Genomic DNA, 56,453 nt, shown 5'->3' with positions numbered 1-56,453 from the left:
GGTCCGGCTCGAACACCAGCGCGCGGGCGATCGCCACGCGCTGCTGCTGGCCGCCGGAGAGTTCGTTGATGCGCCGGCCGCCGTAGCCGCCGAGGCGCACGAGATCGAGATAGCGCTCGACCTTCTGCGGGATCAGGCGGGCGTCGTGGCGGCGCATCTTGAGGGGAAAGGCGACGTTCTCCGCCGCGGTCATGTGCGGAAAGAGCGCGAGCTTCTGGAACACCATGCCGATCGCCCGCCTGTGCGGCGGCACGGCATTGACGGGCTCGCCGTTGATGAAGATCTCGCCGCCGGTCGGCCGGTCGAAGCCGGCGATCATGCGAAGCAGCGTCGTCTTGCCGGAGCCCGAGGGCCCGAGGATGGTCAGGAAGCGGCCCCTCGGCAGGTCGAAGGACGCGGCGCGGACGGCATGGACATTGCCGAAGACCATGCTGACGTCCTTGACGGAAACCGCGATCCGATCGATCGGCCCGGCCGGACGGAGGCCGGCAGCGACAGCGCCCATGAGATTCCCCTGCCCCGCTCCGCAGGCGCGCAAAGCCCGCCGCGAAGCCCAGTTCCACCGCGCCGGCAAGGCCGGCATTGCGCCACTTGTCTATACATATTTGTACAAGTGACGTCAAGAAAACATGCGTATTTTTTGCGCTGCAATGACACATGATCAAAATCTGTGCAACCGCAAAAAAACTCCGCCTATCGTCGCCGAGTCTCATCGGCGCCGCAAGACGAGCCGGGCTGTTTCCCCACCCCGATCGGGAGGCGGCGGATCAGATCGAGGCGAGGTAGCCGCCGTCGACCGGGATGCAGTGGCCGGTCACGTAGGCCGCCGCATCGCTGCACAGGAAGACGGCCACGCCGCCGATGTCGCCGTCGCGGCCGAAGCGGCGCTGCGGGATCTTGTCCAGCATGCGCGCCTGCCAGCCCTCGTCCGCGTAGAAGACCTCCGTCATCGCCGTGCGGAAATAGCCGGGCGCGATGGCGTTGACGCGGATGCCGTGCGGCGCCCATTCGGCGGCAAGCGCCCGCGTGATCCCGAGCAGTCCCGATTTCGACGCGCCGTAGGGCACCGCCGTCGGGATGCCGACATAGGAGGTGAGCGAGCAGAGGTTGACGATCGCCCCGCCGCCGGCCGCCGCCATCAGCCGGCCGGCGGCCTGGGCGCAGAAGAACGCCCCCTTCAGGTTCGTCGAGAGGATCGATTCCCACAGCGTCTCGTCCACGTCGAAGGACGGGCGGACGTTCTCGAAGCCGGCATTGTTGATCAGGATGTCGAGGCCACCGAGCGCCCCGGCGGCCGCCCTCGTCACGTCGCCGCAGGCCTCGACCTCGCGCACGTCCTGCGCCAGCGCCACGCAGCGCCTGCCGGCCTTCTCGACGAGCGCGCGGGTCTCGGCCAGCCCGTCGAGCGAGCGCGCCGTCACGGCCACGTCCGCCCCCGCCTCGGCAAGCGCCACGGCGATCGCCTGGCCGATGCCGCGGCTCGCCCCCGTGACGAGGGCGCGGCGCTGCGAAAGGTCGAAGGTCGGACGGCTCATGGCATCTCCTCGTTGCGGCTCCGGCGGAAGGACAGCATTTTCGCGGGAAAATGTCTATACATATACACGACACGAATCCCGACGCCTGAAAAGGACGCGGGAACCGCGCCGTATGGAGCCGCAAAACGGCGGAGCCTTCAAGTCTTGCCGGAAGGAAATCCACGCAACCGCCACCCTGCGATGCCGGCCCGACGCCAGGAGGAGGTGCGGGTGAAGCAGGACGTGCACGACGTCGCCGGGCCCGGCTCGGACGGGAACCCGCCCGGCCCTCCCCGGCGGCGTGCCGCCCTCTTGCCGGCATCGGCGACCACGCCCGCCTCCGTCCGGACCCGCGGGGCCACGCCCTCTGCGCGCCGGACGGGCGTCGGCGCGCTTGCGGCGGTGCCGCCTTTCCCGCTGCGGACCGCACGGCGAACGCGGTCTGGAAGGCTGCCCCGGGAGAGTATAGAACTGCGCGAAGCAGCTGGACATGCTCTTCGACGACAAGGATGCCATTCATGACCGAGAAATCCCCCGCCGACAATTTCCCCGCCGGCTACGAACTCCCGAAGGTCTGGACCTGGGAGAAAGGCAACGGCGGCGCCTTCGCCAGCATCAACCGCCCTATCGCCGGCCCGACTCACGACAAGGACCTGCCGGTCGGCCGGCATCCGCTGCAGCTCTATTCGCTCGCCACGCCCAACGGCGTGAAGGTGACGATCATGCTGGAGGAGCTCCTGGCCGCCGGCCATTCGGACGCCGAATACGATGCCTGGCCGATCCGCATCGGCGATGGCGACCAGTTCGGCTCCGGCTTCGTCGCGGTCAATCCGAACTCCAAGATCCCGGCGCTCATGGACCATGCGCCAAAGGGCGGCGGCGCGCCGGTGCGCGTCTTCGAATCCGCCTCCATCCTGCTCTATCTCGCCGAGAAGTTCGGCGCGTTCCTGCCGGTCGACCTGCGCGCCCGCACAGAAACCTTCAACTGGCTGTTCTGGCAGATGGGCTCCGCGCCCTTCCTCGGCGGCGGCTTCGGCCATTTCTACGCCTATGCGCCGATGCACATCAAATACGCCATCGACCGCTACGCCATGGAGGTGAAGCGCCAGCTCGACGTGCTCGACCGCCATCTGGCGGACAACCGCTTCATGGCCGGCGCCGACTACACGATCGCCGACATGGCGATCTGGCCCTGGTACGGCAGCCTCGCCCAGAACAAGCAGTACGGCGACGCCGGCACCTTCCTGGAGGTGCAGACCTACGCCAATGTCCAGCGCTGGACGGCCGAGATCGCCGCCCGCCCCGCCGTCAGGCGCGGCCGCATGGTCAACCGCCTGAGCGGCGATCCGTCCGAGCAGCTGCACGAGCGGCACGACGCCTCGGACTTCGAGACGAGGACGCAGGACAGGATCGGCCAGGCCGGCACGCCGTAAGGAAGGTCCCGCATGGCAAACCTGCCCGACATGACGAAGCACCGCGGCTTTCCCTCCGGCATGCCGGGCACGGGCGTCCAGTTCACCATCCGCCGCGCCAACCCGCGCGGCGTGACGCCGATCAAGGCGCTGCCGCGCCGGGCGCGGCCGGGCACGGCGGAGCACCGCATCGACGCCGCGTTCCTGCACGCCCTCTGGCACCATTTCGGCGCCGAGCCGTTCGAGCGCGGCAATCTCGACGCCGCCCGCCTCAACCTCCTTTTCGGCCGCGAGGTCGTGCCGGCCGAAAAGGACTTCGACCCGCTGTCCTACGGTGCCCTGCTCGTCATCGACGAGCGGGTCGCCCGGCAGAATTTCCCGGAAGCGTTCGAGGACGTGTTCGAGGTGTGACGGCACGCCCGCCGGCGGCGGCGATCACGCCCGCTCCGGCTCGATGCCGAAGATCAGCGAGTGATGCGCACTGCCCGCGGCGAGCACGCCCGCGGCGGCGGCGAGCGTCGCGTTCGCCATCGGGCTCGCCGCATCGCCGGCGGCGAACACGCCGGGCACGGAGGTCCTGCCCCGTCCGTCGGCGCGGATGAGGGGGCCGGTCGGCCCCTCCTCGAAGGCGCAGCCGAGCCGTTCGGCCAGGTCCGACGCCGGGGCGGTCCTCGGCGCCAGGAACAGGCCGGCGACCGCGATCGTCCGGCCGTCGGCAAGCCGCACGCCCGCAAGCGCCGGCGCATCCCCGAGCAGCGCGACGACGGGCGAAGGCTCGATCGTCACTCCGCGCGCGGCGAGTGCCGAGCGCTGCTCCGGCGTCGGCTCGAACGCGCCCTGCGTGAACAGCGTCGTCGGCCCCCAGTCGGGCACCAGCATCGCCTGATGGAAGGCCATCGGCCCGCCGGCGAGGACCCCGACCGGCTGCCGGTCCAGCTCGTAGCCGTGGCAATAAGGGCAATGGAGAAGGCTGACGCCCCAGCGCTCCTCCGCACCCGGCAGGTCGGGCAGCGTGTCGCGCAGGCCGATGGCGAGGATCAGCCGCCTGCCCGTCTCCCGCGTGCCGTCCGCCAGCACGACGCGGAATCCCCCGGCAACGGCCGACGCGTCGACCACGGTCCCCTCCCGCACCTCCACCGTCGGATAGGTCGCAAGCTGCCGGCCGGCCGCCGCGATGATCGCCCCCGGCGCCTCGCCGTCCTGGCCGAGAAACCCGTGCGAATGCCGGGCGAAGCGGTTGCGCGGCCTCTTCGCGTCGATCAGCAGCACGCGCCGCCGCGCCCGGGCGAGCTGAAGGGCCGCCGCCTGTCCGGCGAAGCTGCCGCCGACGATAACAACATCATGGGTCATGGTTCGTCGCTCCTTTCGTAACTATACGAGTTACGTTATTGAGCGATCGCCGTCAACTCAGAAAACTCGGATTGTTACGTGACCCGATGCATGCTACACCCGCAGGCAGCGGAAAAAGGACAGACAGGATGCCGAGAGACAGCCGGATGTCGCGCATGCTGCACGTGCTGATCCACATGGACCGGCACGTGAAACGCGCGACGTCGGAGGAGATCGCCAGGATGCTCGACACCAACCCGGTAGTCGTGCGCCGGATGATGGCGGGCCTGCGCGACCGCGGTTTCGTCACGTCGGAAAAGGGGCATGGCGGCGGATGGGAGCTTTCCCGCGGCCTCGACGCCATCACGCTGCTGGACGTCTACCGCGCCATCGGCGAGCCCGCCCTGTTCAGCATCGGCCCGCATGCGGACCATCCCGAATGCCTGGTCGAGCAGGCGGTCGACGCGCGCATGGCGCAGACGCTCGCCGAAGCCGAAGCCCTGCTGATGGCGCGTTTCGAGACGATCACGGTGGCCGATCTGGCCGACGACTTCGAGCGGCGCTTCGCCGCGCATCGGGTCAGGAACGGCCCCGGCGGCAGGTGCGCAAGCGGCACCGCCTGACGCCGCAGGCCCGGCGGAACCCCTATCGATGGCCGTCGACGATCACGCGGTCGCGCCCGGCCTTCTTCGCGTCGTAGAGGGCGTTGTCCGCGCGCGAGATCGCCGAGCCGACGCTCTCCCCGGGCGTGCAGATCGCGCCGCCCACGCTGACCGAGACCGGCAGGGCGGACGAATCGACGAGGAAGGGCCGCACGCTCACGGCGCTGCGGATCCGCTCCGCGACCTCCAGCACGGCCTGATGGCGGGGCCTTTTCAGGACGACGGCGAACTCCTCGCCGCCCATCCGGCCGAAGCAGTCCTGCGCATCGAGCACCGCGCGGCAGCGCCGGGTGAACTCGATGAGCACGAGGTCGCCCACGCCGTGGCCGTAGCGGTCGTTGATGGTCTTGAAATGGTCCATGTCCAGCATGAGGAAGGCGACCGGCGCCGTCCTGCCGTCGTCTTCCGCATGCAGCCGGTCGGCCTCCTCGAAGAAGCGGCGCCGGTTCATCGCCCCCGTCAGGGGGTCGGTGTCGGCGAGGATCTTGAGCTCCCGCGCATAGGCGCGCTCGCGCGTCACGTCGATATAGAGGTTGACGTTGAAGTTGCCGATGGTGCGGTGGCGGAACTGGATCGTCCGCAGCGCGCCGCTCGCCGTCGTCACGTCGAGATCGAACGGCGTCATCTCGCGGTCCTCGGCGCGCGCCGCCGCGATCGACGTGTACCACAGCGAACGGGCGAACTCGCGGTAGGCGGGGTCCGGATAGACGAGCCGCCACCAGTCGTCGATATCGGCGATATCGTCCTGCGAATAGCCGAACATGTCCTTGAAGGTCGAATTGGCGAACTGGATCTGGTCGTCGGCGCTCGCGATCTCGAAGCCGAACGGCAGCCAGTTGAGCAGCGACAGCACGTTCTCCTGCCAGCCTGCGAGCGTGACCGATCCCTGCGGCGGCGCGTCCATGAAGGTGAACAGGCGCAGCACCTCGTCCTCGATCGCAAGGCGGGTGACCTGCACCATGAGCACGCGCTCCTGGCCCTGCACGATCGCGTGGACGAGGAAAGGCTCGCCCGGCACGCCGACCGGCGCGACGTTCCAGATCTGGCCCAGCATCTGGGCCGCTTCCCTGCCGACGAGCTCCTCCACCGAACACCGGCCGAAGCCTTCCACGCCGACGCCGAACAGGATCGCGGCGTTCCGGTTGGCGTAGCGCACCGTCAGGGTCTGCTTTTCCATGAGCACGAGCGGCGCGCCGACGCAGTTCATCCAGAAATCCAGTTCCTGGCGGGAACGGCCGGGAACGGTCCCCTCGGGGGCTGCATCGCCCGGCGAAGCGGGGATCGGGGCTGTGGCTTCAGGTCTGCTCATGCATCCGGTACTCGCTCCGAGGGAAGGGCCTGATCACTCCATTCGGACGAGGTTACGACGACGACGTAAGGATTTGGTTTATTCGGAAAACAAGTTTGATCGGACTTCCGGCCGCCGGCGCAGAGCCTATCGGGCCGCTTCCAGCCTCTCGATATAGCCGATCGATGCCGAAAGATCGTGCCGGATCGCCTCGATGGAGAGGGGTTCCGGCCGCCGGCGCGGGTCCGCCCGTCCCGGGCGGTCGAGGCGCAGCGGCAGCTCGATGCTCACCGGCAGGCCGGCGGGAACGGCCTTCCAGTAGTCGGAAAACGCGACGTCGCCGGCCCCGAGCGCGCAGAACACCCAGTCGCCGCCCGCGGAGCGCACGTCCTTCAGATGCGCATGCGCGACGATGTCGGGCGCAGCGGCGTAGTCCTCCGCCGGCTGGCACCGTTCGCCGCTGTAGGTGAAGACATTGCCCGTGTCGTGGTTGAGCCGCACGCGCGGCGATCCGACGGCGCGCAGGAACGCGGCGGCCGCAGCGACCGTGCCGGTGAGGTTGCCGCTGCCGTGGCCCGGGTTTTCGAGGGCGAGCGTGAGCCCGGCCGCGTCCAGCCTCGGAAGGGCCGCCTCTATCGTCGCGCGGATTGCGTCCCGCTCCCCGGCGGGTCCGGAATTGGTGATCAGGAAGGCGGCGCCGAGGTCGGCGGCGAAGCCGATCCGCCGGATCAAATCCTCGGCCGCGCCCGGCCGCGACAGGTCGAGATGCGCGGAGACCGCATGGACGGAAAGCCCCCTGCCCGCGACGAGGCGGTGGAGGCGCCGCGCCGCGGCGGCCGAGAAGGCGTCCTCGTCGAAATCGACATAGCCCTTGATGAAGGCCGGCTCGACATGGCGGCCGCCGGCACGGGCGATCTCCTCGACGGCCTCCGCCATGGAATAGCCGTCGAAGAGCGCCGTCGAGACCGAGACGATGCGCGGGGACGCGGACAGGATCAGGCCCCCTTGCCGTGGACGATGAGCTCGGAGGCCTCCTTGACCTTCGCCGGCGAAAGCGCCTCGCGCCAGTCGTCCTTGACGACGACCCCCTTGGCGAAGCGCATCAGCCGCAGCGCCGCGTCGGAGGGCACCTTCGGCGAATAGCCGAACCACATGGCGATCTCGACATTGAGGTGACCGATCAGGAAATCCAGCGCCGCCTGCCGGGGAATGCCGTATTTCTTCTCGCACTCCTCGACCGCCTCCACCATCGTGTCGACGAAGGGCATGGCGACCATCTCCGACAGGCCGGGCTCCAGGATCGCCAGCTGCTCGACGCTGACGCGGTAGCTGTTGATGATCGGCGACCACATCGCCTTGCAGATCTCCTCGCCGAGCGCGTAGTGCTCCTCCGGCCCCTGCATCAGCGCGCAGACGATCGACTGCTTGGCGATGCCGCCGTGATAGTCGCGGCGGGCGTCCCACTCGGTCTCGTCGTTGAACAGCGGCGGATGGCACGGATGGCCGACGAAATAGGTGAGGTCCGGACGGTCCTTCGGCAGGTCGTCGGCATAGGGGGCGGCGGCATCGAGGATGAGCAGCATCGCGCCGGAGGGCAGCATCGGCGAGATCTGCCGCGCGACCTTGCCGATCACGTTGTCGGGCAGCGCCATGACGACGACCTCTGCACCGGGGATGCCCTCCTCCATGGAGACGGCCTTGATGCCGGCCTCCGCGAGCCGCGCGCGGCCGGCCTCGCCGATCTCGACCGCGCGGACGTCGTAGCCCGCGTCGATCAGTTTGCGGGTGACGCGGAAGCCCATCTTCCCTCCCGCGCCGAGCAGTGCCACCGAAGTCGTCATCGTGTCTCTCTCCCTGTTGGACCGGCCGGCGAAGCGTGCCCGAGCCGGGTTGTCGCGTGAACTTTCATCGGCCCGCGCCGCGGCCGAACGTCTCGAGCGCGGCCTTGAGGTCGGGGTGGGTGGCGGCGTGGTCCCGGGCCGGGATGCCGGCGGCCGCCGCCTCCCAGGCCTCGCGGAGGCTGCGCACGCCGGCGGCGACGCCGCCCGGATGCGCCATGATGCCGCCGCCGCAGCAATAGATCAGGTCGCAGGAGCCGAGCGCCGCATGGGTCGCCTCCGCCTGCACGGCCGACTGACCCGAGGAGAAGACCGGCATCACCGTGTCCGGCCGGTCGGGACGCGAGAACATCGGCGTCAAACACTCGCGCGCCGAGGCGACGACCGATTCGTCCGGCTCGCAGAACTTGTTCGACAGGCCGTTGACATGCATGTGGTCGACGCCCGCCACGCGCCAGAACTTCTGGTAGGCGGTGTAGCTGACGCCGAGGTCGGGCGAGCGGCTGAAGAGGCCCCAGCCCGCCCGGTGCCCGTGGATGGCGACCGAGGAATGGCGCCGCACCTCCGCCACGCCCGGCAGGCCGACCGAATTGAGCACGAGCATGGCGCAGGTGCCGCCGCGCTTTTCGATCAGGTCGAGCCGGCGGCGCATCTGGTCGATGTCGCCGGAGATGTTGGCGGCGAACATGGCCTTGCGCCCGGTCCGGTCGGCGTGGCGGTCGATCACGTCCATCACCGCGCCGAAGCGGGCGGCGAAGGGCGAATGCGGCGGATCGCCCATCAGCTCGTCGTCCTTGATGAAGTCGAGCCCCGCCGAAATCAGCGTGTCGGCGAGCTCCGCCGTCGCCTCGACCGTCAGCCCGACGCTCGGCTTGATGATCGTGCCGATGACGGGCCGCCCAGAGACGCCCACCAGCCGGCGCGTGCCCTCGACGCCGAAGGCCGGACCCGGATAGGCGTCGGCGAAGGCATCCGGCAGGACGAGGTCGACGAGCTTCATCGCCGAGAAGTGATGGAGCTCGAAGAGATTGCCGAGCACCGTCGACCAGACCGAGGAGAGGATCGTCCCCGTGTTGTCGAGGTTCCAGGAGAGCGTGACGCGGGCGCGCCGCGGCCGGGCGGACGGATCGCCCAAGGGCGGCCGCGAGAACGGCAGCGCCTGCGCGTCCGCCTCGCCCAGGTCCTCGATCGCCTCGACCCGCGCCCCATAGCGGCTCAGAAGCTCGGGCGTCTCGCCCGGGACGGGGCGGAACGTGCCGCTCGACTGCTCGCCGGCCATGGCCGCGGCGGCGGCCTCCAGCGGATAGCGCGTCTCGACGAGATAGGTGGCGACGATTCGGGATTGCACGGCACTTCCTGGCACTGACCTTACGATGGAGGAGCAATTAGCACCAAAAAGAGTTCATGTCATCATATGAGTTTGAAACGGACAAATATTTCCCTCGCCTTAAATGCAAGGCGCCCCATCAGCCCTGGGAGCTGGTCTTCAGCTTGGAATAGAGCTCGTTCGCCCGGTCGATATGCTCGGCCATGGCCGTCGCGGCCGCCTCCGCGTCGCCGGCGGCGATCGCCTTGTAGATGCGCTCGTGCTCCTCGATGGTCAGCCGTTCCGCGCCCTTCAGCGCGACGAGGTCGCGCTTGAAGCGCGAGAGCCAGTCGAGCATGCCCTTCGACACGGCGGCGATCATCGAGTTGCCGCTCATCTCGGCGATGATGGCGTGGAACTGCATGTCCACCGCGACGAACTTCGTCTGGTCGCCGCGCGCCTCCTGGAGCTGGCGGATCGATTCGGCGAGGCGCTCCAGGTCGCGCGCCGTCGCCCGCCGCGTCGCCACGCGCACGAGGCCGGTCTCGAGCAGCAGGCGCACCTCCTTCAGCTCCTGCAAGCCGCGCGGGTTCGTCGCCAGCATCATGATCATCGCCGCCGAGATCTGGTCGACGATGACGTCCGGCGTCGGGTTGATCACCCGGGCGCGCTCGCCGTGCGAGATCTTGATCAGCCCCATCTGCTGCAGGGCCAGCATGGCCTCGCGGATCGACGGGCGGCCGACGCCGATCATGTTCATCAGCTCCTTCTCCGAGGGAAGCTGCGAGCCGGGCGGGAACTCGGACGTCGAGATGGCGTCCATCAGCCTGTCGAGCACCTCGACGTAAAGCTTCTTTTTCTGAACAGGCTCCATTCCACTCTCCAAAGGCGGCGCGACCGTCGCGGCTCTCTTCATAGCAATCAGAAACGCCGCGGCAAACAGGTGCGAAGTGCGATTGACATTACTTATATGATGACCTAACGTCCAGCCGCATCCGACAGGCAGGAGGGTCCGGTCGGCGGGCGGCGGGACGCCGTCCGGAAGAGTTTCCCTGGGAGGAGAACGCAATGGCACTGACAAGACGAGAATTCACCGTGGCCACCCTGGCGGGGCTCGCGGCGACGAGCGGCATGACGCTCGCCGTGCGCGCGCAGGGCACCAAGACGATCGCCGTCCTCTTCGACGGCCTCTATTCGGAATTCTGGGTCGCCGGCATCCAGATCATCCGCGAGGACCTGAAGAAGCGCGGCTTCGAGATCATGGAGGCGATCTCGGACCAGGACGACAACAAGCAGTTCGAGCAGGTCCGCGCCGCCATCGCCCGCAAGGTCGACGGCATCATCATCGTCCAGACGGACTCCAATGCGGTCATCCCGGCGATCAAGGCGGCAAACGACGCCAAGATCCCGATGGTGCATTTCAACCGCCCGCCGGCCAAGACCGACGCCTTCTCCGTCGCCATCCAGGCCGACAACCAGAAGATCGCCCGCGACGCCGTGACCTATGCCTGCGAGGTGGCCAAGCAGTCCGGCAAGAAGCACAAGGCCGCGATCCTGATCGGCGACCTCGGCGACCCGAACGCCATCCAGCGCCGCGACGGCTTCGAGGAGGCGGTCGCGCAGTTCGCCGACACGATCGAGGTGGTTGCCAAGATCCCGACCGAATGGAACGCCGACACCGCGTTTGCGGGCCTCACCAACGCGCTGCAGGCCAACCCGGACATCTCGTTCCTCTTCACCTCCTCCGACTTCCTGATCCCGCAGATCCAGCAGGCGCTGAAGTCGGCGGACAAGTGGCACAAGGTCGGCGAGGACGGCCACGTCATCTTCACCGGCTTCGACGGCTTCCCGGACGCCTACGCGCTGATGAAGGACGGCTACATGGATGCCTGCGGCGTGCAGAACCTCTTCTACGAGACCGAGCTCGCCATCCAGGCGATCCTCGACCTGCAGGAGGGCAAGGAGGTCGACCGCCTGCTGCTCGATCCGGGCTTCGCCATCACCCAGGCGAACATGGAGGAGAAGGCGCCCGAAATGTGGGGCTACGTCCTCTGGAAGGAGAAGAACCCGGGCTGATCCCGCCCGCCCGCGAAAACCCGGACGGAAGGAGCGATGCCTTCCGCCGGGACAATCCTCCCGGGCGATGCGGCCCGCTCCCCTCCTCGGCCCGAGGCGGGCGACGGGCGCATCCCGGGCGCCTTACGAGACCGACAACGAGGTCGCAATGTCACCTTCAGCGTCAACGGACACGCCCGCCGCCCCGGCCGACAGGCCGAGGGCCCTGCGGCTTGCGAAGCTCCTGCTGTCCGAATATTTCGTCCTCGTCCTCTGCGTCGTCTACGTCGCGGCGATCTATCCCTTCGTGCCCGAGATCCTCACCTGGCAGGTCGCCTCCAACATCCTCGGCGACATGATGCCGCTGCTGGTCGTGGCGATCGGCCAGACCTTCGTGCTGATCATCGCCGGCATCGACCTCTCCATCACCGCGATCATCTCCATGGCCGCCGTCGTCGGCGCCTCGGTGATGACGGGCACGAACGGCTATCTCTCCGGCTCGGCCGTCGCCGTTCCCGCGGCGATCCTGGCGATGCTCGCCGTCGGCGTGGCGGTGGGCGCGATCAACGGGCTCTCCGTCGTCAGGCTCAACATGCCGTCCTTCATCGTCACGCTCGCCACGCGCATGTTCTTCGCGGGGCTGGCGATCTGGTACGTGACGTTCCATTCCACCTCGTCGTCGATCGCCGACCTTCCGGCGAGCTTCACCGCCTTCGCCACCGGCTCGGTGCTCGGCGTGCCCTATACGGTGGCGCTCGCCTTCGCCATCGGCGTTGCGGCGCATGTCCTGCTGTCGCGCACGCAGTTCGGCCGCTGGGTCTATGCGGTCGGCGCCAACCCCGCCGCCGCGCGCATCTCCGGCGTGCCGGTCGGCCGCACGATCATGCTGACCTTCCTGATCAGCGGCGCCTGCGCCTCCGTCGCGGCGATGATGTATGCCTCGCGCATGCAGACCGGCTCGCCGATCGCCGGCGAGAACATCCTGCTCGACGTGATCGGCGCCGTCGTCATCGGCGGCACCAGCCTCTTCGGCGGCAAGGGCAAGATCGTCTGGACCGTGTTCGGCGTGCTCTTCCTGCTCCTGATCGACACGTCGATGAAGCTGCTCGGCTCCTCGCTGTTCATGATCTACATCATCAAGGGCGGCGTCATCCTGCTCGCGGCGACGGTCGACACCTTCCGCCACCACCTGCTCGTCAACCGGTAGGAGGGACGAATGGCAACGCTTCTCGAGGTCGAGGGCCTCACCAAATCCTTCTTCGGCGTCACCGTGCTGCACGGCGTCGGCTTCTCGGTCGAGAAGGGCAAGGCGCTCGGGCTCGTCGGCGAGAACGGCTCCGGCAAGTCGACCAGCATGAACATCCTCGGCGGCATCCACCAGCCGAGCGCCGGCAGCATGCGGCTCGACGGCGTGCCCTATGCGCCCGCCAGTCCGAAGGAGGCGACGGCCGCCGGCATCGCCTTCATCCACCAGGAGCTCAACCTCTTCCCGAACCTGACGATCGAGGAGAACCTCTTCATCGACAGCTTCCCGCACCGAGGCGTCCTGCCCTTCATCAACCGCGCCCGCATCCGCCGCCAGACCGAGGAACTCCTCTCCCAGGTCGATCTCCCGCACCGCCCCTCGACCCCGGTCTCCAAGCTCAGCCAGGGCGAGCGGCAGCTGGTCGAGATCGCCAAGGCGCTGTCGCGCAACGCGCGGCTCATCATCTTCGACGAGCCGACCACCTCGCTGACGCGCCCGGAGGTCGAGCGCCTCTTCGCCATCATCGCCCGGCTGAAAGCCCGCGGCATCGGCATCATCTACATCAGCCACGCGCTGGAGGACGTGATGGCCGTCTGCGACGACATCACCGTGCTGCGCGACGGCCACGTCGCCGGCAGCGCCGCACGGGGCGAGATCGACGTGCAGCGCATCATCGCGCTGATGGTCGGCCGGTCGATCGACGCCATCTATCCCGAACGGTCGGTAAAGCCCAAGGACGACGTCGTCCTCTCCGTCTCGGGGCTGAGCCAGCCGGGCGTCGCGAAGGACATCGGCTTCGAGATCCGCGCCGGCGAGGTCGTCGGCCTTGCCGGCCTGATGGGCTCCGGCCGCTCGGAGCTCGCCCGCATGCTGTTCGGCCTCGACCGCTTCGCGCGCGGGGAGATCCGCATCGACGGCAAACCGCTCGTCGATCCGACGCCGGCGACGGCGATGGCCGCAGGCGTCGCCTTCCTGACCGAGGACCGCCGCGGCGAGGGCCTGATCATGGATTTCACCATCGCCGAGAACATGGTGCTCGCCTCGCTGCCGACGGTCGCCGGCGCGCTCGGGCTGATCGACCGCGGCCGGATCAGCGCCGTCGCGGCCGACATGGGCCGCGCCATGCACCTTTCGACGACGAAGGTCGACGACACGCTGGTCAAGCATCTTTCGGGCGGCAACCAGCAGAAGGTCGTCATCGGCAAGTGGCTGCGCCGCCGCCCGCGCCTCTTCATCCTCGACGAGCCGACGCGCGGCATCGACGTCGGCGCCAAGCAGGAGGTCTACCGCATCGTCAACGGCCTGGTGGAGGCCGGCAGCGCCGTGCTGCTCATCTCCTCGGAGATCGAGGAGCTGATCGGCCTGTCGGACCGCATCCTCACCATCAGCCGCGGCGAGCTGACCGGCAGCTTCGCGCGCGGCGACTTCGACCGCGAGGCCATCATGACAGCCGCGACCGGCCTTGCCGGCGCAACGGAGATGCGCGCATGAAAACCGGCAACCGCCTCGTCCTGCTTCTGCTGCAGAACGCGCCCTACGTGCTCTTCGTCGTGCTGCTGATCCTGTTCGGGCTCGTCTCCGACCGCTTCCTCGCCGTCGCGAACTTCCGCAACATCGTCATCCAGGCCGCGCCCATCGCGATCCTCGCGATCGGCATGACCTTCGTGCTGCTCACCGGCCAGATCGACCTGTCGGTCGGGGCGAGCATGTACCTGACGGCGAGCATCCTGGCGATCTACCTCACCGGCATCCCGTGGCCGCTCGGCCTCATCGCGGTGATGGCGATGGCGGCCGCGATCGGCGCCGTCAACGGCGGCGTCGTCACGCGGCTCGGCGTCGCCTCCTTCATCGTCACGCTGGCGACGCTCTTCATCCTGCGCGGCATCGCCATGTGGCTCTCCAACACCCGCACGCTGATGTTCCCGGACCCGATCACCGACCTCAACCGCGCCCATGTGCTCGGCGTCCCCTCCGCCATCGTCGCCTTCGCCGCCGTCTTCGCGGTCGCCTGGCTGGTCCTGCACCAGACGCCGTTCGGCCGGCAGGTCTACGCGGTCGGCGGCGATCCGGAAGCCGCGCGCAAGGCCGGCCTTCCGGTCCGCCGCATCGTCTTCCTCTGCTTCGTCATCGCCGGCCTCTGCGCGGGCATCGGCGGCTTCGTGTCGATCACGCAGATCGGCGCGGTCGGCCCGAAATACGGCGACCAGATCGAGTTCTCGGCGATCGCCGCGGCCGTGCTCGGCGGCGTGTCGCTGTTCGGCGGCCGCGGCAGCGTCGTCGGCACGGTGTTCGGGGCGATCCTCATCAAGACGGTGCAGAACGGGCTGAACATCATCAATGCCGACCCGTACATCTATCCGCTGGTGACGGCCGCCATCATCTTCATCGCGGTGGCCATCGACGGGCTGCGCACGCGCATCATCGAGAAGCTGGAGCGCCGCACCATCCGCCCGCTGACGGGCGAGTGAGGCCCGGCCATGAACCCTATCGGAAGGAAACACCAGCCATGACAACGATCGCCCTGTTCGGCGCCGGCGGCAAGATGGGCTGCCGGCTCGCGAAGAACCTCAAGGGCTCGCGCTTCGACGTCCGCCATGTCGAGGTGAGCGAGGCGGGCAAGGCCCGTCTGCGCGACGAGCTCGGCCTTTCCGCGGTGCCGGCGGAGGCTGCCCTCGACGGCGCCGACGTCGTCATCCTCGCCGTGCCGGATACCGCCATCGGCAAGGTCGCGACCGGCATCGTCGACAGGCTGAAGCCCGGCACCATGCTCGTCATCCTCGACGCCGCCGCCCCCTTCGCCGGCCATCTGCCGGAACGCGGCGACCTCACCTATTTCGTCACCCATCCCTGCCATCCGCCGATCTTCAACGACGAGACCGATCCCGTCGCCAAGCGCGACTTCTTCGGCGGTGTCGCGGCCAAGCAGCACATCGTCTCGGCGCTGATGCAGGGGCCGGAGGAGGCCTATGCGCTCGGCGAGGAGATCGCCCGCACGATCTGGGCCCCGGTCATGCGCTCGCACCGCATCACCGTCGAGCAGATGGCGATGCTGGAGCCGGGCCTGTCGGAAACGCTCTGCGCCAGCCTGCTCGTCGTCATGCGCCAGGCGATGGACGAGTGCGTGGAGCGCGGCGTGCCGAAGGAGGCTGCGCGCGACTTCCTGCTCGGCCACATGAACGTGCTCGGCGCGGTGATCTTCGAGGAGACGCCCGGCGTCTTCTCCGACGCCTGCAACAAGGCGATCGAGTTCGGCATCCCCGTGCTGATGAAGGACGACTGGAAGCGCATCTTCGACGACCAGGAGCTCGCCGAGAGCATCCGGCGGATCACGTGAGGACGGACGGCATGCTGCAGGGAGCCCTCATCGGTTGCGGTTTCTTCGCGACCAACCACCTGAACGCCTGGCGCGATATCGCCGCAGGCGACGGCACGGCGCGGATCGTCGCGCTCTGCGACACCAATGCCGAACGGCTTGCCGAGGTCGCCGCCGCCTTCGGCATCGCCCGCACCTATCGCGATGCCGCGGAGATGCTGGCGAAGGAGAGCCTCGACTTCGTCGACATCTGCACCACCGCGCCGAGCCACCGCGCCCTCGTGGAGCTGGCGGCGGCACGCAAGGTGCCGGTGATCTGCCAGAAGCCGCTCGCCCCGACCGTCGAGGACGCCCGCGCCATCGTCGCCGCCTGCGACAGGGCCGGCATCCCGCTGATGGTGCACGAGAACTTCCGCTGGCAATCGCCGCTCGTCGCCGTGCGGGACATCCTCGCGAGCGGGCGGATCGGCCGGCCGTTCTGGGGGCAGGTCTCCTTCCGCTCCGGCTTCGACGTCTATGCCGGCCAGCCCTATCTCGCCAGGGGCAAACGCTTCATCGTCGAGGACCTCGGCGTCCACGTCCTCGACGTCGCCCGCTTCCTGTTCGGCGACGTCGAAAGCCTCACGGCCCGGCTTGCCCGCGTGAAGGCGGACATTGCCGGCGAGGACGTCGCCACCATGCTGCTGGGACATACGGACGGCGTCACCTCCGTGGTCGACTGCAGCTATGCGAGCCGGCTCCCGGAAGAGCTTTTTCCCCAGACGCTCGTCGCCGTCGACGCGAGCGAGGGGTCGCTGCGCCTTGCCGCCGGCTACGCGCTCACCGTCCGCGACCGCGACGGGCGCGTCGAGACGCGCGACCTCTCCCCGCCGCTGCTCTCCTGGGCGAGCCGGCCCTGGCACAACGTGCAGGAAAGCGTGCTGCTGATCCAGAAGCACTGGGTCGAGAGCCTCCGGGCAGGAACGGAGCCGGCGACCTCCGGCCGCGACAACCTCAAGACCTTCGCCCTCGTGGAGGCGGCCTACGAGAGCGCCGCCACGGGCGCCACCGTCAGACCGGAGGCCTGAGATGGAGCAGCCCGTGCACGCCGCCCGCATCCTTTCCGCCGGCCCGCTTTCCGTCGAGCTGGAGGACGGCAACCTGCGCGCCCTGCGCTGGCATGGCAACGAGGCGATCCGCGCCATCGCCTATCTCGTGCGGGACGCGAACTGGGGCAACCACGCGCTTCAGATCTCCGGCCTGACCGTCGAGGAGACGAAGGCCGACTTCTCCGTGCGCTACCGGGCGGAATGCACGGACGGCGACGCGCGCCTCGCCGTCGACGTCCACATCACCGGCAGCGCCGGCGGAAAGCTCGTCTTCGACGCCGAGGCCGTGCCCGAGGGCGACTTCCGCACCAACCGCTGCGGCTTCTGCGTGCTGCATCCGATCGTCGGCGTGGCCGGGCAGCCGGTCACGGTCGAGCACACGGACGGCAGCCTGGAGCAATCGCATTTCCCGCTCGCCATCGAGCCGGCCCAGCCGTTCTTCGACATCCGCGCCATCACCCACGCGATCGCCCCCGGCATGACGGCGCTCTGCCGCATGGAGGGCGACACGTTCGAGATGGAGGACCAGCGCAACTGGTCGGACGCCTCCTACAAGACCTATGTCCGCCCGCTCGCCCTGCCCTGGCCCTACACGCTCGAAAGCGGCGTGCCCCTCCGCCAGACCGTCACCGTCCTCCTCAGCGGCGAGCCGGACACGATCCCGAGACCCGCGCGGCCGGACGAGGCGATCCGCCTTTCGATCCGCCCCGCGGCCGGCCGCGTGCCCGCCTTCGGCCTCGGCATCAGCCCGCAGGAGCTTGCGGAGACGCTCGACAATATCGAGGCGCTGCGGGCGGTCGCGCCGCAGCATCTGATCCTCGCCTTCGATCCGCTCGCGGGCCACGACGGCGCCGTCCTCGAAGGCTACGCCCGGCTGCTTGCGGCCTATCCGGCCGAGGCGACGCTGGAATACGTGCTGCCCTGCCGCGCCCTGCCGGCGGACGAGCTGCAGGAGGCCGCCCGGATGGTCCGCGCGGCGGATCTGCGCCTCTCCGCGATCGCCGTCAGCCCGGCGCCGGACCTGAAGTCGACGCCGCCCGGCAGCGCCTGGCCGGCCTGCCCGCCGCTCGCCGAGGTCTATGCCGCAGCGCGGGCGGCCTTCCCCGACCTGCCGCTCGGCGGCGGCATGTTCAGCTATTTCACCGAGCTCAACCGCAAGCGCCCTCCCGTCGGAATGCTGGATTTCATCACCCACACGACCTCGCCGCTGGTGCATGCCGCCGACGACCGCAGCGTCATGGAGACGCTGGAGGCCCTGCCCTTCATCACCGCCTCCGTGCGCGCCTTCGCGGGCGACATGCCCTACCGCATCGGCCCGTCGGCGATCGGCATGCGCGGCAATCCCTACGGCGCGTCGCTCAACGCCAATCCCGACAACCGGCGGATGACGATGACGGCCGACGACCCGCGTCAGGCGACGGATTTCGCCGCCGCCTGGATGGTCGGCTATGCCGCCGCCACGGCCGGCGCCTCCCTCGACGTGCTGTCGCTCGGCAGCCTCGCCGGTCCCTTCGGCCTGCTCGACGCCGGAACGCGGCTTCCCGCCTTCAAGGCCGCGCAATGGCTCGCCGCGCTCGCCGGAAGCGAGGCCCTCGGCGTCGAGAGTTCCGACCCGGCGCGGGTGCTGGCGCTCGGCGGCGGCGATACGCTCCTCGTCGCCAACATCACGCCCGCCGCACGCCGCGTCGCCGTCGACGGCGCGACGCTGGAGCTCGGCCCCTACGGCATCGCGCAACATCGCCGGGGAGGCGCCGCGTGACCGGGCTGCTGCTCTGCTACTACGGCGACGACCTGACGGGCTCCACCGACGTGATGGAGGCGCTCGCCACCCGCGGCACGCCGACGATCCTCTTCACCGGCATCCCGACGGCCGAGGAGGCCGCCCGCTTCCCCGGCCGCAGGGCGGTCGGCATCGCCGGTACCAGCCGCAGCGAGACGCCCGCCTGGATGGACGCGCACCTGCCTCCGGTCTTCGCCTGGATGAAGGAGTCGGGCGCAGCACTCTGCCACTACAAGGTCTGCTCGACCTTCGATTCCAGCCCCGCGGTCGGCAGCATCGGCCGGGCCATCGACATCGCCGCCGCCGTCTTCGGGCAGGCCTGCACGCCGCTCGTCGTCGGCGCGCCCGAGCTCCAGCGCTACACGGCCTTCGGCAACCTCTTCGCCCATTTCGGCCCCGACATCTTCCGGATCGACCGGCACCCGGTGATGCGCCGCCATCCCGTGACGCCGATGGACGAGGCGGACCTGCGCATCCACCTCGGGCGCCAGACGGAAAAATCCATCGGCCTCGTCGACTTCCTGCGCCTCAAGAACGGCCTGCCGCCGGAGGAGCTGTCGCGGCGCGCGGACGCGGACGCCATCCTGCTCTTCGACGTGCTCGACGAGGAGACGAAGGCGGCGACGGGCCGGCACCTCTGGTCGCTGCGATCGGACTGCCGCTTCGTCGCCGGCTCCTCCGGCGTCGAATATGCGCTCGTCGCGGAAGCCGCGGGTACGCCGCTCAGCGGCAAGGTCCGGGCCGTGCCGGGACCGGGCGGCCGCGGGCCGATCGCCGTCGTCTCCGGCAGCTGCTCGCCGACCACCGCGCGGCAGATCCGCCACGCGCTCGAAAACGGCTTCGCGGGCATCCCCGTCGACCCGGCCGCCCTGGCTGAGGGGGCGGAGCCCGCGGTCCGGGCGGCGCTCGACGCGGCCGCCGCCGCACTCGGCGCCGGCCGCAGCCCGCTCCTCTACACCGCGCTCGGCAGCGCCGACGCGGCCGACGCTATCGACGGGCACGCCATCGGCCGCGGGCTCGGCCGCATCCTCGCCGGGATCGTCCGCCGCCACGGCCTCGGGCGCGTCGTCGTCGCTGGCGGCGACACGTCGAGCCATGCCATCAAGGAACTGTCGATATCGGCACTCGAATTGCTGGCGCCGCTGCCGGGTTGCCCCGGCTCGCCGCTGTGCACCGCATTCCTGAAGACGGAGGGAGAAGAACTCGAAATCGCGTTCAAGGGCGGTCAGGTGGGCACCGACGCCTACTTCACGATCGTCCGCGACATCTGATCCGCCGCAGGAAACTTGAGCAGAGACCCGGCTGCGATTTCCATGAGGGAAAGAGGGCCGGACAACAGGAACGGGAGGTCTCCATGTCCACATCACGTCGCAACTTCACCTTCGCCTGGCTGGCATCGATTTCGATGCTCGCGCTGGCGCCCCAGGCGGCCGTCGCCTCGCCGGACCAGCCGGTGATCGCGCTGTCGAACTCCTTCTACGGCAACACCTGGCGCCGCCAGATGGTCGACGCCTTCACCGCCGAGGCGGAGAAGGCCAAGGCCGAGGGCAAGATCGCCGACTTCGTCGTCCTCAACGGCGACGGCAGCGTCAACCAGCAGAACAGCCAGATGGCGGAGCTCATCCTGCGCGGCGTCGATGCCATCGCCATCAACGCCGCCTCGGAGACGGCGCTGAACGGCCTTGCCGAGAAGGCCTGCGCGGCCGGCATCAAGATCATCGCCTTCGATTCGCTGCTGACGGCCGATTGCGCCTACAAGCTGTCGTTCGACTTCACCGGCTACAAGACGGAGCAGGCGAAGAAGACGCTGGAGCTGATCGGCAACAAGGGCAACGTCATCGTCGTGCGCGGCGTCAAGGGCTCCGGCCCCGACAACCTGATGTACAGCGCCCAGAAAGCCGTGCTCGACGCCAATCCGGACGTGAAGATCGTCGCCGAGGTGTTCGGCCAGGCGACGGCCTCCGTCGCCCAGGCGGCGATCGCCAACGTCTTGCCGAGCCTGCCGCAGGTCGACGCGGTCCTCGGCCAAGGCGGCAGCGACGACTATGGCATCGCCCAGGCCTTCGTCCAGGCGGGCGGGCCCTATGCCGAGAAGCTGCCGGTCATCGAGGGCGGCGGCTCCTCCGACTTCGTCATCTGGTGGGCCGAGCAGGCCGAAAAGGGCTACAAGACCACCTCGATGAACACGACGCCCGGCATCGGCGGCGCAGCCTTCTGGCTGGCCTACGAGATCGTCAAGGGCGCGACGCCGGCCAAGGAGATGACCATGCCGGTCGCCACCGTCGACGAGAGCAATCTCGCCGAAATGGCGAAGGACCTGAAGCCGGGTCTTATCATCAGCCCCAGCTTCAGCCAGGAATGGGTGAACGAGAATCTCGTCAAGGCTGCGCAATAGGCCGTGCAGCAATGGAGGTCCCGCCGTCGCGGAAGCGGCGGCGGGACGTCTTGCGACTTGAAAGGACATGCCATGCAAGCGAACACCGCCCTCCCGCAGGACACGGACGGCTTCAGGCCGGACGGCGAGAAACCCGCCTTCCTGTCGCTGCGGGGCATCGGCAAGACCTATGGCAGCACCCGCGCCAACGACGACCTTTCGCTCGACATCGCGCCCGGCGAGATCGTCGGCCTGATCGGCGCCAACGGTGCCGGCAAGAGCACGCTGATGCGCATCGTCTGCGGCGTGACGCGGCCGGACGAGGGCTCGCTGCACTGGGACGGCGCCGCGCTCGATCCCGATGCCTTCTCGGCGCGCACCGCGCAGAGGCAGGGCATCCGCATCGTCTGGCAGGAGCTGTCGCTCTGCGCCAACCTCAGCGTCGCCGACAATTTCTACGTCGAGCGCCCGGAGCTCGCGGGCCGCGGACCCCTGTGGCGCGGCGCCTATCATACGCTGGCGCGCGAGAGCATCGAGGCGATCTTCCCGGGCGCACGCATCTCCACGCGCGCCCTCGTCGCCGATCTCAGCCTGTCGGAGCGGCAGATGGTCGAGATCGCCCGCGTGGCGAGCGATCCGGCGCTGCGCCTCCTCATCCTCGACGAGCCGACCTCCTCGCTCGGCAGCGAGCGCAGCGCGCAGCTGCGCGCCTACGTGCGCCGCCGGGCGGCGGAAGGGCTCGCCACCATCTTCATCAGTCACAAGCTGGCGGAGGTGCTCGACGTCTCGGACCGCATCGTCGCCATGCGCAACGGCCGCATCGTCTGGCAGGAGCGCGCGGCCAAGGCATCCGTCCCCGACATGGTGGAGGCGATGGGCGGCCCCGGCGCCGGCGACCGGCCCGAGCGGCAGGCGCGGACGGGCACGGCCGCCGAGGGCGAGATCCTCGCGACGCTCGACGGAAAACGGACCGCCGCCGGCATCGACCCGCCGAGGCTGCGGCGCGGCGAGATCGTCGGCCTCGCCGGCCTGGAGGGCAACGGCCAGCGCGCCGTGCTCCGCGCGCTCTTCTCCCGGCCGGAGGCGAGCGGCCTGAAGCCCGGCTGCCGGGTGCGCTACATCTCCGGCGACCGCCCGAACGAGGGCGTCTTCCCGCTCTGGACCGTCCTCCAGAACATCTCCATCGGCAGGATCGCCGCGCGCGGCCCCTTCGCGCCGGTGCGCGATTCCGCCGAGCGGCCGCATGCCGCCTCGCTCGCCGGCCGCCTGCGCCTCGACGAGAGCCGCTTCGGCTCGAAGATCCTGGAGCTCAGCGGCGGCAACCAGCAGAAGGCGCTCGTCGCCCGCGCGCTTGCGGACGATTTCGACGTGCTGCTGCTCGACGACCCGACGCGCGGCGTCGACATCGCCGCCAAGCGCGACTTCTACCGCCTGGTGGAGGACGTCGCGCAATCCGGCCGGCTGGTGATCTGGTACTCGACGGAGGACCTCGAATTCCTCGAATGCGACCGCGTCCTCGTCTTCTCGAAGGGCCGCATCATCCGCGAGCTGGGCGGGGCCGAGATCGACGAGGACGCGATCGTCGCCTCGTCCTTCGCCGAGCAGACCGCAGCGGGCGGCGCGGCGGATGCCGGACCCCCGCCGGCGCGGCGGATCGGCCCGGCGATCATGAAGGCCATCCCCTTCGCAAGCCTCGTCGCCGTCTTCCTCGCCATGTCGATCCAGAACCCGCTGGTCGCCTCCTCCTTCGGCCTGGAACTGCTTCTGGCGCCGGCCGTGCCGCTGGTGCTGATCGCGCTCGCGCAGATGTTCGTCGTCGGCGGCAGCGAGATCGACCTCGGCGTCGGCGCCTTCACCGGCCTCGTCAACGTGATCAGCGCGACGCTCCTGGTCGCAAGCCCGCTGCTCGGCGCGGCGGCGCTCGTCGCGGGCCTCGCGGGCTATGCGCTGATCGGCGTCCTCATCCAGGCCCGCGCCATCCCGGCGATCGTCGTGACGCTCGGCGCCTCCTTCATCTGGATCGGCACGGGGCAGACGCTGCAGGCCTCGCCCGGCGGCAGCAGCCCGGAATGGCTGGCGGCGCTATTTTCCTGGAGCATCCCCGGCCTGCCGACGCCGCTCGTCCTCATCCTCCTTGCCGGCATCGCGGCGATCCTGATCGACGGCTCGGCGACGGGCACGATCCTGCGCGGCTTCGGGGCCAATGCGGCCGCACTCGCCCGCGCCGGCTGGTCGCCCGTGCGCTATGCCGTCTGCCGCTACCTCGTCGCCTGCGTCTTCGCCATGGCGGCCGGGCTCTACGTGACGGCCACCAACAATGCGAGCGACATCAATGCCAGCTCGTCCTTCACGCTGCTCAGCATCGCCGCGGTGGTGATGGGCGGCTGCCAGCTCCTCGGCGGCATGATCGCCCCGGCCGGCGTCGTCGCCGGCGCGGTGACGCTCTCGCTCATCGGCGCGCTGCTCGCCGCCCTCGGCGTCAGCACCGACTTCAACGCCGCCGTGCAGGGCGGCCTGCTCATCCTGATCCTCGGCTTCCAGGCGTTTCTCATCCGGAGGAAGAACGATGCTTGATTCCATCACCGAGCGCCGCTGGATCCTGCCGCTCGCCGGCGTCCTCCTCCTGTGGGCGGCCCTCGTGATGCTGACCGAACGGTTCAGCATCTACAGCCTGACGGGCGTGGCGACCTCGGCCTCCTTCCTGATCTTCCCCGCACTCGGCCAGATGCTGGTGATCACCACCGGCCGCGGCAACATCGACCTGTCGATCCCGAGCACGGTGACGCTCAGCGCCTATGTCTGCGTCGTCGTCTCGGGCGGGACCAATGCCGGCCTGCCGGCCGCACTCGCCGCCGTGCTCTGCACGGCGCTCGCGACAGGCCTCGTCAATGCCGGGCTGGTCGTCCTCCTGCGCATCCCGGCGATGATCGCCACGCTCGCGACCGGCTACATCCTCGCCTCGCTGACGCTGATGGTGAACGCCATGGTCACCCGTATGGGAACGCCGCCGCTCCTCGCCTGGGTGGCGACGGGCAGGATCGGCGGCTTCCCGCTGATCTTCTTCGTCGCCGTCGCCGTCACGGCCGCGACCGGCCTGCTCCTCGGCTACACCGCCTACGGGCGCAAGCTGCTGGCGCTCGGCCAGAGCGCCGAGGCGGCCCGCCTCACCGGCATCCGCACCGGCCGCATCGTCGCCTCGACCTTCGTCGTCAGCGCGATCCTCTCGGCGGCGACCGGCATGCTGCTCTCCGGCTACGCCGCCGGCGCCTTCCTGGAGATGGGGACGCCCTATCTCCTGCAATCCGTCGGCGCCGTCGTGCTCGGCGGCACCCTGATCGCCGGCGGCAGCGCGACGGCGATGGGCACGCTCTACGGCGGCATCCTCCTCGTCATGATCGTCACCACCCTGCAGATCGCCGGCCTGCCCCACGGCATCCAGGACATCCTGCAGGGCGTGGTCATCATCGCCGTCCTCTCCGTCGCGGGTGCGGGCGGCAGGCTGCGATAGGGGCGCGGCAGGCAGTCCGAGGCGCCGCCGCCGTCACATCTTCGGATAGGCCCCTCGCCGCCCTGCGGCGGCGGGGCCGCCGACCGGATGGCGCGAGATGGCGGGGTTACCGCTTGAACGCCGGCGGGGCGGCCTTCGCGTTGAGCAGGTGCCTCTCCATCGCCGCCGCCGCCCGGTCGCGTTCGCCGGCGTCCAGCGCGTCGAGGATCGACAGATGCTCCATGCACGAGGCGTTGAGGCGGCCCGAGTCGATCAGGGATTCGTATTCCAGCAGGCGCCGGAGCCGGTTCTGCTGGGCGACGGCCTGGACGACGAACGTGTTGCGGGAACACTCGGCGATGAAGAGGTGGAAGTCCTCGTCGAGGCGGAAGAGCTCGGAGAGCTTCAGCGTCTGCGCGTGCAGGACGCGCTCGTGGCGGCTGCGGATCACCGCGGCGGCCGCCCTGTCGTAGCTGAACGAGGCCTGCAGGATCGCGCCCGGCTCGATTAGGAGGCGGAAATCGTAGCTCGCGTCGTTGGCGGCCTGGGAGTTCAGCGTCGGCTCGAACTGCCAGCCGTAGCCCGGCATGCGCGAGATGACGCCCTCGTCCGACAGCATCGCGAGGACGCGCGAGAGGGTCATCTTGCCGAGCCCGTAGCGCGATCGGAAGAAGCTCTCGGACACTTCGCGGGGGATCAGCCCCTCGAACCAGTCGCGGGCGATGCGCTCCTTGACCTGCTCCTCGTCCTCCTGCGGCAAGCCGGCCAGCAGGCGCTCGGCCGTGGCGGCGTTCGCGCCGACATAGAGCCCCCGCCCCTCTCCCTTCTCCGCCGCGCCGAGGGCGGAAAGCTGCGCGAGCGCCGCCCGCAGCGGCGTGCGGGAGACGCCGAAGGTCTGCGCAAGCTCGACCTCCCGCAGATGGGCCCCGGGCTGCAGCACGCCATCGACGATCATTTCCAGCAGTTGCCGCACGAGCCTCAGCTGCAGATCCGTTTTCGAGTCCACCGGGAATCCTTGTCCATCCTGCGGAAAATCAGCCCTCCTCTCCCGCCTCCGGCATCCGGAAGGCCTCGGGATCGTCGAACCGCCGCAACACATTCCTTGTAATGCGTGCGATCTCGTTGTCATAGCCGTTCCACGCCATGGAGCCGGCCCAGGCGATCGAGCCCGTCGAGAAGACGGCGCCGCCGCCGGCCGTCTCGAAGAAGGTCAGGTCGGCGCGGATGATGTCGGCCTGGGTGCCCGACCAGTCGGGCGTCGGGTCGAGCAGGTCCTCGGGCGTCATGAGGTAGATGTCGGTGTGGCGCGTCGAGGAGGCGAGGACTAGCGCATGGGCGGGCGTGCCCTGGGCCGGATCGGCGCGATCGACCTCCAGTCCCGCCGCCCCGCCGCCGGCAAGCCCGAAATCGCCGATCTTCGCGCCGGGCGTCAGCCCCTCGAAGACGAAGGCGGCGCGGGCGTCGCGCGCGGCCGGGGAGAGCACGTAGGGCTCGCAGACGTCGAAGCCCTGCGAGGTCATGCCGACGCCGCACAGATGGTTCGGCGGCCGGCCGTTGCGCCGCCACAGGCCGCCGTACTCGCCGGTGAAGGCGTGGTAGAACTGCCCGTGCCCCGGCTCCCACGGGCGGATGCCCGCCTCGGAGCGGCGGCATTCCATGATGCCGGGCATGTCGTCGTTGAAGCTGACGACCCAGTAGAAGCCGTTTCCCCCGAGATACATGAGCCGCCCGCCGCGGTCGGTGAAGCCCTGGAGCGCCTCGATCATGTTGCGGGTGTGGTATTCCGGATGAGTGCCGGTGATGACGACGCGGTAGCGGCCGAGGAGCCGCATGCCCTCGGCGTGCAGGTCCTCGTCGGTGATGACGTCGTAGTCCTGGCCGATCGCGTCCAGCCAGCCGAGGATGTGCGTGTCGGCGTTGAACTGCCAGACGTTCGAGCCGAAGCCGCCGAGGAAGGATTTCACCTTCGGCTGGAGATCGACGATCGGCCTCAGGCGCGAGCTGTGGAAGACGCCGCTCTCGTCGTCGTGGACCTCGTAGACCGAAAGGCCGATGCCGGGATTGGCCTGCAGGAACATGTGGTGGCGGTCGAGCTCGACCGCGCGCCCCATGCCGATCTCCGTGCCCGGGACGTCCATGCCCAGGCGGTGGTTGGCATAGGCGAGATAGCTGCAGGTGGGAAACAGGAAGGCCACGGTGTTGCCGGACGGCCGGTCGCGCGGCGGGCGCAGCGCGAAGACGCAGTAATAGGCGGTGTCCTCGTTTCCGTCCGGCACCAGCCGCACGGCATAGACGCCGCTCTTCAGCTCGTCGGGCAGCGTGAAGGTGAAGTCGACCTCCCATCCCGTGTCGTAGACGTCCGTCGCGTGGAAATGGATCGCGGAATAGAGGTCGGGGCGCTTCTTCCAGTCCAGCTCCTGCCCCTTCCACAGCCAGCCCGTCATCGCCCGCGCCGGGGCGTTGTGGATGCGGCCGTGCAGCTGGAACGGCGATATGTCGCAGATCGTCTGCGTCGTCATGCGCTGCGAGAAGTCCCAGGCAGCGCGCAGGCTGCGCATGCGCGACAGCTGCGCGAAATCGGCGAGGAGGCGGCGCAGCGCGTCGTGCGGGATCGCCGCGTCGAAGAGCGCCGGACGGTCGATCTTGCCGTCGAAGAAGCCGGCCGGCCGCCCGTCGGCGCCGCGCGTCGCGGCGATCAGCACCTCGTCGGCGCCGTAGCCCGCCGGAGCCGCCTCGGCCGTGACGATCCGCGGGCGCACGTCCTCGCTCGCCGCGTCGTCGTCGGTCGAGACCGCGAGGGAAAGGCGCTCCTGCGCGGCCGAATAGGTGAGCGAGAGGACGTGCCATGTGCCCGTCGCGATCCGGCCCCCGGAAACCAGCCGCCGGCCGAGCGCCTCCGCGAAGACGCGGCCGTCGGCCTCGATGCCGATGCGGGCGAACCCCGGCAGCGCCATGACGGTGCGCTCGCGCTCGCCGAGCAGCGTCGGGCGCACGGCGGCGGCGAGGGTGAAGTCCTCGAGATCGGCCAGCATCCCGCGGCCCGGAACGATGACGCAGGAGCCGGGATAAAAGCCCTTGGCGACGGCGGGGCGGCTGCCGCCCAGGTCCAGCGCGACGGCCTCGTCCCTGTAGCCCGGTCCCTCGGGGTTGGTGTCCCCCTGGATGATGCGGCGCAGGTCGGCGCGGTATTGGCGCGCGCCGAAGGAGCTCGCCATGACGGAGAGGGTCTCGCCGGCCGCGACGGTCAGCTTGTCGGTATAGGCAACGATCGGCAGCATCTGAATTCCGTCCTATGCGGCGCTGTTGAGGGCGATGTCGAGGTCCTGGCCGGTCAGGTCCCGCCAGCGGCGGCGGAAGATGTCGCGCTCGGCCTCCAGGAGATCGGTGTAGACGACGCCCTCGACGATCTCGACGGCGGAGCCGCGCCTGGCCGGCAGCCTGCCGAGCCGCCAGCGGGCGTGGCGCTCCTCCACCACCAGGACGTACTTGAACGCCCAGTCGGCCCCGCGCATCCGGTTCAGGACGCGCTGCAGGCCGGGGCTGTGGTAGCCGATGGGAGAGGCGAGGAATTCGCGCGCGAACGGCAGGTCGCTGGCGTCGATCTGGTAACGGCTCATGGCATGCTCCGGCAAAAGGGGCCGGGGCGCGCGCCGCGCACCCCGGCAGCTCTTCATGAGGTCAGTTGGTCTTGATGCGGTCCCAGGCGCGGGTATAGAGCCGCAGGTCCTTGCCGAGGTCCTCGAAGATCTGCAGCTTGGCGCGGACCTCCGCCGTCGGATTGATCGAGGGGTTGGACTTCAGCGCGTCCGGCAGAAGATCCACCGCGGCGGTGTTGACGACGCCGTTGGTCAGCCGCTCGGAATTCCTCGCGGCGACCTCCGGCCGCATCAGGAACTGCAGGAACAGCTTGGCATTGTCCGGGTTCGGCGCATTGGCCAGGAGGCAGACGTCCTCCTGGTACATGGTGGCGCCCTCCTCCGGGATGACGAAGCCGAGGAGCTCCGGGTTCTGCAGCACGTTCAGCACCCCGCCGACATAGTAGTGGCCGGCCGCGACGTCGCCCGCGGTGACCAGCGGGATCACGTCGTAGCGGAACGCGCCGATGTTCGGCTTCTGCTCCATGATGTAGGCCTCGGCCTTCGCCACCTCGTCGGGGTCGCGCGAATTGACGGAGGCCCCGGTCATGATCAGCCCGACGCCGAGCGTCTCGCGCAGGTCGTCGAGCATGGTCACCTTGCCGGGATTGGCCTTGGCGTATTCGAAGAACTGCTTCCAGGACGTCAGCTCGGGGATCAGCGTCTTGTTGTAGAGCACGCCGACGGCGCCCCAGGCATAGGGCAGGCAGTAGTCGCCGTTCGGGTCCTCGTGCGAGCGTAGCGCCGCCTTGTCGATGTTCTCCCAGCCCGGCATCTGGTTGGGATTGGCCGGCTGCAGCAGCCCGAGCTGCTGCATGATGTCGTGCATGTGCACGGAGGGCCAGACGAGGTCGTAGCCGGACGCCCCGGCCTGGATGCGCGCCAGCATCTCCTCGTTGGTGGAATAGGTGTCCAGCGTCACCTCGACGCCGTATTCCTTGCTGAACTCGTCGACGATTTCCGGATTGATGTATTCGCCCCAGTTGTAGAGGCTGAGCTTTCCTTCCGCCGCCGCCATGTTCGCCGACAGCGCCAGCACCGACGCCATGCCCACGATCCGACCGAGCATTCCCTTCATGTCACGTACTCCCCTTCTTGGTTTTCAAGGCTTGCGGTTGCGCAGCAGCAGACCGACGGTCGCCACGACGAAAGAAAACAGGATGATCAGGACCGCGAGCGCGGTGATCTGCGGCCGGAGGCCGCGGCGCATCATTGCCAGGATGAACAGCGGCAGGGTCTGCGAGCCGACGCCGGCGATGAAATAGGTGATCACCACGTCGTCGAGCGAGATGATGAAGGCAAGCAGGAACCCGCCGACGACGCCCGGCATGATCTGCGGCAGGGTCACCCTGCGGAACGTCGTCAGGGGTCCCGCCCCGAGGTCGGCCGAGGCCTGCTCCAGCGTGGTGTCCATGCCGGCGAGCCGCGTCGACACCACGACGAAGACGTAGCTCGAGAGAAACGTCACGTGGCCGATGATGATGGTGAGCAGGCTCAGCTGGAACCCGGCGCCGACGAAGAACACCAGCAGGGCGATGCCGAGGACGATGTCCGGCACGAGCATCGGCAGGATCAGCAGCGCCTGATAGAAGCGCTTGCCGACGAACCTGTAGCGCGCCAGCGCGATGGCCGTGACGGTGCCGATGACGGTCGAGATCGTCGCCGCCGAGACTGCCACGAGGAAGCTGTTCTTCACCACCGCGAAGATGCGTTCGGGCGCCTCGGTGAAGGCGGCGTCGAACGAGCCCTTGACGCCGGCGCCGCCGAAGATCGTCGCATACCAGTCCAGCGTGAAGCCGGTCCACACCGCCATGTTGATGGGATTGGCGTTGAAGGAATAGAGCAGGATCAGCCCGAGCGGCAGATAGAGGAAGGCGAGGAACAGGAAGCCGTAGGCGTTGAACAGCGTCGGCCACAGCCGGAAAGTCTTGAAGCCCCTGAACATCAGACTGCCCCTTTCGTCTGCGTGCGCGCCGCTCGCGTCAGCTGGATCATCAGGACCAGCACGACGGAGGCCATGATCAGCAGCGCCAGCGCCGCCCCGAACGGCCAGTCGCGCGACTGGAGGAAGGACCGCTCGATCAGGTTGCCGGTCATCTGCACCTTGGAGCCGCCGAGGAAGGCGGGCACGATGAAGTTGCCGAGCGCCGGGATGAAGACGATGATCGACCCGCCGACGATGCCCGGCGCCGTCAGCGGCAGGATGACGCGCAGGAACGTCTGCAGCGGCGTCGCGCCGAGGTCCTGCGAGGCGCGCACCAGCGAATAGTCGAGCTTCTCCACGTTCGCGTAGATCGGCAGGAACATGAAGGGCGTGAAGATGTAGACCATGCCCAGGACGACCGCGAAGCTGGTGAACAGCATGTCCAGCGGCTGGGCGATCAGCCCGAGGCCCTGCAGCAGGGTGTTTATGAAGCCGGTCGGGCGCAATAGCAGCAGCCAGGCATAGATGCGGACCAGGAGATTGGCGAAGAACGGCAGGGTGATCAGGAAGAGCACGAAGTTCTTGCGCCGCTCGCCCATCCTGCTGACCCAGAAGGCCGCCGGATAGCAGATCAGCAGCGAGAACAGCACCGTGAGGCAGGCGATCTTCAGCGAGCCGAGGAAGATCGACAGATAGATCGGGTCGAACTCCTCGTAGTCGTTGAGCGGCCAGCCGAGGATGCGCCCGTAGTTGAACGGATACCAGGTCCACTCGACGCCGCCGTAGAGGCCGGGCTCGAGGACGCTGTAGACGACCATGATGCCGAGCGGCACCAGGAAGAAGACGCCGAGCAGCAGCGTGACCGGCGCCAGGAGCAGGAGCAGCGCGCGCCGCCTGCGGGATCGGACGGTGTCGCCGGCGATCATCTCAACCTCCCGCGGCGGCGATGAGATGCACCGATTCGGGGGAATAGGCGATGCGGACGGAAGCACCGGGCGCGACGGCGGCGCTGGCGCCGGCCCGCTCGTGGCGGTGGTGCAGGATCGCCGTCCGCCCGAAGCCCACGTCGACATGGACATGGACGATGGAGCCGACGAAAACGGCGTCCTTGACCGTGCCCTCGATCGTACAGCCCGCCCCGCCCTCGCCCGGTTCGGCGATGCGCAGATGCTCGGGCCGCAGGACCAGCGTCACGCCGTCGCCGACGGCGAAACCGTCGCTGCGGGCGGCGAGCCTGCGGCCGTTGGCCGTCTCGATCGTCAGCAGCCGGTCGTTGCGCTCCGTCACCCGGCCCGTGAAAAGGTTCGAGGTGCCGACGAAATTCGCCACGAATTCGTTGGCCGGCGTGTCGTAGACCTCGGTCGAGCGGCCGATCTGCTGCAGCCTGCCGTTCGACAGGACGGCGATCCGGTCCGACATGGCCAGCGCCTCCTCCTGGTCGTGGGTCACGAAGATGAAGGTGATGCCGACGGAATGCTGCAGGTTCTTCAATTCGATCTGCATCGTCTCGCGCATCTTGCGGTCGAGCGCCGAGAGCGGCTCGTCGAGCAGCAGGACGCGCGGCTTCAGCACCAGCGAGCGGGCGAGCGCCACGCGCTGCTGCTGCCCGCCGGAAAGCTGGGCGGGGCGGCGGCTGTCGAACCCCGAAAGGCCGACCATCTCCAGCGCCTCGCCGACGCGCCGGTCGCGCTCGGGCTTGCGCACCCCGGCCACGTCGAGCCCGTAGCCGATGTTCTGGGCGATCGTCATGTGGGGAAACAGCGCGTAGTTCTGGAAGACCGTGTTGAAGGGGCGGCGGTGCGCCGGCACGCCCTTGAGGCTGCGGCCCTCCAGGAGCAGGTCTCCTCCGTCGAGATCCTCGAATCCTGCTATGCACTTGAGGAGCGTGGTCTTGCCGCAGCCGGAGGGGCCGAGAAGCGTCAGGAACTCGTTGTTCCTGACGTCGATCGTCACGTCGTCCAGCGCGCGAACCTGCGCGCCCTCGGGCGTGTGATACGCCTTGTGCGCAGAGGCAATCTGCAAAAAGCCCATTCGTTTCCCTCTGGGGTATAATTTGTTTGTTTTTGTGAATATAAAAAAACATACTTTGACCGTTCCGACAAACACATTCTTCGCTTCAGGCACAGAAAGTGACGCCGGATCGCCCCAACCCGCAGGAGTGAGCAGACGATGAGCAGAGGTGCACGAAAACTGGGCTGGAAGCTGCAGGGCCGCCCCGGTCCGGGCAATGCGATCACCGACGTCAAGGGCGTGCTGGTCGGCACGACGACGCTGAACGAGCCGGAGGGCCGGGTCCGCACGGGCGTGACCGCGATCCTTCCCCTCGGCCATGCCCGCGAGCCGCGGATCGTCCATGCCGGCATCCATGCGCTCAACGGCAACGGCGAGATGACCGGCGCGCACTGGATCCGCGACGCCGGCTATTTCTTCGGCCCGATCTGCATCACCAACACCCACGGCGTCGGCATCGCCCATCACGCGGCGGTGAAGTGGATGATCGCGCATTATGCGCAGGCCTTCCGCGAGCATCATCTCTGGGCGATGCCGGTGGTCGCCGAGACCTATGACGGCGTGCTGAACGACATTAACGGCCAGCACCTGCGCGAGGAGCACGTGCTGGCCGCGCTGGACGGCGCCAAGGCCGGGCCGGTCGCCGAGGGCAATGCCGGCGGCGGGACGGGCATGATCTGCTACGAATTCAAGGGCGGGACCGGCACCGCCTCGCGGCTGGTGGCGCTCGCCGGCCGCGAATACACGATCGGCGTGCTGGTGCAGGCGAACCACGGCCGCCGCGATTGGCTGACCGTGCTGGGCGAGCCCGTCGGCCGGCAGCTGACCGGCGACCGTCTCCTGGAGCGCGAGCAGGGCTCGATCATCGTCGTCGTCGCGACGGACGCGCCGCTGCGCCCGGACCAGCTCGACCGGCTGGCGCGGCGCGGGGCGATCGGCATCGGCCGCTCGGGCACGCCGGGCGGCAACAGTTCCGGCGACATCTTCCTCGCCTTCAGCACCGCCAATGCCCGCCCGCTGCCGCAGCTCGACGCGCCCCTGCAGACCCTTTCGCATCTCAACGACGAGATCCTGGACCCCGCCTACGAGGCGGTGGTCGAGGCGACCGACGAGGCGATCCTCAACGCCATGCTCGCGGCCGAGGACATGACGACGCTGAAGCCGCCGGGGCGGGTGTGCAGGGCTCTCGACGCGGGCCTGGTGACCGGGATGCTGCGCCGCGCGGGCAAGAGCGACTGACGGTCCGCCCGCCGGCCGGGCGGTCCTCACAGGATCTCGAAGTAGCGGCGCAGTTCCCAGTCGGTCACGGCGCGCGCGAACTGGCGGGCCTCGAACAGGCGGGAATCGGCGAAATGGCGCACGAAGTCCTCGCCGAACAGCTCCCTCGCCGCCGCCGACTGCGACAGGAGCACGGCGGCCGTCTCGAGGCTGCCGGGCATGCGCCGGTTCTCGGGCGGCTCCTGCGCATAGGCGTTGCCCGTCGACGGCGGCCCGGGATCGATCTCGCCCTCGATGCCGAGAAGCCCCGAGCCGACGGCCGCGGCCATCGACAGGTAGGGGTTCACGTCGGAGCCCGGCACGCGGTATTCGAGCCGCTGCGACCGCGCCGAGCCCGGGATGACGCGGATGCCGACGGTGCGGTTGTCGATGCCCCAGGTCGCCGCGGTCGGTGCCCAGTAGCCGGGCGTGAGCCGCGCGTAGCTGTTGACGTTCGGCGCGACCAGCGCGGAAAACTCGCGCAGATGGGCAAGCTGCCCGCCGAGGAAATGGCGCATCGTCCGGCTCATCCCGTGGCCGTCGGACGCGTCGTGGAAGAGCGGCCGCCCGTCGCGCGACCAGAGCGACATGTGGGTGTGCCCGCTCTGGCCCGAGAGCGTCTCGTTCCACTTGGCCATGAAGGTCGCCATCAGGCCGCGCTGCTGCGCCAGGATCTTCATGAACGCCTTGAAGAGCGAGGCCTTGTCCGCCATGGCGAGCGCGTCGTCCACGGCGATCGCGGTCTCGACCACGCCCGGCCCCGTCTCCGCATGCAGGCCCTCCAGCGCGATGCCGATGGATTCGAACGTGTCGAGGATGTCCTGATAGAGGTCCTCCTGCACCAGCGAGCGCAGCACCGAATAGCTGAAGCTGCCGTGCGACAGCGTCTGGAGGTCGCGGAACCCCTTCTCCTCCAGCGTGTCCGGCGTCTCCCGGAACATGAAGAACTCGAACTCCATGGCCGCCCGGACGGAGAAGCCCATGTCGGCCGCGCGCCGCAGCACCCGCCGCAGCACGCCGCGCGGGCAGATCGCCTCCGCCGTGCCGGCGAACTCGCTGGCGAAGAAGACGGTCTCGTTGCGGAAGGGCAGGATCATCCCGCTTTCGGGGATGATGCGCAGGCTGGCGTCCGGATAGCCGGTGTGCCAGCCGGTATAGTGCGAATTGTCGTAGAGCGTGTCGGCGACGTCCCAGCCGAGCAGGGCATTGCAGAAGCCGTAGCCGTCGTCGAGCGCCGACAGGAACTTGTCGCGTGCGATGAACTTGCCGCGCAGGACGCCGTCGACGTCGAAGACGCCGACCTTCACGTGCCTGGGGCTCTTCTCGCGAACGAACGCCCGCACCTCCTCCACCGAGGAGAGATTCAGTTTTTGACCCGGCATCCGGACCCTCCGCCTGTTGACGCCTGTACTCGCCCCGGCGGGCGACCCGCCGGGGGAAACGATCTCGCAAATCGATCCGGAAATTCGACCGGGGGTCAGAGGCCCACGTCGGCGAAGACGTCCGCCATCGTCTCCTCGAGGATGTCGAACATCGTGTCGATCTGCGCCTCGGTGATGATGAAGGGCGGGCCGAGGACGATCGCCTGGCCGAGCGGACGGCAGATCAGCCCCTTCTCCAGCGCCTTGTTGGCAATGCGCTCGGGGATCTGCAGCCGGCCGTCCAGCGGCGCCTTGGTGGCCTTGTCGGCGACCAGCTCGACGGCTCCCATCAGGCCGACGCCGCGCGCCTCGCCCGCATGCTTGTGCCGGGCGAGACGGTTCAGCCCGTCGAGGAAGCGCGGGCTGACCCGGCGCACGTTCTCCAGCAGCCCCTCCGTCTCGATCACCTCCAGCGCCTTCAGCGCGACCGCGCTGCCGAGCGGATTGCCGCCGGCGGTGAAGCCGTGCGGGAACTCCTCGGCCGCCGCGGACGCGCGCGTCAGCGCATCGGCGAGCTCCTGGCCGAGAATGATCGCCCCCATCGGGAAATAGCCCGCCGTGATGCATTTGGACGCGACGATGGCGTCGGGCTGGAGGTCGTATTTCACGCTGCCCCACATCTCGCCGGTGCGGCCGAAGCCGGTGATCACCTCGTCGGCGATCAGCGGAATGCCGTATTTGCGCAGGATCGGCCGGATCGCCTGGAAATAGCCCTCCGAGGGCGGGATGACGCCGCCCGCGCCCTGCACCGGCTCGCAGAACATGCCGGCGATCGTGTCCGGCCCTTCCTTGATGATCATCTCCTCGAGGTTGCGCGCCAGGCGCTCGGAGAATTCGCGCTCGCTTTCGCCCGGCCTGGCGTAACGCCAGTAGTGCGGGCAGTCGGCGTGCAGGAAGCCCGGCAGCGGCAGGCCGAACTCGGCATTGTAGGCCTTGCCGGTCATCGAGGCGGTGGCGACCGTCACGCCGTGATAGGCGTTGACGCGGGTGATGATCTTGCGGCGCTGCGGCTGGCCGTTGCGGCGGTGCAGCATCCACAGCATCTTGACGACCGTGTCGTTCGCCTCCGAACCGGAGTTGGTGTAGTAGACCTTGCCGCCCTCGAAGGGCGAGAGCCGGATCAGTTTCTCCGACAGCGCGACGGTCGTGTCGGCGATGCGGCCGAAGAAGGCGTGGTATCCGGGGAACCGGCGCGCCTGATCGCAGATCGCATCGATGAGCCCCTGGTGGTTGAAGCCGGCCACGTTGTTCCAGAGCCCGGAATTGGCGTCCATGTAGCTTTTGCCGTGCACGTCGAAGACGTGGATGCCCTCGCCGTGGGTGAGCACCACCGGGCCGTTGCGGTTGAGCGTTTCCAGATCGGTGAAGCCGTGGAAGACGCTCTGCATGTCGCGCTGCTCCCAGGAATTCTTGGCGTGTTCGTTCATCGGACGAGCCCCTCAATGTTTTTTTAGGTCTGAAAAGACATTCACACGCCGCCGCCTTTTGGTCAAGCGGGAGGAAGCCGTTTCTTTTCCGGTTCCGGATGAAGGCCGCAGACGTCCTTTCGCCGGTCGTCTAGCACTCCCCGGCGCGGGGTTCGCTTGGGGCGCGCCGTCGCGAAATGTCCGCCTTCGAGGAAGCAATTTCCTTCCGATCCGCGGAAATTTGGATGCCGGTTCCTTAAATCTACTAATTTTATGGATAATATAAAAATACCTTCCAGCCCGGCGGAAAGCTGGGTGCGACGGAAGTTTAGACTTTTTTGAAAATGGGGACGTTTCAACATGATAGTGCAAAAGACCTTCCGGCGGGCCATCCAGACGGCCGCGGCGGCAGCCTTCCTCGCGACGACCGTTCTTTCGGGCATCGCCCATGCCGGCCCGACGCTGGACAAGATCAACCAGCGCGGCGCCATCAAGGTCGGCGTCGGCACGACGCCCGGCTTCTTCGCCCCCGACAGCAACGGCGAATGGCAGGGCTTCTTCATCGACTTCGGCCGCGCGCTGTCGATCGCCGTCTTCGGCACGCCGGACAAGGTGGAGTTCACCTCCTCCTCGCCGCAGCAGCGCCTGCCGGCGCTCCAGAGCGGCGAGTTCGACATCCTGCTCTCGGGCGTGACGGTCACCGCCACCCGCGCCTTCAAGCTCGGCTTCCACTTCGGCCCGACGATCTTCTACGACGGCCAGGGCATCCTCGTGCGCAAGGACCTCGGCGTCGCCAAGGCGGCCGACCTCGACGGCGCGACGATCGGCGCGCAGAGCGGCACGACGGGCGAGCTCAACGTCGCCGACTTCTTCCGCAAGACGGGCAAGACCTTCACGCCGGTCACCATCGAGGACACGGGGCAGTTCATCGACGCGCTCGAATCCGGCCGCGTCGACGCCATCACGCAGGACTCCTCCGACCTCGTCGGCAAGCGCACGCAGCTCAAGAACCCCGACGACTACGTGCTCCTGCCCGAGCGCCTCTCCAAGGAGCCGCTCGCGCCGGCGATCGCCGGCGGCGACGACCGCTGGCTGGAGCTCGTCAACTGGACGGTGAACGCCACCATCCAGGCCGAGGAATGGGGCATCACCTCCGCCAATGTCGACGAGTTCCTGAAATCGGAGGACCCGGCCATCCAGCGCTTCCTCGGCGTCGACCCGTCCTTCGGCAACGACCTCGGCCTCGATCCCAAGTGGGCCTACAATATCATAAAGACCGTCGGCAATTACGGCGAGATCTTCGAGCGCCACCTGAAGCCGCTCGGCTGGGAACGCGGCTACAACAGCCTGTGGACCGACGGCGGCCTGCTCTACTCGCCGCCCTTCCGCTGATGTCGGACGCGAGCATGCTCCTGACCGTCCTGCCGGGCCCGCCGCGGCCCGGCATCCTCGACAGGATCCGTGCCTGGTTGGGCGGCTGGCCGATCGGCCAGCTCGCCTTTCTGGCGCTCGTCGCCCTCGTCGGCGCGCTGTTCGTCGGGAACGTGTTCCAGACCATGGCGCGCGTCGGCATCCTGCCGGGCTTCGGGTTCCTCTCGGGCTCGGCCAATTTCGAGATCGGCGAGAGCCCGATCGCCTTCCGCGCCGGCGACAGCTATTTCCGGGCGATCCTCGCAGGCCTCCTCAACACGCTGAAGGTCTCGCTCATCGGCTGCGTCCTCGCGACGGTCTGCGGCGTCGCCGTTGGCGTCGCCGGCCTGTCGCGCAACCTGCTGCTGTCCGGTCTGGTGCGCTGGTTCATCGAGATCACCCGCAACACGCCGCTGCTCCTCCAGCTGTTCTTCTGGATGTCGCTCGCCAAGGCCCTGCCCGCGCCGCGCCAGGCCTCCGCGCTGTTCGGCACGGTGTTCCTCACCAATCGCGGCGTCTACCTGCCGGCACTGTCGCTGGAGGGCGGCCCGCTCGGCCTTCCCGCCGCGCTGGCGCTCGCCGCCGTCGCCGGCATTGTCCTTGCCCTCTCGCTGCGCCTTGCCGGCCGGCTGACGCCGCGTTCCGGCATCGCCGCATTCGCCCTGCCGCTCGTCGCCGTCCTGCTGTTCCTCCTCGCCTCCGGCGCGCGGCCGGCCGCCGAGGCCCCGGCGCTCTCCGGCTTCAACATCCGCGGCGGCCTCAACCTCTCGCCGGAATTCGCGGCGCTGCTCACCGGCCTCACCGTGAAGTTCGCCGCCCTCATCGCCGAGATCGTGCGCGCCGGCATCCAGTCGGTCGGCACCGGGCAATGGGAGGCGGCGCGCGCGCTTGGCCTGCACGACGGCCAGATCATCCGTCTCGTCGTGCTGCCGCAGGCGCTGCGCGTCATCACGCCGCTGACGACGTCGAGCTATCTCGACCTCACCAAGGATTCGAGCCTCGCCGTCGCCATCGGCTTTCCCGACCTCGTCAGCATCGTCAACACGACCGCCAACACGACCGGCCAGTCGATGGAGGCGCTGATCATCCTGATCGGCACGTTCCTCGCGATCAACCTCGCGCTCTCGGCGCTGATGAACACCTACAACAACCGCGTCGCCCTCAGGGGAACCGTGCGATGACCGCCGCCCTCTCCCGCATCCTTACGACGCTGCGCAGCGGGCTGTTCGGCACGCGCGCCAACACGCTCGTCACCGTGGCGACGGTCCTGCTGCTCTCGCAGGTCGTGCCGCCGCTCGTCCGCTGGGCGGTGCTCGACGCCACCTTCGGCGGCGATGCGGCCGCCTGCACGCGCGCGGGCGCCTGCTGGGCCTTCGTCGCCGCCAAGCTGCGCTTCATCCTGTTCGCCTTCTATCCGCCGGGCCTGCAGTGGCGCCCGGCCCTCGTCATCCTGCTGCTGGCGGCGATCCTCGTCGCGAGCGCCCTGCCGCGCCTCTGGGGCCGTCCGCTGCTTGTCGCCTGGCCGCTGACGATCCTTGCCTGCTGGCTTCTGATGCAGGGCGCCTTCACGGCGACGCCGATCCCCTCGAACCAGTGGGGCGGCCTGCCGGTGACGCTCTTCGTCTGGGCCGTCTGCTTCGCCGCGGCGACGCCGATTGCCGTGCTCCTGGCGCTCGCCCGCCGCTCGACGCTCGGCGGCCTGCGCACCTTCTCCGTCCTCTACATCGAGCTCATGCGCGGCACGCCGATGGTCGGCATCCTCTACGTCGCCATGCTGATCCTGCCGATGGCCCTGCCCGACAGCCTCTCCGTCGACAAGATGCTGCGCGCCATCGTCATGGTGACGCTGTTCTGGGCCGCCTATATCGCCGAGGTGATCCGCGCCGGCCTCCAGGCCATCCCCCCCGGCCAGTCGGAGGCGGCGACGGCGCTGGGCCTCGGCTACTGGCGCACGCAGCGGCTCGTCGTCCTGCCGCAGGCGTTGCGGATCGTCATCCCCGGCATGGTGAACCTCGCGATCGGCTTCCTGCTCGCCACCTCGCTGCTCGCCGTCATCGGCATCTTCGACCTGCTCAACGCCGCCCGCGCCTCGGCGGCCGACCCGAACTGGCTCGGCTTCTACAACGAGGCCTATCTCGTCGTGGCGGCGGTCTACTTCGTCATCTGCTTCGGCGCCTCGCGCTACAGCCAGTGGCTCGAAGGGAAGCTCGCCGGCGGCAGGACGTGCCCGCGCACGGCATGACCGCAACCGCCGGAGGGAAGCGGCGGCGATGCCGGATTTCCATTTCTCATGCAATATATAAATTAAATAGAAATTTCTCGTACGCCCCGCGGATTCCCGTATTTTCGGGAGGAAATTCCTCCTTTGAAGTCCACGCCCATGTCCCCGCGCAAAATCGTTCTCGGCACCATCCTCTATCCCAGCGGCCACCACGTCGCCGCCTGGCGGCATCCCGCCACCCAGGTCGATGCCAATGTCGACGTCGGCCACTACATTCGCGCGGCGCGCGCCGCCGAGGCGGCGGGGTTCCAGATCGCCTTCATCTCCGATCGCCTCGGCGTGCCGAAGAGCCGGCCGGAGGCCCTTCGCCGCATCGACGAGTGGTCGCACGGCTTCGAGGCGCTCACCCTCGCCGCCGCCGTGGCGACCGCGACACAGACGATCGGCGTCGTGGCGACCGCCTCCACCACCTTCAACGAGCCCTACAATCTCGCCCGCCTGCTCGCGTCGCTCGACCTCATCAGCAACGGCCGCATCGGCTGGAACATCGTGACCTCGTCGCTGCAGCAGGAGAGCGACAACTTCAATCCCGGACCGGATTTCGGCCATGCCGCCCGCTATGCGCGCGCCGACGAGTTCGTCGACGCCGTGCTCGCGCTCTGGGGAAGCTGGACCCCCGAGCGTCTCGTGCGCGACAAGGAGAGCGGCGTCTTCTTCGAGGCGGATGCCGTGACGCGCGTCGACCACGAAGGGCGGTATTTCCGCAGCCGGGGGCCGCTCAACGTCATTCCGTCCCGTCAGGGCCGGCCGCTGCTCGTCCAGGCTGGCTCCTCCGACGCCGGCAAGGCGCTCGCCGCCCGGACGGCCGACGTCGTCTTCACCGCGCAGACCGACATCGTGTCGGCCCGCGGCTTCCGCCAGGACATCCGCAAGCGCCGCGCCGTCGACGGCAGGAGCGCCGACGACGTGCTGGTCCTGCCCGGCATCTTCCCCGTCATCGGCGCCACCAGGAGCGAGGCGGAGGACAAGTATGCGGAGCTGCAGAGCCTGATCCAGCCGGACGTCGCGCTCTCGCTGCTGGAGACCTATCTCGGCGACGTCGACCTTTCCGGCGTCGACATCGACGGCCCCCTTCCCGACCTGCCGGTCTCGAACTCCATCCGCAGCCGCCAGTCGCTGCTCGTCGACCTCGCCCGCAAGGAAGGCCTATCCGTCGGCGCGCTTGCCCGTCGCATCGCCGGCGCCCGCGGCCACTGGCAGGTCGTCGGCACGCCGGAGGAGATCGCCGGCCAGATCGAGGACTGGACGGCAAGCGGCGCCGCCGACGGCTTCATGCTGCTGCCGCCTACGTTCCCGCAGGGCCAGGACGACTTCATCGCCGGCGTCGTCCCGCTGCTGCGTGCGCGCGGCCTTCTCGACCCCGGCCCGGAGAACGGCTCACTGCGCGAGCGGCTCGGCCTGCCCGCCCTCGCGCGCAACGGACCGTCGCGGGTCCGCAGCCGCGCCTGACATCCAAGACACCAACCCCGAAACGAACGGACGCAACGATGCTCACCGCCGTCAAAGCCCTTCTCGCAACCTCCGCCGCGCTCGCCACGCTCTGGCCAGCGCTCGCGCAGGCCGCTCCCATCACCGTCGCTGATCCCGGCTACGCCACCGCGCAGGGTACCGCCTATGTCGTGAAGGCGCTGCTCGAAGATCAGCTCGGCAAGGAGGTCCAGGCCGTGAAGGCCGGCTCCGTGCCGGTCATCTGGGAAGCGCTCAACCGCAATGCCGGCGAGATCGACATCTGGACCGACGTCTGGCTGCCGAACCAGCAGGCGCTCGTCGGCCAGTATGCCGGCGAAGGCGGCAAGGTGAAGCTCGCCGCCAATTCCTACGCCGGCACGCAGGGCTACTGCACCACGAAGGCGACCGCCGACAAGCACGACATCCGTTCCGTCTTCGACCTCTCCGACCCGGCGAAGGCCGCCGTCTTCTCGGCCGACGGCAAGGGCAAGGGCCGCATCTGGATCGGCGCCGCCGGCTGGCTCTCCACCAACATCGAGACGGTGCGCGCCCGCGACTACGGCTTCGCCGACTTCTTCGAGCTGCAGACGACGGACGAGGCGGTCGCGACCGCCGACCTCGACGCCGCCGTGAAGGCCGGCACCGGCTGGATCGGCTATTGCTACGGCCCGCACCAGAATTTCGCCCGCTACGAGCTCGCGGTCCTGGAGGAGCCGGCGCACGACGCCGCGAACTGGACCTTCGTCGAGCCGTCCGATCCGAACTGGCTGGAGAAATCCTCGATCAAGTCGGCCTACAAGGATGCCGAGATCCACATCGCCTATTCGAGGTCGCTCGCCGAGAGCGCGCCGGAGGTGGCCGCGATCCTGGAGAAGGTGACGTTCACGACCGACGCCGTCAGCAGGCTCGCCTTCGCGATCGCCGTCGAGGGCAAGGCGCCGGACGATGCGGCCCGGGAATGGCTCGCCGCCAATCCGGACGTCGTCGCCGGCTGGCTCGGGAACTGATCCCGTGATCGAGCTCGAGGACGTCTGGAAGGTTTTCGGCGCGGACGAGCGGGCGATCCTCCGGGAAGCCCGCCGCGACGCGCCCGACGAAGCCGTCCTCAAGCGCCTGCGCGCGGTCGTCGGCGTGGCCGGCGCCAGCCTTTCCGTCGGGAAGGGAGAGCTCGTCTGCCTGATGGGTCTTTCCGGCAGCGGCAAGTCGACGCTCGTGCGCCTCGTCAACCGGCTGCTCGAACCGAGCGCCGGTCGGGTGCGGATCGACGGCGGCGACATCCTCTCGCTCGGGCCGAAGGCGCTGCGCGAGCTGCGCTCGCGGCGCATTGGCATGGTGTTCCAGTCGCATGCGCTCGTCGCCCATCTCTCCGTGCGCGACAACGTCGCCCTGCCGCTCGAGATCCGCGGCGTCGCGCGCACGAAGCGCGAGGACCGGGCGGACGAGCTCCTCGCCCGCGTCGGGCTGGACGGCCTCGGCGACCGGCGGGTGGGCGCGCTTTCCGGCGGCATGCAGCAGCGCGTCGGCCTTGCCCGGGCGCTTGCCGCCGATCCCGACATCCTGCTGATGGACGAGCCGTTCAGCGCGCTCGATCCGCTGATCCGCCACGACCTGCAGACCCAGTTCATGGCGCTGTCGCGCGAGCTCGGCAAGACGACCGTCTTCGTCACCCACGACGTCGACGAGGCCTTCCGCATCGCCGACCGCGTCGTCCTCATGCGCGCCGGCCGCATCGTGCAGACGGGCACGGCCGAGGCCCTGGCGAGCCGCCCGGCGGACGATTACGTCCGCCGCTTTGTCCGCAACGCCCGCCTCCCCGCGTGCGACGCACAGCCTTCCGCCAGAGTCAGGGCCTTCGCATGAGCGACCACAGCGCCTGGGACGAGGCCGTTTCGCGCTTCGCCGGCATCAACGGCTCCTACTACCGCAGGGCCTTCCGGCGAATCGGCGAGCGGCGCGGCTACGTGCCCTCGTTCAATGTCGCCGCCGCCCTGTTCGGGCCTGTCTGGTTCGGCGGGCGCCGCCTGTGGTCGGCCTTCTGGCCCGTCCTCGTCGCCGACCTGCTCGCCGCCGTGCTCATCGCCTTCGCGCTTTCGGGCGGAGCGAGCGGAGAACAGGGCGCCCGCGCCGACCGCCTCGCGACCCTTGCCGCCACGCGCCTCGCCGAGGCGAGGACCGCGAACGATGCGGATCCCGGCTCCGCCATGGCCAAGTCCCTGACGCGCTCCGCCGCAGCACTGGAGCAGGCGGCAAAGGATGCACGGCAGGCGGCGGAGGACGCGAGGTCCGGCGCCTCGCTGATCGTCGCCATCGGCGGCGGCCTGCTCCTCCTGGCGCGCCTTGCCGCCGGCGGTCTCGCCGACCATATTGCCGAGCGCCGCTTCCGCGAATGGCGGCTGGAAGGCGACGCCGGCAAGGCCGGCTTCAGCCTGCTGCACGCCGCCGGCGCCGCCGGCCTGCTTGCCGTCTTCGTCCCGATCGTCTTCCTCCACTTCGCCGACCGCACGCTGTTCGACGCCGTTCCGAGCGATCCCGCCTGGAACTCGGCCGCCGCCGCCCGGCTGAATGCGGGCGTCGCCGCCGTCAGCGGCGCGGCGTCGCCCGTGGCCGGCCGCCTCACAGCGGCGATCGACGCCATGCTCGGCCTGATGGAGGGCATCCTCACCGGCACGCCCTGGCCCGTCGTCATGGCCGTGATCCTCGCCCTCGCCTGGCAGCTCGCCGGCTTCCGGGTCTTCCTGCTGACCTTCGTCGCCGTCAGCTATCTCGCCATCCTCGGCTACTGGGAAAAGAGCATGCAGACCGTCGCCCTCCTCGGCACGGCGGCGCTGATCTCCGTAGCGATCGGCATCCCGCTCGGCGTGCTGTGCGGCTACAACCGGCGGGTCGCGGCGGTCATGCGTCCGCTGCTCGACTTCATGCAGACCATGCCCGCCTTCGTCTATCTGATCCCGGTGATCGCGCTGTTCGGCATCGGCAAGCCGTCCGGCATCATCGCGACCGTCATCTTCGGCATTCCGCCGGTCGTGCGGCTGACGGCGCTCGGCATCGCCTCGGTTCCCGCCGCCGTGCGGGAGGCAGCGGTCGCCTTCGGCGCGTCGCGCACCTTCATCCTCTTCAGGATCGACCTGCCGACGGCTGCGCCCTCGATCATGGCCGGCGTCAGCCAGACGATCCTCATGTGCCTGTCCATGGTGGTGATCGCCGCCCTGATCGGCGCCAAGGGCCTCGGCGAGGACGTGCTGCACGCCCTGCAATATGCCGCGCAGGGCCAGGGTCTCCTCGCCGGCCTCGCCATCCTGCTCTGCGCGATCGTCCTCGACCGCATCGTCCAGGGCCGGCAGTCGCCCTGACGGGCGGCTCCGGACGGAGCAGCGCCTGCATCACGCCCGGGCCGCCTATCTCGCCGGATACCGCGATCCCTCCAGCTTCACGACGGCCTTCGAGAAGACCTACGGCGTCACGCCCAGACACCGCCGGGCCTGAGGGCGGCCGCCCGGCACGACCGCACCGGACGGCATCCGTCTTTGGCAGGGTCCTTCAGTCGGCGGCCTGCAGATAGGCCTGCCAGCAGCCGAGAAACGCCTCGCGCTGCGCCGCCGCTTCCGCCTCGTCCGTCGCGAAGATGTTGATCGCGTCGAGGGCCGGCAGGGCTACGTGGTCGCTCACCACGATGTCGTTGCGGCTCGGGCGGCGGACGGTGTTTTCGAGGAGCGCGATCTGTATCTCCTTCGAGAGCAGCGCGTCCATCGTGCGCCGGCCGAGCTCCGCGGCTGATCGCCCGCTGAAACGGCGACGGGCGCCCGGCGGCAGGCCGGGCGCCCGTCTTTCGATCGATCGGGCGGGCGGTCAGGCCGCCCTGCTCACCTGGCGCTCGCCGCCGGCCTTCGAGCCCAGCCTGAACTGGCGCAGGAGCTGGTTGAGCGCGTTGACCTCCATGGCGAGGCTGTGGCTCGCGGCGGTCGTCTCCTCGACCATCGCCGCGTTCTTCTGGGTATCCTGGTCCATGGTGTTGACCGCCGTGTTGATCTGCTGGAGCCCGGCCGACTGCTCCTGCGCGGATTCGACGATGGCGGCGACGTGCTGGTTGATCTCCTGCACCTCCGCGACGATCGCATCGAGCGCCCGGCCGGTGTCGGCGACGAGCTGGACGCCCTCCTCCACCTGCTGGTTCGACGTCGTGATGAGCGCCTTGATCTCCTTGGCGGCGCTCGCCGAGCGCTGCGCGAGCTCGCGCACCTCCTGCGCGACGACGGCGAAGCCCTTGCCGGCCTCTCCCGCGCGCGCCGCCTCGACGCCCGCGTTCAGGGCAAGGAGGTTGGTCTGGAAGGCGATCTCGTCGATCACACCGATGATGTTGGAGATCTCGTTCGAGGATTTCTCGATCCGCTCCATCGCGATCACCGCCTGGCGCACCACCTCGCCGGACCGTTCCGCCCCGACGCGCGTGCGGGAGACGAGCTGCCCGGCCTCGTGGGCGCGCTTGGCCGCGTCCTTGACGGTCGTCGTGATCTCCTCCAGCGCCGCGGCGGTCTCCTCGACGGCGGCCGCCTGCTGCTCGGTCCGCTTCGACAGGTCGTCGGCGGCCGACTTGATCTCGTTCGCGCCGGCGTCGATGCCGCGCGCGTTCTCCGCGACGCGCAGCAGCGCATCCTGCAGCTTGGCGGCGGAGCTGTTGAAATCCTCGCGGACGGCATCGAGCTGCGCCACGAAGGCCTGCTCGATGCGGCAGGAGACGTCGCCGTCGGCGAGCTTCGACAGGGCCTCGGCCAAGCTGTCGACCGCGAACTTGATGTCCGCCGCCTCCTTGGCCGCCTTGCGCTCGCGGGCGATGCGCTCCTCCTCGCTGAGGCTGCGGTTCGCGTCCGCCTCCTGTTCGAGCCGCGCCTTCTCCCGGTTGTTGTCGAGCAGCACCTCGAGCGAGCGGGCGAGGTCGCCGATCTCGTCCCTGACCTGGCTGTCCTTCAATTCGAGCTGCAGATTGCCCTGGGCGATCTGCGCCGTCTCGCCGATGATGTTGGAGATGCGGCCGATGAAGCGGCGGGCGATCAGCCAGCCCGCGAGCGCAAGCAGCGCGGCGGCGGTGGCGACGATCAGGGCCGCGTCGCGCATCATCGCGTTCAGCTGCGCGAAGACCGTGCTCTTCGGAACCGCGACGATCGCATACCACGTGATCTCCGGGGTGAGCGTCACCGGCGACGCGACGGCGAGGTAGGCCGTGCCGTCCGGCGCCGCGATCTCGCGCTCGGCGCCCGGGTCGGCGACGAGCGCGTCCCACCCGGCCGTCTCCGCGCCGCCCTCGGCGAGCGTCTTGCCGATCAGCGCCGCGTTGGGGTGGCCGACGATCTTGCCGCCGCCGCTCACCAGGCTGATATAGCCCGTCTCCATGGGGTGGATGGCCGAAAGCGCCTTGCTCGTCTCGGTGAGCGAGAGGTCGAGACCGGCGACGCCCATCACCTTGCCGCCGACGACGATCGGCTTGGAGACGGAGGTGATCAGCACGTCCTTGCCGTCGATCGCGTAAGGATAGGGCTCGATGACGACGGTCTTCTGCTGCGTGAAGGGCAACTGGTAGAAATCGCCGGGGCCCGGCACCGCGTAGTCGGTGAGCGCCGTGTTGGAGATCTCGCCGTTCGCGCCGCGGACGAAATAGGGCACGTAGCGGCCCGTGGCGTCGTAGCCTTCCGCATTGACGAAATCGGCGTCCCTGCCGTCGAAGGCATCCGGCTCCCAGCCCGTCCAGAGCGCGAGGATGTCGGGGCTGCGCTCGAGCATGTGGTGGACGACCCGGTCGGCCCTGGCACGCTCGGCCTCGCCGTTCTCCTTCATGGTCTCCAGCACCGCCCCGAGCCCGTCGATGATGCGCACGGTGCCGCCGATGCGGTTTTCGGACGCCAGGGCTTCCGCCTTGGCGATCTGCCGCATGCGGTCGAGGCTGGTGCTCCGCACGTCCTCGTAGGAGCGATAGAACAGCACGGCCGAAGCCGTGATGGTCGCGATCAGGCCGCAGGCGGCGACCGCGAAGATGTTGCGGCCGGTGGCCGAACTCAGCAGCATATTTCATGTCCCCCAAAACGCTCCGCTGCCCGATGCTCCGGCATCGTCCGCGGTCCTCCTCGAAGCCGAGAAGCTTCGTTCCGGCAGGTTATGCGGCCATGCTTAACGAATTGCTTCCATCTGCCGCTTTTTTGGGCATGTCGGACGATCCGATGCCGATGCGGCCGGGGCTAGTCGGCGGTCCAGCCGCCGTCGACCATCAGGGCCGTTCCGGTCACCATCGCCGCGGCGTCCGACGCGAGATAGACGACGGCCGCCATGATGTCCTCCACCCGGCCGAGCCGGCCGAGCTTGATCTTGTCGGTGATCCACTTCACGCGCTCGGGATTGGCGAAGGTCTGCTCCGTCAGGGCCGTGCGGATGAAGGTCGGGCAGATGGTGTTGACCCTGATCCCGTGCGGCCCCCATTCGATGGCCATCGACTTGGTGAAGCCCTCGACCGCATGCTTGGTCGCGCTGTAGACCGCGCGGTCGATGCCGCCGACATGGGCCATCTGCGAGGAGATCGTGATGATCGAGCCGGGCCTTTTCGCCGCCATCAGGCCCTTGGCGACCGCCTGGGCGAGGAAATAGGCCCCCTTCACGTTCACGGCGAACGCCGCGTCGAAATCCTCCGGCGTCGTCTCGACGGCCGCGCCGTGGCGGGCGATGCCCGCACTGTTCACGAGGACGTCGAAGGGCCCGCTCGCCGCCACGGCCTCCGCCGTCCCGCGCACGTCGGCGACGTCGAGCGGCAGCGCCCTCGCCTTGTATCCCTCGCGGGCGATCGCATCGGCGGCCTCTTCCAGCCTCGCCGACGGCCGGGCCGCCAGCGAGACGGACGCTCCGGCCTCCGCAAGGGCCATCGCCGCCCCGAGCCCGATGCCGGAGGACGCGCCGGCGACGAGCGCCGACTTGCCCTCCAGCCGGAAGGACGGGGTGCGGGGAAGCGATGGAGACATGGCGTTCATCCTGTCATCGGAGGGATCGCGCGCCGGTCACTCCGCCGCCGCGCCGTAGGGGATGTTGCGGCCGCCGTAGCGGCGGACGCGCACGTTCGCCTGTTCCGCGTGGCCGACGAAGCCCTCCAGCAGGCACAGGCGCGAGCAGTATGCACCGATCTCCGCGGCCGCGGCATCCGTGACGACCTTCTGGTAGGAATGGGTCTTGATGAATTTTCCGACCCACAGCCCGCCGGTGTAGCGTCCAGCCTTCCTGGTCGGAAGGGTATGGTTGGTGCCGATCACCTTGTCGCCGTTGGCGACGTTCGTCCTCGGACCCAGGAACAGCGCGCCGTAGGAGTGCATCTTCTCCAGGAACCAGTCGTCGCGGTCGGTCATCACCTGGACATGCTCCGAGGCGATGTCGTTGGCGACGTCGAGCATCTCCTCGTACGTGTCGCAGACGATGACCTCGCCGTAGTCCCTCCACGACACGGCGGCCGTCTCCGCCGTCGGCAGGATGGAGAGGAGGCGGTCGATCTCCGCAAGGGTGCCGCGCGCCAGCCTTTCGGAATTCGTCACGAGGACGGCCGGCGAATTGTAGCCGTGCTCGGCCTGGCCGAGCAGGTCGGTCGCGCACATCTCCGCATCGACGGTCTCGTCGGCAATCACCATCGTTTCCGTGGGGCCGGCGAACAGGTCGATCCCGACCCGGCCGTAGAGCTGGCGCTTGGCTTCCGCGACGAAGGCGTTGCCCGGGCCGACGAGCATGTCGACCGGCCGGATCGTCTGCGTGCCGAGCGCCATCGCGCCGACCGCCTGCATGCCGCCGAGCACGTAGATCTCGTGCGCCCCGCCCATGTGCATGGCCGCGACGATCGCCGGATGCGGCTCGCCCTTCTGCGGCGGCGCGGCCGCGACGATGCGCGGCACGCCGGCCACCGACGCCGTCAGGACGGACATGTGCGCCGAGGCGACCATCGGGAACTTCCCGCCGGGAACGTAGCATCCGACGGATTGCACGGGGATGTTGCGATGGCCGAGGATGACGCCCGGATAGGTCTCGACCTCGACGTCCTTCATAGAATCCCGCTGGACCTGCGCGAAATTGCGGATCTGCTTCTGCGCGAACCGGATATCGGCCATGTCGCGCTCTGACACCCGGTTCATCGCCGCCTCGATCTCCGACGGCGACAGCAGGAAGGAGGGAGGCGAGAACCGGTCGAATTTCTCCGAGAGCGCGCGGACGGCGGCGTCGCCCCGCTCCTCGATGTCCTTCAGGGTGGCTTCGACGACGGCGCGGACCTTCGCGTCGTCGTCCGCCCGATCCGCGGCGGGCTTTCCGGTCTTCAGATGGCGAACGGGCATGGCACACACTCCTCTTGCTCTCCAGCGAACGATAAGGCGGCCTTGCGCTCCGGTGCAAGTTTTCAGTATGATCATGAAAAACTTTCACAGGATCCGCCATGAAGCCCACCGCCAAACAGGTCGCGCATGCCGCCAACGTCTCGCTGTCGGCGGTCTCCCGCGCCTTCCTGCCGGGAGCGCCGCTCGACGCGGAGAAGCGCAGGCGGATCCTCGCCGCCGCCGCGGAGCTCGGCTATGTCAGCCCCGCGCGGCGCACCGCGGAGGCGATCGCGGCCGGGACGGTCAGCCTCGTCACCGGCGACCTCGCAAATCCCTTCTATCCGCTGGTGCTCGAATCGCTCGCGAAGAGCCTGCAGGCGAAGGGCCAGCAATTGCTCGTCTATGCGCTGCCCGAGGGAACGACGGTGGATTCGGCGATCGACCAGGTCGTCGCCGCACGCCCGCGCGCGGTGATCGTCACATCCGCCCACCTCACTTCCGGGATGGCGGCGGCGTGCCGGCAGCACGGGATCAGGATCATCCTGCTCAACCGCACCCAGCTCGATGTCCGCGTCGATGCCGTCGCCTGCGACAACTATGCCGGCGGCCGCGATGCCGCGCAGTTCCTGCTCTCCCGCGGCCGCCGCAGGATCGGCTTCGTTGCGGGCCTTGCCAGCACGTCGACGCATGTCGAGCGCGCCCGCGGCTTCCGCGAGCGCCTGAACGAGGAAGGCCGGGACCTGCATGCCGTCGTCGACGGCGCCTTCAACTACAGGATCGCCTATGCCGCGGCGAAATCCCTGCTGGAGGGCAGCGATCCGCCGGATGCCCTGTTCTGCTGCAACGACCTGATGGCGCTGGCGGCGATCGATGCGGCGCGGGAACGGGGAATGTCGGTGCCCGGCGACCTCGCCGTCGTGGGGTTCGACGACATACCCATGGCCGCGTGGAATTCCTACCAGCTCACGACGATCCGCCAGCCCCTGGAGCGCATGGTCCAGGAAACGGTCAATCTCATCGAGGAAAACGACCTGCCGCCGATCGGCGAGGGCGTGGTGCGGATCCTGCCGGGCAAGCTGGTGGTCAGGGCGAGCGCCTGACCGGGCGGCCCCAGCCCCGCCTCAGGGCGCGGCGGAAACCTCCTCGCTGATCCGGTCCGCCGCGTCGAGCAGCACCGGCAGGAAGTCCCGCTTCAGCTCCTCGATCGAGCGCCGCATCTTGTGCGATCCCACCGCGCCGTGCGCGAGGGCCGGTTTTCCGCCCGCGGCCAGTCGCTGAGCGTGGAGCTCAGCGGCAAGACCATGCTGCTGGTCGGCTACGGGCAGATCGGCCGCGAAGTCGCCAGGCGCGCCCGGGCCTTCGGCCTGGAGATCGCCGTCTACGACCCGTACCTGAACGCCATCGAGGCGGACGTCCGGCGCTTCGCCGCGCTCGACGACGCGCTCGCGCACGCGGACATCGTCAGCCTCCATGCCCCGCTGACGCCGGAGACCCGCAACATCCTCGGCGCGCGCGAGCTCGCCCTCCTTCCGAGGAACGCCATCGTCGTGAACGCCAGCCGCGGCGGCCTCGTAAACGAGGAGGCCCTGGCGGAGGCGGTGGCGAGCGGCGCCATCCACGGCGCCGGGCTCGACACGTTCGACCGGGAGCCGCTGCCGCTCTCCTCGCCCCTGATCGGGCAGGACCGCATCGTCCTGAGCCCGCATTCCGCGGCACTGACGGAAGGCGCGCTCATCGCGATGGGCGTGAAGACGGTGGAGAACGTCCTCGACGGCCTCGACGGCCGGCTGGACCCGCAGCTCGTCGTCAACAGGACCGCCATGGGAGGGAACCGGCCATGAGACCAAACAGGGTGAGGGAGCGCTGGAACGCGGGAGAGGCCGCGGTGTCCGGCTGGCTTTCCTTCGGCAACAGCTATACCGCGGAAATCGTCGGCCTGAGCGGGGTGGACTGCGTCACCATCGACCTGCAGCACGCGATGACCGACGTCTCCGACATGATCGTCATGCTGCAGGCGATCTCCGCGACGCCGGCCACCCCTTTCGTGCGCGTTCCCAACGCGGAGCCGGGGATCATCATGAAGGCCCTCGACGCCGGCAGCTACGGCATCATCTGCCCGCTCGTGAACAGCGTGGGGGATGCGAAAGCCCTCGTCGACGCCTCCTCCTATCCGCCGCTCGGCGGGCGCAGCTTCGGCCCCGCCCGCGGGCTTCTCTACGGCGGCCCGGACTATGCGCAGCACGCCGACGCGACGATCGTCCGGCTGGCGATGATAGAAACCCGCGAGGGCCTCGCCGCCGTGGACGACATCTGCGCGGTCGACGGACTGGACGGCATCTTCGTCGGCCCGAGCGACCTCGGGCTCAACCTCGGCAGGGGCACCGCGGCAGACCCGTCCGACTCGGACGTCCGCGCCGCGATCGACCGGTGCCTCGCCGCGGCGAAGGCGGCGGGCAAGCGGGCGGGCCTCTTCTGCCCGTCGGGGGCCGTGGCGAGACGGCGGGCCGAGCAGGGCTTCGACTTCGTCGTGCCGAACAGCGACGCCAATCTCCTGAAGGCCGCCCTGGCCGCCGAACTCGCCGTCATCGGCAAGGCATGAGGTGCACCATGGAAGCGAGGGTTCTCGAAGACTGCCGCAACGAGCTCGGGGAAGGATGCTACTGGGACCACCGGGACGGAACGCTCTGGTGGACGGACATCGAGCGCAGCTGCGTCTACCGGCGGACGGACGGCGGGCAACTGACGCGCTATCAGCTGCCCGGCCGCGCCGGCTTCATCCTGCCGCGGAAGGGCGGGGGTTTCGTGCTCGGCTTCCCGAAGCAGATCGCGCTTGCCGACGGCGCGCTCACGTCCTTCGCGAAGCTCCACGATATCGAGACGGCGCTGCCGCAGACCCGCGCGAACGACGCGACGGTCGATCCCTACGGCGGGATCGTCTTCGGCACCTTCGACGAGACGCAGGACATGGAGGCGCGCCGGCCGATCGCCTCCCTCTACCGGCTCGGCCCGGACGGCGGCCTCGTCCGGCTGCTGGGCGGCATCACCACGAGCAACGGCCTCGCCTTCTCCCCCGACGGCGCGATCATGTATTTCGCCGACACCGCCGTGGGCACGATCCGGCGGTTCCGCATCGGCCCGGATTTCTCCGCGTTCGACGAAATCTCGCCGCTCGCCGGTCCGGACGCGGCACCCGGCTGCCCGGACGGCGGCACGGTCGACGCGGAGGGGAACTACTGGAGCGCGCGGGTCTGGGGCGGCTGCGTCGTGCGCTTCGATCCGGACGGGCGGGTCACCGCGAGGGTGGACCTTCCGACGAAGGGACCGACCTGCGTGGCGCTCGGCGGCGACGGGCTCAGGACCCTCTACGTCACCACGCTGCGCGTCCGCCATACCGCCGAGGAGCTGGCCGCCGCGCCCCATGCCGGCGGCGTCTTCGCCGTCGAGGTCGACATCGCCGGCATGGAACAGCGCCTCTGCTCTTTCTAGAGCATTTCCGGTGAAATCCGGGCCACCGGAAATGCTCTAGATTATTGTTTTTTCCGCATTATCCGACGCCGAAGCGATCCCGCTTCGGCTGGAAATGCTCTGGGCGCCGCCGCGAGCATGCGAAAAGGCCCGGCATTCCGCCGGGCCTTCCTCGTTCAGCGTCGCGTCCGTTTCAGTTCGCGATCGGCGCGTAGCTGCCGTTGCTCCAGCGGTTGATGTCGTAGCTGGCGTCCTTCAGGTCGCCCTTCTCGTCGAAGACGACGGTTCCGACGACGGTCTCGATCGGCTCGCCGTTCTTGAGCGCCTCGGCGACCTTGGTGGGATCGTCCGAGCCGGCCCGCTCGATGCCCTGGGCGAAAGCCTGGATCACGGCGTAGGAGAAGAGCGTAAAACCTTCCGGCTTGAAGCCGCCGGCGGAAATCTTCTCGACGGCCTCCTTCGCCTCGGGCTTGGCCTGCGGGTCGGACGGGAAGACGAACAGCGTGCCCTCGCCGGCAGGCCCGGCGACCTGCCAGAATTCCGGCGAGGCGATCGAGTCGGGCATGATGAGCTGGAACTTGTAGCCCTGCTCGGCGGTCTGGCGCAGGATGAGGCCGGCTTCCGGATGGTAGCCGCCGAAATAGACGACGTCGACCTTGGCGTCCTTCAGCTTCGTCACCAGCGCGTTGTAGTCCTTCTCGCCGGCATTGATGCCCTCGTAGAGGATTTCCGTGAGCCCGTTCGCGTTCATCGTCGCACGCACCGCGTCGGCGACGCCCTGGCCGTAGGCCGTCTTGTCGTGCAGGACCGCGACGTTCTTGCCGGCATATTCCTTGGCGATCCACGGGCCGATGAAGGCGCCCTGGGCGTCGTCACGGGTGTAGAGGCGCATGATGTTGGTCCAGCCCTTGGCGGCCGCGTCGTCCGTCATCACCGGGTTGGAGGAGGCCGGGCTCATCATCAGCGTGCCGTTCTCGGCATAGACCGCCGAGGCCGGAATGCTGGAACCCGAGCAGGCATGGCCGTCGACGAAGCTGATGCCGGCCGCGGTGATCCGGTTGGCGACCGAGACGGCCTGCTTCGGATCGCACTGGTCGTCCTCGAACTGCAGCGCGATCTGCCGGCCGAGCACGCCGCCCTTGGCGTTGATGGCGTCGGCGGCCGCCTGCGCGCCCTGCTTGAACTGGTCGCCGATGGTGGCGAGCGGCCCGGTCATGGGGCCGGCCACGGCGAAGGTCAGGTCGTCCGCCCGCGCCGCCGTCCCCATGAGCAGGCCAAGCGCCGTGCCGATGATCAGGATGTTTCTCATGTGTCTCAGCTCCCTTTTGTGCCCGCATCAGCGCGGGGCTCTCCTTCCAGAACGAAATTCCAATCCTCAGCCGCCGCCCGCTCCGCCCGAAAGGAGCGGCTGGCATTCGAGCCATTCCCACAGCGAGGCGGCAAGTCCCCGCTCGACGTGGATGCGCAATGTCTGCGCGTCCCCGTGAAAATAGACAGTGCAGGTCAGGCCGAAAAACCGCAAGGCGGCGCATGGGCCCGGATCGTCGGGATCGACCGTCGTCGCCCGCGCCAGAAGGTCGCGCACGCCCTCCCCCCGCGCGTCGAGGACACGCAGCGCCGAGCCCATCGTCGTGACGGCGTAGCCGTCCGCATGCCAGCCGTCGGCACATTCGGATGCGGGAAGGCCGACGACGAGCAGCCGGTCGCGCGCCACGCGCACCGCATAGCGCCCGCCGGAGGCGAGACCCAGCGCGCCGACGTCGCAGCCGAGACCGTGACGGGCGAGGAAACGATCGAGATCGCCGCTGACGAGACGTTGTGCCAGGCCGGTGACGGCGCGCACCGCGACCGTCCGCCCTTCGAGGCGGGCATTCTCCCAGTCCGGCTCGGGCCGCCACCTAGCCGAGTTGTCAAGCATGGAGGCGGCCTCCTTCCGGGTCGAAGGCGCAGGGGGCGACGATGCGGGCATGCCGCAATTCCCTGAGATGCTGCAATTCGATGACGTCGCCCATGCGCGACAGGCCGCGCTCGATCAGCCCGAGCGCGATCGGCTTCTGCAGGGCGGGACTGAAGTAGCTCGACGTGACGTAGCCGGTGCTGCGCAGTCCCCCTTCCCCGCGCTCGATGCCGTGCGCGCCGGTCGGCAGCACGCCCTTGCCATCGACCGCTTCCAGGCCGACGAACTGCCGCCGGTCCAGCCGGGACGCGTCCTCGGTGACGAGCGAGCGGCGGCCGACGAACTCGACCGTCTTCCTCGCGAGCGGCGCCGCGAGGCCGAAATCCATCGGCCGGCTGGTGCCGTCGGTGTCCTTGCCGATGACGACATAGCCCTTCTCCGCACGCAGGATCATCAGGGCTTCGAGGCCGAGGAGCGTCGCGCCGAAGGCCGCACCCGCATGGCCGAGCCGCGCCCAGAGCGCCCCGGCATGGTCGGCCGGCACGGAAATCTCGTAGGAGCGCTCGCCGGTGAAGCTGACGCGGGCGATCCGGACCGGCACGCCTTCGAAGACGCCGGCCGTGACGGCCATGTGCGGCAGGGCGGCATCGTCGAGCGCGGCGCCGAAGCCGACCGCCTCCATCAGCGCCCGCGACTTCGGGCCGGTGACCGTCAGCGTCGCCATCTCGGCCGTCGCATTGTGGATGAAGACGCGCCGCCGGTCGAAGCGGTCCTGCCGCCATTCCTCCAGGAGGGCGTGGACGCCCGCCACGTGCGAGGACGAGCAGGAGACGACGAAGCGGTCCTCGTCGAGCCGCACCAGCACGCCGTCGTCATAGACGATGCCGGCCTCCGTCAGGATGAAGCCGTAGCGGCAGCGGCCGAGGGCGAGCGTCGACATCGTGTTGTAGTAGATGAAATCGAGGAAGGGCGCGGCATCCGGCCCGATCACCTCGATCTTGCCGAGCGGCGAGCCGTCGAAGAGCGCGACGCCAGCGCGCGCGGCCGCGGCTTCGGCCTGGATGCGCTCGTCCGGCGCTCCCGCGCCGTAGAAGGCCGGACGCAGCCAGCCGCCGTAGTCGCGGAACACCGCGCCCGCCGCCCGGTGCTCGCCTTCGAGCGGCAGGCGGCGCAGCGGGTTCATGCGCGTGCCGGAGCGGGCGCCGGCGAAGGCGGCGAACGGCACGGGCGTGAAGGGCGGGCGGTAGGTCGTCGTGCCCACCTCGGGAATGCGCCGGCCGGTGAG

50 protein-coding genes (2 of these 50 cut by a window edge) are annotated in these 56,453 nt (G+C 69.1%); 26 read left to right on the top strand and 24 right to left on the bottom strand.

Annotated elements, in window-relative coordinates; translation table 11 throughout:
• Both NNZ72_RS13880 and NNZ72_RS13875 read right to left on the bottom strand, forming a co-directional pair.
• A protein-coding gene (locus NNZ72_RS13880) for an ABC transporter ATP-binding protein (RefSeq protein WP_257315908.1) crosses the window boundary here: on the bottom strand, positions 1-505 show its 5' portion. 629 nt of this gene lie to the left of the window's left edge; only the first 505 of its 1,134 coding nucleotides appear in the window; the start codon lies at positions 503-505; its stop codon lies beyond the left edge, outside the window.
• Between the two features lie 262 nt (positions 506-767).
• Positions 768-1,535: an SDR family NAD(P)-dependent oxidoreductase gene (locus NNZ72_RS13875; protein WP_257315907.1), complete on the bottom strand. Its 768-nt coding sequence runs from the start codon at positions 1,533-1,535 to the stop codon at positions 768-770.
• Between the two features lie 497 nt (positions 1,536-2,032).
• On the opposite strand from NNZ72_RS13875, the gene yghU reads away from it, so the two are divergent.
• Positions 2,033-2,947: a glutathione-dependent disulfide-bond oxidoreductase gene (yghU, locus tag NNZ72_RS13870; RefSeq protein WP_257315906.1), complete on the top strand. Its 915-nt coding sequence runs from the start codon at positions 2,033-2,035 to the stop codon at positions 2,945-2,947.
• 12 nt (positions 2,948-2,959) lie between these two features.
• Complete coding sequence (locus tag NNZ72_RS13865) at positions 2,960-3,337, top strand: hypothetical protein (RefSeq protein ID WP_257315905.1); 378 nt, start codon at positions 2,960-2,962, stop codon at positions 3,335-3,337.
• Positions 3,338-3,361: 24 nt separating this feature from the next.
• Here NNZ72_RS13865 and NNZ72_RS13860 read toward each other — a convergent pair whose 3' ends face one another.
• A complete protein-coding gene (locus NNZ72_RS13860) occupies positions 3,362-4,276 on the bottom strand; it encodes an NAD(P)/FAD-dependent oxidoreductase (protein ID WP_257315904.1) in 915 nt (304 codons plus the stop codon).
• A 128-nt stretch (positions 4,277-4,404) separates the two neighbouring features.
• On the opposite strand from NNZ72_RS13860, the gene NNZ72_RS13855 reads away from it, so the two are divergent.
• Positions 4,405-4,878, top strand: a complete 474-nt coding sequence (locus NNZ72_RS13855) for an Rrf2 family transcriptional regulator (RefSeq protein ID WP_257315903.1) — start codon at positions 4,405-4,407, stop codon at positions 4,876-4,878.
• A gap of 22 nt (positions 4,879-4,900) precedes the next feature.
• Here the strand turns inward: NNZ72_RS13855 and NNZ72_RS13850 are convergent, their stop codons facing one another.
• From NNZ72_RS13850 to nanR, 5 genes are all read right to left on the bottom strand, one after another.
• On the bottom strand, positions 4,901-6,226 hold the full coding sequence (locus tag NNZ72_RS13850; RefSeq protein ID WP_257315902.1) for a GGDEF domain-containing protein: 1,326 nt from the start codon (positions 6,224-6,226) through the stop codon (positions 4,901-4,903).
• A 126-nt stretch (positions 6,227-6,352) separates the two neighbouring features.
• Positions 6,353-7,141, bottom strand: coding sequence for a sugar phosphate isomerase/epimerase family protein (locus tag NNZ72_RS13845; RefSeq protein WP_257315901.1), 789 nt, complete (start codon positions 7,139-7,141; stop codon positions 6,353-6,355).
• A gap of 59 nt (positions 7,142-7,200) precedes the next feature.
• The gene (locus NNZ72_RS13840) at positions 7,201-8,046 is read right to left on the bottom strand and encodes a phosphogluconate dehydrogenase C-terminal domain-containing protein (RefSeq protein WP_257315900.1); all 846 of its coding nucleotides are present in this window, start codon (positions 8,044-8,046) and stop codon (positions 7,201-7,203) included.
• A 64-nt stretch (positions 8,047-8,110) separates the two neighbouring features.
• Positions 8,111-9,391: a ribulose-bisphosphate carboxylase large subunit family protein gene (locus NNZ72_RS13835; protein ID WP_257315899.1), complete on the bottom strand. Its 1,281-nt coding sequence runs from the start codon at positions 9,389-9,391 to the stop codon at positions 8,111-8,113.
• A 118-nt stretch (positions 9,392-9,509) separates the two neighbouring features.
• Positions 9,510-10,223, bottom strand: coding sequence for a transcriptional regulator NanR (gene nanR / locus NNZ72_RS13830; RefSeq protein ID WP_257315898.1), 714 nt, complete (start codon positions 10,221-10,223; stop codon positions 9,510-9,512).
• Between the two features lie 194 nt (positions 10,224-10,417).
• Between nanR and NNZ72_RS13825 the strand changes: the two genes are divergently transcribed.
• From NNZ72_RS13825 to NNZ72_RS13775, 11 genes are all read left to right on the top strand, one after another.
• A complete protein-coding gene (locus NNZ72_RS13825; RefSeq protein ID WP_257315897.1) occupies positions 10,418-11,425 on the top strand; it encodes a sugar ABC transporter substrate-binding protein in 1,008 nt (335 codons plus the stop codon).
• A gap of 148 nt (positions 11,426-11,573) precedes the next feature.
• Positions 11,574-12,611, top strand: coding sequence for an ABC transporter permease (locus tag NNZ72_RS13820; RefSeq protein WP_257315896.1), 1,038 nt, complete (start codon positions 11,574-11,576; stop codon positions 12,609-12,611).
• Between the two features lie 9 nt (positions 12,612-12,620).
• The gene (locus tag NNZ72_RS13815) at positions 12,621-14,141 is read left to right on the top strand and encodes a sugar ABC transporter ATP-binding protein (protein ID WP_257315895.1); all 1,521 of its coding nucleotides are present in this window, start codon (positions 12,621-12,623) and stop codon (positions 14,139-14,141) included.
• On the top strand, positions 14,138-15,118 hold the full coding sequence (locus NNZ72_RS13810) for an ABC transporter permease (RefSeq protein WP_257315894.1): 981 nt from the start codon (positions 14,138-14,140) through the stop codon (positions 15,116-15,118). Before NNZ72_RS13815 ends, NNZ72_RS13810 begins: the two co-directional genes overlap by 4 nt.
• A 38-nt stretch (positions 15,119-15,156) precedes the next feature.
• The gene (locus NNZ72_RS13805) at positions 15,157-15,984 is read left to right on the top strand and encodes a phosphogluconate dehydrogenase C-terminal domain-containing protein (protein WP_257315893.1); all 828 of its coding nucleotides are present in this window, start codon (positions 15,157-15,159) and stop codon (positions 15,982-15,984) included.
• An 11-nt stretch (positions 15,985-15,995) separates the two neighbouring features.
• The gene (locus tag NNZ72_RS13800; protein WP_257315892.1) at positions 15,996-17,030 is read left to right on the top strand and encodes a Gfo/Idh/MocA family protein; all 1,035 of its coding nucleotides are present in this window, start codon (positions 15,996-15,998) and stop codon (positions 17,028-17,030) included.
• 1 nt (position 17,031) lies between these two features.
• Complete coding sequence (gene apnL, locus NNZ72_RS13795) at positions 17,032-18,810, top strand: D-apionate lactonase (RefSeq protein WP_257315891.1); 1,779 nt, start codon at positions 17,032-17,034, stop codon at positions 18,808-18,810.
• A complete protein-coding gene (locus NNZ72_RS13790; protein ID WP_257315890.1) occupies positions 18,807-20,102 on the top strand; it encodes a four-carbon acid sugar kinase family protein in 1,296 nt (431 codons plus the stop codon). Before apnL ends, NNZ72_RS13790 begins: the two co-directional genes overlap by 4 nt.
• Positions 20,103-20,185: 83 nt before the next feature.
• Positions 20,186-21,226, top strand: coding sequence for an ABC transporter substrate-binding protein (locus tag NNZ72_RS13785; RefSeq protein WP_257315889.1), 1,041 nt, complete (start codon positions 20,186-20,188; stop codon positions 21,224-21,226).
• A 72-nt stretch (positions 21,227-21,298) separates the two neighbouring features.
• A complete protein-coding gene (locus NNZ72_RS13780; protein WP_257315888.1) occupies positions 21,299-23,779 on the top strand; it encodes an ATP-binding cassette domain-containing protein in 2,481 nt (826 codons plus the stop codon).
• A complete protein-coding gene (locus tag NNZ72_RS13775) occupies positions 23,772-24,713 on the top strand; it encodes an ABC transporter permease (protein WP_257315887.1) in 942 nt (313 codons plus the stop codon). Before NNZ72_RS13780 ends, NNZ72_RS13775 begins: the two co-directional genes overlap by 8 nt.
• A gap of 106 nt (positions 24,714-24,819) precedes the next feature.
• Here the strand turns inward: NNZ72_RS13775 and NNZ72_RS13770 are convergent, their stop codons facing one another.
• From NNZ72_RS13770 to NNZ72_RS13740, 7 genes are all read right to left on the bottom strand, one after another.
• On the bottom strand, positions 24,820-25,698 hold the full coding sequence (locus NNZ72_RS13770; RefSeq protein WP_257315886.1) for a GntR family transcriptional regulator: 879 nt from the start codon (positions 25,696-25,698) through the stop codon (positions 24,820-24,822).
• A 28-nt stretch (positions 25,699-25,726) separates the two neighbouring features.
• Complete coding sequence (locus tag NNZ72_RS13765; RefSeq protein WP_257315885.1) at positions 25,727-27,970, bottom strand: N,N-dimethylformamidase beta subunit family domain-containing protein; 2,244 nt, start codon at positions 27,968-27,970, stop codon at positions 25,727-25,729.
• Between the two features lie 12 nt (positions 27,971-27,982).
• Positions 27,983-28,309 carry a N,N-dimethylformamidase alpha subunit family protein gene (locus tag NNZ72_RS13760; protein WP_257315884.1) on the bottom strand — a complete coding sequence of 109 codons (327 nt, stop codon included), beginning with the start codon at positions 28,307-28,309 and terminating at the stop codon, positions 27,983-27,985.
• A gap of 61 nt (positions 28,310-28,370) precedes the next feature.
• The gene (locus NNZ72_RS13755; RefSeq protein ID WP_257315883.1) at positions 28,371-29,405 is read right to left on the bottom strand and encodes an ABC transporter substrate-binding protein; all 1,035 of its coding nucleotides are present in this window, start codon (positions 29,403-29,405) and stop codon (positions 28,371-28,373) included.
• A 24-nt stretch (positions 29,406-29,429) separates the two neighbouring features.
• On the bottom strand, positions 29,430-30,272 hold the full coding sequence (locus NNZ72_RS13750) for an ABC transporter permease (protein WP_257315882.1): 843 nt from the start codon (positions 30,270-30,272) through the stop codon (positions 29,430-29,432).
• Positions 30,272-31,177 carry an ABC transporter permease gene (locus NNZ72_RS13745; RefSeq protein WP_257315881.1) on the bottom strand — a complete coding sequence of 302 codons (906 nt, stop codon included), beginning with the start codon at positions 31,175-31,177 and terminating at the stop codon, positions 30,272-30,274. Before NNZ72_RS13745 ends, NNZ72_RS13750 begins: the two co-directional genes overlap by 1 nt.
• A gap of 1 nt (position 31,178) precedes the next feature.
• A complete protein-coding gene (locus tag NNZ72_RS13740) occupies positions 31,179-32,282 on the bottom strand; it encodes an ABC transporter ATP-binding protein (RefSeq protein WP_257315880.1) in 1,104 nt (367 codons plus the stop codon).
• 138 nt (positions 32,283-32,420) lie between these two features.
• Here NNZ72_RS13740 and NNZ72_RS13735 point away from each other — a divergent pair, with 138 nt between their 5' ends.
• Positions 32,421-33,500 carry a DmpA family aminopeptidase gene (locus NNZ72_RS13735; RefSeq protein WP_257315879.1) on the top strand — a complete coding sequence of 360 codons (1,080 nt, stop codon included), beginning with the start codon at positions 32,421-32,423 and terminating at the stop codon, positions 33,498-33,500.
• A gap of 26 nt (positions 33,501-33,526) precedes the next feature.
• On the opposite strand, the gene NNZ72_RS13730 is transcribed toward NNZ72_RS13735, so the two are convergent.
• The gene (locus NNZ72_RS13730; protein WP_257315878.1) at positions 33,527-34,900 is read right to left on the bottom strand and encodes a glutamine synthetase family protein; all 1,374 of its coding nucleotides are present in this window, start codon (positions 34,898-34,900) and stop codon (positions 33,527-33,529) included.
• A 95-nt stretch (positions 34,901-34,995) separates the two neighbouring features.
• A complete protein-coding gene (locus tag NNZ72_RS13725) occupies positions 34,996-36,366 on the bottom strand; it encodes an aminotransferase (RefSeq protein WP_257315877.1) in 1,371 nt (456 codons plus the stop codon).
• Between the two features lie 339 nt (positions 36,367-36,705).
• Between NNZ72_RS13725 and NNZ72_RS13720 the strand changes: the two genes are divergently transcribed.
• From NNZ72_RS13720 to NNZ72_RS13690, 7 genes are all read left to right on the top strand, one after another.
• Complete coding sequence (locus NNZ72_RS13720) at positions 36,706-37,737, top strand: amino acid ABC transporter substrate-binding protein (protein ID WP_257315876.1); 1,032 nt, start codon at positions 36,706-36,708, stop codon at positions 37,735-37,737.
• Between the two features lie 14 nt (positions 37,738-37,751).
• A complete protein-coding gene (locus tag NNZ72_RS13715) occupies positions 37,752-38,936 on the top strand; it encodes an amino acid ABC transporter permease (RefSeq protein ID WP_257315875.1) in 1,185 nt (394 codons plus the stop codon).
• The gene (locus tag NNZ72_RS13710) at positions 38,933-39,997 is read left to right on the top strand and encodes an amino acid ABC transporter permease (RefSeq protein ID WP_257315874.1); all 1,065 of its coding nucleotides are present in this window, start codon (positions 38,933-38,935) and stop codon (positions 39,995-39,997) included. The genes NNZ72_RS13715 and NNZ72_RS13710 overlap by 4 nt, the downstream gene beginning before the upstream one ends.
• Before the next feature lie 138 nt (positions 39,998-40,135).
• The gene (locus NNZ72_RS13705) at positions 40,136-41,485 is read left to right on the top strand and encodes an NtaA/DmoA family FMN-dependent monooxygenase (RefSeq protein ID WP_257315873.1); all 1,350 of its coding nucleotides are present in this window, start codon (positions 40,136-40,138) and stop codon (positions 41,483-41,485) included.
• Between the two features lie 38 nt (positions 41,486-41,523).
• Positions 41,524-42,492, top strand: a complete 969-nt coding sequence (locus NNZ72_RS13700) for an ABC transporter substrate-binding protein (protein ID WP_257315872.1) — start codon at positions 41,524-41,526, stop codon at positions 42,490-42,492.
• A gap of 4 nt (positions 42,493-42,496) precedes the next feature.
• Positions 42,497-43,345 carry an ATP-binding cassette domain-containing protein gene (locus NNZ72_RS13695; RefSeq protein WP_257315871.1) on the top strand — a complete coding sequence of 283 codons (849 nt, stop codon included), beginning with the start codon at positions 42,497-42,499 and terminating at the stop codon, positions 43,343-43,345.
• Positions 43,342-44,835 carry an ABC transporter permease gene (locus NNZ72_RS13690; protein WP_257315870.1) on the top strand — a complete coding sequence of 498 codons (1,494 nt, stop codon included), beginning with the start codon at positions 43,342-43,344 and terminating at the stop codon, positions 44,833-44,835. The genes NNZ72_RS13695 and NNZ72_RS13690 overlap by 4 nt, the downstream gene beginning before the upstream one ends.
• A gap of 187 nt (positions 44,836-45,022) precedes the next feature.
• On the opposite strand, the gene NNZ72_RS13685 is transcribed toward NNZ72_RS13690, so the two are convergent.
• The 4 genes from NNZ72_RS13685 to hisD form a co-directional block, all read right to left on the bottom strand.
• Positions 45,023-45,232, bottom strand: coding sequence for a hypothetical protein (locus tag NNZ72_RS13685; protein ID WP_257315869.1), 210 nt, complete (start codon positions 45,230-45,232; stop codon positions 45,023-45,025).
• Positions 45,233-45,331: 99 nt separating this feature from the next.
• Positions 45,332-47,539 carry a methyl-accepting chemotaxis protein gene (locus NNZ72_RS13680; RefSeq protein WP_257315868.1) on the bottom strand — a complete coding sequence of 736 codons (2,208 nt, stop codon included), beginning with the start codon at positions 47,537-47,539 and terminating at the stop codon, positions 45,332-45,334.
• 170 nt (positions 47,540-47,709) lie between these two features.
• Entirely contained in the window at positions 47,710-48,480 is a 771-nt protein-coding gene (locus NNZ72_RS13675) for an SDR family NAD(P)-dependent oxidoreductase (RefSeq protein WP_257315867.1), read from the bottom strand.
• A gap of 36 nt (positions 48,481-48,516) precedes the next feature.
• The gene (gene hisD, locus NNZ72_RS13670) at positions 48,517-49,827 is read right to left on the bottom strand and encodes a histidinol dehydrogenase (protein WP_257315866.1); all 1,311 of its coding nucleotides are present in this window, start codon (positions 49,825-49,827) and stop codon (positions 48,517-48,519) included.
• A 98-nt stretch (positions 49,828-49,925) separates the two neighbouring features.
• Between hisD and NNZ72_RS13665 the strand changes: the two genes are divergently transcribed.
• From NNZ72_RS13665 to NNZ72_RS13650, 4 genes are all read left to right on the top strand, one after another.
• Positions 49,926-50,906, top strand: a complete 981-nt coding sequence (locus NNZ72_RS13665) for a LacI family DNA-binding transcriptional regulator (RefSeq protein WP_257315865.1) — start codon at positions 49,926-49,928, stop codon at positions 50,904-50,906.
• Between the two features lie 120 nt (positions 50,907-51,026).
• Complete coding sequence (locus tag NNZ72_RS13660; protein WP_257315864.1) at positions 51,027-51,647, top strand: NAD(P)-dependent oxidoreductase; 621 nt, start codon at positions 51,027-51,029, stop codon at positions 51,645-51,647.
• The gene (locus NNZ72_RS13655) at positions 51,644-52,405 is read left to right on the top strand and encodes an HpcH/HpaI aldolase family protein (protein WP_257315863.1); all 762 of its coding nucleotides are present in this window, start codon (positions 51,644-51,646) and stop codon (positions 52,403-52,405) included. The genes NNZ72_RS13660 and NNZ72_RS13655 overlap by 4 nt, the downstream gene beginning before the upstream one ends.
• 8 nt (positions 52,406-52,413) lie before the next feature.
• Positions 52,414-53,292 (top strand): SMP-30/gluconolactonase/LRE family protein, encoded by an 879-nt coding sequence (locus NNZ72_RS13650; protein WP_257315862.1) that lies wholly within the window; start codon positions 52,414-52,416, stop codon positions 53,290-53,292.
• A gap of 172 nt (positions 53,293-53,464) precedes the next feature.
• Here NNZ72_RS13650 and NNZ72_RS13645 read toward each other — a convergent pair whose 3' ends face one another.
• The 3 genes from NNZ72_RS13645 to NNZ72_RS13635 form a co-directional block, all read right to left on the bottom strand.
• Positions 53,465-54,580 (bottom strand): ABC transporter substrate-binding protein, encoded by a 1,116-nt coding sequence (locus NNZ72_RS13645; RefSeq protein WP_257315861.1) that lies wholly within the window; start codon positions 54,578-54,580, stop codon positions 53,465-53,467.
• Between the two features lie 66 nt (positions 54,581-54,646).
• Complete coding sequence (locus NNZ72_RS13640) at positions 54,647-55,189, bottom strand: aminomethyltransferase family protein (RefSeq protein ID WP_257315860.1); 543 nt, start codon at positions 55,187-55,189, stop codon at positions 54,647-54,649.
• Positions 55,182-56,453, bottom strand: the final stretch of a protein-coding gene (locus NNZ72_RS13635; RefSeq protein WP_257315859.1) for a 2Fe-2S iron-sulfur cluster-binding protein. The gene runs 1,536 nt beyond the window's last position; only the last 1,272 of its 2,808 coding nucleotides appear in the window; its start codon lies off the right edge, out of view; it ends in the stop codon at positions 55,182-55,184. The genes NNZ72_RS13640 and NNZ72_RS13635 overlap by 8 nt, the downstream gene beginning before the upstream one ends.

Source organism: Shinella pollutisoli (assembly GCF_024609765.1).
GTDB lineage: Bacteria > Pseudomonadota > Alphaproteobacteria > Rhizobiales > Rhizobiaceae > Shinella > Shinella pollutisoli.
The sequence above is the reverse complement of the archived record's forward strand: the minus strand, read 5'-3'. Positions and strand labels throughout refer to the sequence as shown.

Coding starts and splice junctions, on each gene's coding strand:
- NNZ72_RS13875 (WP_257315907.1), bottom strand. CDS start 1,535: ATGAGCCGTCCGACCTTCGACCTTTCGCAGCGCCGCGCCCTCGTCACG.
- yghU (WP_257315906.1), top strand. CDS start 2,033: ATGACCGAGAAATCCCCCGCCGACAATTTCCCCGCCGGCTACGAACTC.
- NNZ72_RS13865 (WP_257315905.1), top strand. CDS start 2,960: ATGGCAAACCTGCCCGACATGACGAAGCACCGCGGCTTTCCCTCCGGC.
- NNZ72_RS13860 (WP_257315904.1), bottom strand. CDS start 4,276: ATGACCCATGATGTTGTTATCGTCGGCGGCAGCTTCGCCGGACAGGCG.
- NNZ72_RS13855 (WP_257315903.1), top strand. CDS start 4,405: ATGCCGAGAGACAGCCGGATGTCGCGCATGCTGCACGTGCTGATCCAC.
- NNZ72_RS13850 (WP_257315902.1), bottom strand. CDS start 6,226: ATGAGCAGACCTGAAGCCACAGCCCCGATCCCCGCTTCGCCGGGCGAT.
- NNZ72_RS13845 (WP_257315901.1), bottom strand. CDS start 7,141: ATGGCGGAGGCCGTCGAGGAGATCGCCCGTGCCGGCGGCCGCCATGTC.
- NNZ72_RS13840 (WP_257315900.1), bottom strand. CDS start 8,046: ATGACGACTTCGGTGGCACTGCTCGGCGCGGGAGGGAAGATGGGCTTC.
- nanR (WP_257315898.1), bottom strand. CDS start 10,223: ATGGAGCCTGTTCAGAAAAAGAAGCTTTACGTCGAGGTGCTCGACAGG.
- NNZ72_RS13825 (WP_257315897.1), top strand. CDS start 10,418: ATGGCACTGACAAGACGAGAATTCACCGTGGCCACCCTGGCGGGGCTC.
- NNZ72_RS13820 (WP_257315896.1), top strand. CDS start 11,574: ATGTCACCTTCAGCGTCAACGGACACGCCCGCCGCCCCGGCCGACAGG.
- NNZ72_RS13815 (WP_257315895.1), top strand. CDS start 12,621: ATGGCAACGCTTCTCGAGGTCGAGGGCCTCACCAAATCCTTCTTCGGC.
- NNZ72_RS13810 (WP_257315894.1), top strand. CDS start 14,138: ATGAAAACCGGCAACCGCCTCGTCCTGCTTCTGCTGCAGAACGCGCCC.
- NNZ72_RS13805 (WP_257315893.1), top strand. CDS start 15,157: ATGACAACGATCGCCCTGTTCGGCGCCGGCGGCAAGATGGGCTGCCGG.
- NNZ72_RS13800 (WP_257315892.1), top strand. CDS start 15,996: ATGCTGCAGGGAGCCCTCATCGGTTGCGGTTTCTTCGCGACCAACCAC.
- apnL (WP_257315891.1), top strand. CDS start 17,032: ATGGAGCAGCCCGTGCACGCCGCCCGCATCCTTTCCGCCGGCCCGCTT.
- NNZ72_RS13785 (WP_257315889.1), top strand. CDS start 20,186: ATGTCCACATCACGTCGCAACTTCACCTTCGCCTGGCTGGCATCGATT.
- NNZ72_RS13780 (WP_257315888.1), top strand. CDS start 21,299: ATGCAAGCGAACACCGCCCTCCCGCAGGACACGGACGGCTTCAGGCCG.
- NNZ72_RS13775 (WP_257315887.1), top strand. CDS start 23,772: ATGCTTGATTCCATCACCGAGCGCCGCTGGATCCTGCCGCTCGCCGGC.
- NNZ72_RS13765 (WP_257315885.1), bottom strand. CDS start 27,970: ATGCTGCCGATCGTTGCCTATACCGACAAGCTGACCGTCGCGGCCGGC.
- NNZ72_RS13760 (WP_257315884.1), bottom strand. CDS start 28,309: ATGAGCCGTTACCAGATCGACGCCAGCGACCTGCCGTTCGCGCGCGAA.
- NNZ72_RS13755 (WP_257315883.1), bottom strand. CDS start 29,405: ATGAAGGGAATGCTCGGTCGGATCGTGGGCATGGCGTCGGTGCTGGCG.
- NNZ72_RS13750 (WP_257315882.1), bottom strand. CDS start 30,272: ATGTTCAGGGGCTTCAAGACTTTCCGGCTGTGGCCGACGCTGTTCAAC.
- NNZ72_RS13745 (WP_257315881.1), bottom strand. CDS start 31,177: ATGATCGCCGGCGACACCGTCCGATCCCGCAGGCGGCGCGCGCTGCTC.
- NNZ72_RS13740 (WP_257315880.1), bottom strand. CDS start 32,282: ATGGGCTTTTTGCAGATTGCCTCTGCGCACAAGGCGTATCACACGCCC.
- NNZ72_RS13735 (WP_257315879.1), top strand. CDS start 32,421: ATGAGCAGAGGTGCACGAAAACTGGGCTGGAAGCTGCAGGGCCGCCCC.
- NNZ72_RS13730 (WP_257315878.1), bottom strand. CDS start 34,900: ATGCCGGGTCAAAAACTGAATCTCTCCTCGGTGGAGGAGGTGCGGGCG.
- NNZ72_RS13725 (WP_257315877.1), bottom strand. CDS start 36,366: ATGAACGAACACGCCAAGAATTCCTGGGAGCAGCGCGACATGCAGAGC.
- NNZ72_RS13720 (WP_257315876.1), top strand. CDS start 36,706: ATGATAGTGCAAAAGACCTTCCGGCGGGCCATCCAGACGGCCGCGGCG.
- NNZ72_RS13715 (WP_257315875.1), top strand. CDS start 37,752: ATGCTCCTGACCGTCCTGCCGGGCCCGCCGCGGCCCGGCATCCTCGAC.
- NNZ72_RS13710 (WP_257315874.1), top strand. CDS start 38,933: ATGACCGCCGCCCTCTCCCGCATCCTTACGACGCTGCGCAGCGGGCTG.
- NNZ72_RS13705 (WP_257315873.1), top strand. CDS start 40,136: ATGTCCCCGCGCAAAATCGTTCTCGGCACCATCCTCTATCCCAGCGGC.
- NNZ72_RS13700 (WP_257315872.1), top strand. CDS start 41,524: ATGCTCACCGCCGTCAAAGCCCTTCTCGCAACCTCCGCCGCGCTCGCC.
- NNZ72_RS13690 (WP_257315870.1), top strand. CDS start 43,342: ATGAGCGACCACAGCGCCTGGGACGAGGCCGTTTCGCGCTTCGCCGGC.
- NNZ72_RS13685 (WP_257315869.1), bottom strand. CDS start 45,232: ATGGACGCGCTGCTCTCGAAGGAGATACAGATCGCGCTCCTCGAAAAC.
- NNZ72_RS13680 (WP_257315868.1), bottom strand. CDS start 47,539: ATGCTGCTGAGTTCGGCCACCGGCCGCAACATCTTCGCGGTCGCCGCC.
- NNZ72_RS13675 (WP_257315867.1), bottom strand. CDS start 48,480: ATGTCTCCATCGCTTCCCCGCACCCCGTCCTTCCGGCTGGAGGGCAAG.
- hisD (WP_257315866.1), bottom strand. CDS start 49,827: ATGCCCGTTCGCCATCTGAAGACCGGAAAGCCCGCCGCGGATCGGGCG.
- NNZ72_RS13665 (WP_257315865.1), top strand. CDS start 49,926: ATGAAGCCCACCGCCAAACAGGTCGCGCATGCCGCCAACGTCTCGCTG.
- NNZ72_RS13655 (WP_257315863.1), top strand. CDS start 51,644: ATGAGACCAAACAGGGTGAGGGAGCGCTGGAACGCGGGAGAGGCCGCG.
- NNZ72_RS13650 (WP_257315862.1), top strand. CDS start 52,414: ATGGAAGCGAGGGTTCTCGAAGACTGCCGCAACGAGCTCGGGGAAGGA.
- NNZ72_RS13645 (WP_257315861.1), bottom strand. CDS start 54,580: ATGAGAAACATCCTGATCATCGGCACGGCGCTTGGCCTGCTCATGGGG.
- NNZ72_RS13640 (WP_257315860.1), bottom strand. CDS start 55,189: ATGCTTGACAACTCGGCTAGGTGGCGGCCCGAGCCGGACTGGGAGAAT.